Source organism: Bacillus sp. F56 (genome assembly GCF_001748205.1).
Classification (GTDB): Bacteria; Bacillota; Bacilli; order Bacillales; family Bacillaceae; genus Bacillus; species Bacillus stercoris.
This window is the reverse complement of the sequence record NZ_BDFC01000011.1, coordinates 115,343-170,560: the sequence shown is the minus strand read 5'-3', so window position 1 is coordinate 170,560 and position 55,218 is coordinate 115,343. Positions and strand designations below refer to the sequence as shown.

The 55,218-nt window shown below is 44.9% G+C and carries 65 protein-coding genes (1 of these 65 running past the window's edge); 45 read left to right on the top strand and 20 right to left on the bottom strand.

Annotated elements, in window-relative coordinates; genetic code table 11:
• Nucleotides 1-63: 63 nt before the first annotated feature.
• Genes BFW96_RS18855 through BFW96_RS18845 form a run of 3 tightly spaced genes read right to left on the bottom strand, consistent with a single transcriptional unit; the run spans nucleotide 64 to nucleotide 2,032 of the window.
• Complete coding sequence (locus tag BFW96_RS18855; RefSeq protein ID WP_069840286.1) at nucleotides 64-816, bottom strand: ABC transporter permease; 753 nt, start codon at nucleotides 814-816, stop codon at nucleotides 64-66.
• A complete protein-coding gene (locus tag BFW96_RS18850; protein WP_069840285.1) occupies nucleotides 813-1,754 on the bottom strand; it encodes an ABC transporter ATP-binding protein in 942 nt (313 codons plus the stop codon). Before BFW96_RS18850 ends, BFW96_RS18855 begins: the two co-directional genes overlap by 4 nt.
• 17 nt (nucleotides 1,755-1,771) lie before the next feature.
• Complete coding sequence (locus BFW96_RS18845; protein ID WP_231560771.1) at nucleotides 1,772-2,032, bottom strand: winged helix-turn-helix domain-containing protein; 261 nt, start codon at nucleotides 2,030-2,032, stop codon at nucleotides 1,772-1,774.
• A gap of 294 nt (nucleotides 2,033-2,326) precedes the next feature.
• Here BFW96_RS18845 and BFW96_RS21990 point away from each other — a divergent pair, with 294 nt between their 5' ends.
• From BFW96_RS21990 to BFW96_RS18810, 14 genes are all read left to right on the top strand, one after another.
• Entirely contained in the window at nucleotides 2,327-2,710 is a 384-nt protein-coding gene (locus BFW96_RS21990; protein WP_234698050.1) for a YcaO-like family protein, read from the top strand.
• Complete coding sequence (locus BFW96_RS18840; protein ID WP_371326437.1) at nucleotides 2,632-3,636, top strand: YcaO-like family protein; 1,005 nt, start codon at nucleotides 2,632-2,634, stop codon at nucleotides 3,634-3,636. The genes BFW96_RS21990 and BFW96_RS18840 overlap by 79 nt, the downstream gene beginning before the upstream one ends.
• Nucleotides 3,637-3,656: 20 nt before the next feature.
• Nucleotides 3,657-4,322: a TOMM precursor leader peptide-binding protein gene (locus BFW96_RS18835; RefSeq protein ID WP_069840284.1), complete on the top strand. Its 666-nt coding sequence runs from the start codon at nucleotides 3,657-3,659 to the stop codon at nucleotides 4,320-4,322.
• Entirely contained in the window at nucleotides 4,319-6,043 is a 1,725-nt protein-coding gene (locus BFW96_RS18830; protein WP_069150251.1) for a nitroreductase family protein, read from the top strand. The genes BFW96_RS18835 and BFW96_RS18830 overlap by 4 nt, the downstream gene beginning before the upstream one ends.
• A gap of 5 nt (nucleotides 6,044-6,048) precedes the next feature.
• Nucleotides 6,049-6,774 (top strand): nitroreductase family protein, encoded by a 726-nt coding sequence (locus BFW96_RS18825; RefSeq protein WP_234698049.1) that lies wholly within the window; start codon nucleotides 6,049-6,051, stop codon nucleotides 6,772-6,774.
• A 40-nt stretch (nucleotides 6,775-6,814) separates the two neighbouring features.
• Nucleotides 6,815-6,985, top strand: a complete 171-nt coding sequence (locus BFW96_RS21625) for a thiocillin family RiPP (protein WP_014665271.1) — start codon at nucleotides 6,815-6,817, stop codon at nucleotides 6,983-6,985.
• 42 nt (nucleotides 6,986-7,027) lie between these two features.
• A complete protein-coding gene (locus tag BFW96_RS21620; protein ID WP_014665270.1) occupies nucleotides 7,028-7,186 on the top strand; it encodes a thiocillin family RiPP in 159 nt (52 codons plus the stop codon).
• A 16-nt stretch (nucleotides 7,187-7,202) separates the two neighbouring features.
• Nucleotides 7,203-7,370 (top strand): thiocillin family RiPP, encoded by a 168-nt coding sequence (locus tag BFW96_RS21615; protein ID WP_014665269.1) that lies wholly within the window; start codon nucleotides 7,203-7,205, stop codon nucleotides 7,368-7,370.
• A gap of 18 nt (nucleotides 7,371-7,388) precedes the next feature.
• Nucleotides 7,389-7,556, top strand: a complete 168-nt coding sequence (locus BFW96_RS21610; protein ID WP_014665268.1) for a thiocillin family RiPP — start codon at nucleotides 7,389-7,391, stop codon at nucleotides 7,554-7,556.
• 37 nt (nucleotides 7,557-7,593) lie between these two features.
• Complete coding sequence (locus BFW96_RS21605) at nucleotides 7,594-7,767, top strand: thiocillin family RiPP (protein WP_014665267.1); 174 nt, start codon at nucleotides 7,594-7,596, stop codon at nucleotides 7,765-7,767.
• A 114-nt stretch (nucleotides 7,768-7,881) separates the two neighbouring features.
• Nucleotides 7,882-8,055 (top strand): hypothetical protein, encoded by a 174-nt coding sequence (locus BFW96_RS21985; protein WP_234698048.1) that lies wholly within the window; start codon nucleotides 7,882-7,884, stop codon nucleotides 8,053-8,055.
• Complete coding sequence (locus BFW96_RS18820; RefSeq protein WP_234698047.1) at nucleotides 8,056-9,006, top strand: M50 family metallopeptidase; 951 nt, start codon at nucleotides 8,056-8,058, stop codon at nucleotides 9,004-9,006.
• Between the two features lie 6 nt (nucleotides 9,007-9,012).
• A complete protein-coding gene (locus tag BFW96_RS18815) occupies nucleotides 9,013-11,553 on the top strand; it encodes a lantibiotic dehydratase (protein WP_069840282.1) in 2,541 nt (846 codons plus the stop codon).
• Nucleotides 11,550-12,434: a thiopeptide-type bacteriocin biosynthesis protein gene (locus BFW96_RS18810; RefSeq protein ID WP_069840281.1), complete on the top strand. Its 885-nt coding sequence runs from the start codon at nucleotides 11,550-11,552 to the stop codon at nucleotides 12,432-12,434. The genes BFW96_RS18815 and BFW96_RS18810 overlap by 4 nt, the downstream gene beginning before the upstream one ends.
• 34 nt (nucleotides 12,435-12,468) lie before the next feature.
• On the opposite strand, the gene BFW96_RS18805 is transcribed toward BFW96_RS18810, so the two are convergent.
• The 8 genes from BFW96_RS18805 to pucR all read right to left on the bottom strand — a co-directional run bounded on the left by BFW96_RS18805 (nucleotide 12,469) and on the right by pucR (nucleotide 20,348).
• Nucleotides 12,469-13,104 (bottom strand): hypothetical protein, encoded by a 636-nt coding sequence (locus tag BFW96_RS18805; protein ID WP_014665263.1) that lies wholly within the window; start codon nucleotides 13,102-13,104, stop codon nucleotides 12,469-12,471.
• A gap of 4 nt (nucleotides 13,105-13,108) precedes the next feature.
• A complete protein-coding gene (locus tag BFW96_RS18800) occupies nucleotides 13,109-13,399 on the bottom strand; it encodes a hypothetical protein (RefSeq protein ID WP_069840280.1) in 291 nt (96 codons plus the stop codon).
• Complete coding sequence (locus tag BFW96_RS18795) at nucleotides 13,396-13,944, bottom strand: RNA polymerase sigma factor (RefSeq protein WP_069840279.1); 549 nt, start codon at nucleotides 13,942-13,944, stop codon at nucleotides 13,396-13,398. Before BFW96_RS18795 ends, BFW96_RS18800 begins: the two co-directional genes overlap by 4 nt.
• A gap of 175 nt (nucleotides 13,945-14,119) precedes the next feature.
• Entirely contained in the window at nucleotides 14,120-14,464 is a 345-nt protein-coding gene (gene uraH / locus BFW96_RS18790; RefSeq protein WP_014665259.1) for a hydroxyisourate hydrolase, read from the bottom strand.
• Nucleotides 14,464-15,948, bottom strand: a complete 1,485-nt coding sequence (gene pucL, locus BFW96_RS18785) for a factor-independent urate hydroxylase (protein WP_069840278.1) — start codon at nucleotides 15,946-15,948, stop codon at nucleotides 14,464-14,466. Before pucL ends, uraH begins: the two co-directional genes overlap by 1 nt.
• Before the next feature lie 12 nt (nucleotides 15,949-15,960).
• On the bottom strand, nucleotides 15,961-17,253 hold the full coding sequence (gene pucK, locus BFW96_RS18780) for a uric acid permease PucK (protein WP_069840277.1): 1,293 nt from the start codon (nucleotides 17,251-17,253) through the stop codon (nucleotides 15,961-15,963).
• Nucleotides 17,254-17,258: 5 nt separating this feature from the next.
• A complete protein-coding gene (gene pucJ / locus BFW96_RS18775; RefSeq protein ID WP_069840276.1) occupies nucleotides 17,259-18,608 on the bottom strand; it encodes a uric acid permease PucJ in 1,350 nt (449 codons plus the stop codon).
• 144 nt (nucleotides 18,609-18,752) lie between these two features.
• On the bottom strand, nucleotides 18,753-20,348 hold the full coding sequence (gene pucR, locus BFW96_RS18770; RefSeq protein ID WP_069840275.1) for a purine catabolism transcriptional regulator PucR: 1,596 nt from the start codon (nucleotides 20,346-20,348) through the stop codon (nucleotides 18,753-18,755).
• A 174-nt stretch (nucleotides 20,349-20,522) separates the two neighbouring features.
• Between pucR and BFW96_RS18765 the strand changes: the two genes are divergently transcribed.
• From BFW96_RS18765 to yunB, 7 genes are all read left to right on the top strand, one after another.
• Nucleotides 20,523-21,863, top strand: a complete 1,341-nt coding sequence (locus BFW96_RS18765) for an allantoinase (protein WP_069840274.1) — start codon at nucleotides 20,523-20,525, stop codon at nucleotides 21,861-21,863.
• Between the two features lie 96 nt (nucleotides 21,864-21,959).
• Complete coding sequence (locus BFW96_RS18760) at nucleotides 21,960-22,307, top strand: YunG family protein (RefSeq protein ID WP_069840273.1); 348 nt, start codon at nucleotides 21,960-21,962, stop codon at nucleotides 22,305-22,307.
• Nucleotides 22,308-22,344: 37 nt separating this feature from the next.
• Nucleotides 22,345-23,193, top strand: coding sequence for a DUF72 domain-containing protein (locus BFW96_RS18755; protein WP_069840307.1), 849 nt, complete (start codon nucleotides 22,345-22,347; stop codon nucleotides 23,191-23,193).
• 17 nt (nucleotides 23,194-23,210) lie between these two features.
• On the top strand, nucleotides 23,211-24,032 hold the full coding sequence (locus BFW96_RS18750; RefSeq protein ID WP_014665251.1) for a sulfite exporter TauE/SafE family protein: 822 nt from the start codon (nucleotides 23,211-23,213) through the stop codon (nucleotides 24,030-24,032).
• A gap of 19 nt (nucleotides 24,033-24,051) precedes the next feature.
• Nucleotides 24,052-25,440: a bifunctional metallophosphatase/5'-nucleotidase gene (locus BFW96_RS18745; RefSeq protein ID WP_069840272.1), complete on the top strand. Its 1,389-nt coding sequence runs from the start codon at nucleotides 24,052-24,054 to the stop codon at nucleotides 25,438-25,440.
• Between the two features lie 64 nt (nucleotides 25,441-25,504).
• Nucleotides 25,505-25,810: a YunC family protein gene (locus tag BFW96_RS18740; RefSeq protein ID WP_014665249.1), complete on the top strand. Its 306-nt coding sequence runs from the start codon at nucleotides 25,505-25,507 to the stop codon at nucleotides 25,808-25,810.
• A gap of 72 nt (nucleotides 25,811-25,882) precedes the next feature.
• Nucleotides 25,883-26,650, top strand: coding sequence for a sporulation protein YunB (gene yunB / locus BFW96_RS18735; protein ID WP_069840271.1), 768 nt, complete (start codon nucleotides 25,883-25,885; stop codon nucleotides 26,648-26,650).
• A gap of 27 nt (nucleotides 26,651-26,677) precedes the next feature.
• On the opposite strand, the gene lytH is transcribed toward yunB, so the two are convergent.
• Entirely contained in the window at nucleotides 26,678-27,658 is a 981-nt protein-coding gene (lytH, locus tag BFW96_RS18730; RefSeq protein ID WP_069840270.1) for an L-Ala--D-Glu endopeptidase, read from the bottom strand.
• A gap of 234 nt (nucleotides 27,659-27,892) precedes the next feature.
• On the opposite strand from lytH, the gene lipA reads away from it, so the two are divergent.
• Nucleotides 27,893-28,789: a lipoyl synthase gene (lipA, locus tag BFW96_RS18725; protein WP_003222888.1), complete on the top strand. Its 897-nt coding sequence runs from the start codon at nucleotides 27,893-27,895 to the stop codon at nucleotides 28,787-28,789.
• A 15-nt stretch (nucleotides 28,790-28,804) separates the two neighbouring features.
• On the opposite strand, the gene BFW96_RS18720 is transcribed toward lipA, so the two are convergent.
• Nucleotides 28,805-29,437, bottom strand: a complete 633-nt coding sequence (locus BFW96_RS18720; protein ID WP_069840269.1) for a YhcN/YlaJ family sporulation lipoprotein — start codon at nucleotides 29,435-29,437, stop codon at nucleotides 28,805-28,807.
• Nucleotides 29,438-29,550: 113 nt separating this feature from the next.
• Between BFW96_RS18720 and BFW96_RS18715 the strand changes: the two genes are divergently transcribed.
• The 3 genes from BFW96_RS18715 to nucF are packed head-to-tail and all read left to right on the top strand — an operon-like array spanning nucleotide 29,551 to nucleotide 31,083.
• Nucleotides 29,551-29,826 carry a YutD family protein gene (locus BFW96_RS18715; RefSeq protein WP_003228682.1) on the top strand — a complete coding sequence of 92 codons (276 nt, stop codon included), beginning with the start codon at nucleotides 29,551-29,553 and terminating at the stop codon, nucleotides 29,824-29,826.
• A gap of 23 nt (nucleotides 29,827-29,849) precedes the next feature.
• The gene (locus tag BFW96_RS18710; RefSeq protein WP_069840268.1) at nucleotides 29,850-30,284 is read left to right on the top strand and encodes a DUF86 domain-containing protein; all 435 of its coding nucleotides are present in this window, start codon (nucleotides 29,850-29,852) and stop codon (nucleotides 30,282-30,284) included.
• A 28-nt stretch (nucleotides 30,285-30,312) separates the two neighbouring features.
• Nucleotides 30,313-31,083, top strand: a complete 771-nt coding sequence (gene nucF / locus BFW96_RS18705; protein WP_014477880.1) for a 5' nucleotidase NucF — start codon at nucleotides 30,313-30,315, stop codon at nucleotides 31,081-31,083.
• 27 nt (nucleotides 31,084-31,110) lie between these two features.
• On the opposite strand, the gene BFW96_RS18700 is transcribed toward nucF, so the two are convergent.
• Nucleotides 31,111-31,611, bottom strand: a complete 501-nt coding sequence (locus tag BFW96_RS18700; protein WP_003243814.1) for a phosphatidylglycerophosphatase A family protein — start codon at nucleotides 31,609-31,611, stop codon at nucleotides 31,111-31,113.
• Between the two features lie 152 nt (nucleotides 31,612-31,763).
• Here BFW96_RS18700 and cotNH point away from each other — a divergent pair, with 152 nt between their 5' ends.
• From cotNH to BFW96_RS18675, 5 genes are all read left to right on the top strand, one after another.
• Nucleotides 31,764-32,783, top strand: a complete 1,020-nt coding sequence (cotNH, locus tag BFW96_RS18695) for a spore coat-associated protein CotNH (protein ID WP_069840267.1) — start codon at nucleotides 31,764-31,766, stop codon at nucleotides 32,781-32,783.
• Nucleotides 32,784-32,983: 200 nt separating this feature from the next.
• Nucleotides 32,984-34,285, top strand: coding sequence for a homoserine dehydrogenase (locus BFW96_RS18690; protein ID WP_069840266.1), 1,302 nt, complete (start codon nucleotides 32,984-32,986; stop codon nucleotides 34,283-34,285).
• Nucleotides 34,285-35,343, top strand: a complete 1,059-nt coding sequence (thrC, locus tag BFW96_RS18685; protein ID WP_069840306.1) for a threonine synthase — start codon at nucleotides 34,285-34,287, stop codon at nucleotides 35,341-35,343. Before BFW96_RS18690 ends, thrC begins: the two co-directional genes overlap by 1 nt.
• Nucleotides 35,340-36,269 (top strand): homoserine kinase, encoded by a 930-nt coding sequence (gene thrB / locus BFW96_RS18680; protein WP_014665240.1) that lies wholly within the window; start codon nucleotides 35,340-35,342, stop codon nucleotides 36,267-36,269. Before thrC ends, thrB begins: the two co-directional genes overlap by 4 nt.
• Before the next feature lie 108 nt (nucleotides 36,270-36,377).
• Nucleotides 36,378-38,351: a S9 family peptidase gene (locus BFW96_RS18675; protein ID WP_069840265.1), complete on the top strand. Its 1,974-nt coding sequence runs from the start codon at nucleotides 36,378-36,380 to the stop codon at nucleotides 38,349-38,351.
• A 42-nt stretch (nucleotides 38,352-38,393) separates the two neighbouring features.
• Here BFW96_RS18675 and BFW96_RS18670 read toward each other — a convergent pair whose 3' ends face one another.
• Nucleotides 38,394-38,729, bottom strand: a complete 336-nt coding sequence (locus BFW96_RS18670) for a NifU family protein (RefSeq protein ID WP_010886606.1) — start codon at nucleotides 38,727-38,729, stop codon at nucleotides 38,394-38,396.
• A 97-nt stretch (nucleotides 38,730-38,826) separates the two neighbouring features.
• Here BFW96_RS18670 and BFW96_RS18665 point away from each other — a divergent pair, with 97 nt between their 5' ends.
• The gene (locus tag BFW96_RS18665) at nucleotides 38,827-39,153 is read left to right on the top strand and encodes a YuzD family protein (RefSeq protein WP_069840264.1); all 327 of its coding nucleotides are present in this window, start codon (nucleotides 38,827-38,829) and stop codon (nucleotides 39,151-39,153) included.
• 223 nt (nucleotides 39,154-39,376) lie between these two features.
• On the opposite strand, the gene BFW96_RS18660 is transcribed toward BFW96_RS18665, so the two are convergent.
• Nucleotides 39,377-40,444 carry an NAD(P)/FAD-dependent oxidoreductase gene (locus BFW96_RS18660; RefSeq protein WP_014665237.1) on the bottom strand — a complete coding sequence of 356 codons (1,068 nt, stop codon included), beginning with the start codon at nucleotides 40,442-40,444 and terminating at the stop codon, nucleotides 39,377-39,379.
• 262 nt (nucleotides 40,445-40,706) lie between these two features.
• Here BFW96_RS18660 and BFW96_RS18655 point away from each other — a divergent pair, with 262 nt between their 5' ends.
• The 6 genes from BFW96_RS18655 (at nucleotide 40,707) to BFW96_RS18630 (ending at nucleotide 45,195) form a co-directional block, all read left to right on the top strand.
• Entirely contained in the window at nucleotides 40,707-40,943 is a 237-nt protein-coding gene (locus BFW96_RS18655) for a YuzB family protein (protein WP_003222913.1), read from the top strand.
• 136 nt (nucleotides 40,944-41,079) lie between these two features.
• Nucleotides 41,080-42,294: a NupC/NupG family nucleoside CNT transporter gene (locus BFW96_RS18650; protein WP_069840263.1), complete on the top strand. Its 1,215-nt coding sequence runs from the start codon at nucleotides 41,080-41,082 to the stop codon at nucleotides 42,292-42,294.
• Nucleotides 42,295-42,415: 121 nt separating this feature from the next.
• On the top strand, nucleotides 42,416-43,270 hold the full coding sequence (dapF, locus tag BFW96_RS18645) for a diaminopimelate epimerase (RefSeq protein WP_014665235.1): 855 nt from the start codon (nucleotides 42,416-42,418) through the stop codon (nucleotides 43,268-43,270).
• Between the two features lie 78 nt (nucleotides 43,271-43,348).
• Entirely contained in the window at nucleotides 43,349-43,711 is a 363-nt protein-coding gene (locus BFW96_RS18640) for a HesB/IscA family protein (RefSeq protein ID WP_069840305.1), read from the top strand.
• Between the two features lie 318 nt (nucleotides 43,712-44,029).
• Nucleotides 44,030-44,572, top strand: coding sequence for a spermidine/spermine N(1)-acetyltransferase (gene paiA, locus BFW96_RS18635; protein WP_069840262.1), 543 nt, complete (start codon nucleotides 44,030-44,032; stop codon nucleotides 44,570-44,572).
• A complete protein-coding gene (locus BFW96_RS18630) occupies nucleotides 44,572-45,195 on the top strand; it encodes an FMN-binding negative transcriptional regulator (protein ID WP_069840261.1) in 624 nt (207 codons plus the stop codon). Before paiA ends, BFW96_RS18630 begins: the two co-directional genes overlap by 1 nt.
• A gap of 70 nt (nucleotides 45,196-45,265) precedes the next feature.
• Here the strand turns inward: BFW96_RS18630 and guaC are convergent, their stop codons facing one another.
• On the bottom strand, nucleotides 45,266-46,246 hold the full coding sequence (gene guaC, locus BFW96_RS18625) for a GMP reductase (RefSeq protein WP_069840260.1): 981 nt from the start codon (nucleotides 46,244-46,246) through the stop codon (nucleotides 45,266-45,268).
• A gap of 278 nt (nucleotides 46,247-46,524) precedes the next feature.
• Here guaC and BFW96_RS18620 point away from each other — a divergent pair, with 278 nt between their 5' ends.
• Nucleotides 46,525-46,665 (top strand): hypothetical protein, encoded by a 141-nt coding sequence (locus BFW96_RS18620; protein ID WP_003228723.1) that lies wholly within the window; start codon nucleotides 46,525-46,527, stop codon nucleotides 46,663-46,665.
• A gap of 39 nt (nucleotides 46,666-46,704) precedes the next feature.
• Here BFW96_RS18620 and yumC read toward each other — a convergent pair whose 3' ends face one another.
• Complete coding sequence (gene yumC / locus BFW96_RS18615; protein ID WP_003220618.1) at nucleotides 46,705-47,703, bottom strand: ferredoxin--NADP reductase 2; 999 nt, start codon at nucleotides 47,701-47,703, stop codon at nucleotides 46,705-46,707.
• 330 nt (nucleotides 47,704-48,033) lie between these two features.
• Between yumC and BFW96_RS18610 the strand changes: the two genes are divergently transcribed.
• The 4 genes from BFW96_RS18610 (at nucleotide 48,034) to spsC (ending at nucleotide 50,705) form a co-directional block, all read left to right on the top strand.
• Nucleotides 48,034-49,254 carry an NAD(P)/FAD-dependent oxidoreductase gene (locus BFW96_RS18610; RefSeq protein ID WP_040082517.1) on the top strand — a complete coding sequence of 407 codons (1,221 nt, stop codon included), beginning with the start codon at nucleotides 48,034-48,036 and terminating at the stop codon, nucleotides 49,252-49,254.
• Nucleotides 49,255-49,427: 173 nt separating this feature from the next.
• Nucleotides 49,428-49,571, top strand: a complete 144-nt coding sequence (locus BFW96_RS18605; RefSeq protein ID WP_015714640.1) for a YuiA family protein — start codon at nucleotides 49,428-49,430, stop codon at nucleotides 49,569-49,571.
• Nucleotides 49,572-49,624: 53 nt separating this feature from the next.
• The gene (locus tag BFW96_RS18600) at nucleotides 49,625-49,945 is read left to right on the top strand and encodes a YuiB family protein (RefSeq protein WP_014665226.1); all 321 of its coding nucleotides are present in this window, start codon (nucleotides 49,625-49,627) and stop codon (nucleotides 49,943-49,945) included.
• A 103-nt stretch (nucleotides 49,946-50,048) separates the two neighbouring features.
• Nucleotides 50,049-50,705 (top strand): stationary phase survival protein SpsC, encoded by a 657-nt coding sequence (gene spsC, locus BFW96_RS18595; protein WP_083252921.1) that lies wholly within the window; start codon nucleotides 50,049-50,051, stop codon nucleotides 50,703-50,705.
• A 29-nt stretch (nucleotides 50,706-50,734) separates the two neighbouring features.
• Here spsC and BFW96_RS18590 read toward each other — a convergent pair whose 3' ends face one another.
• Nucleotides 50,735-51,211, bottom strand: coding sequence for a divergent PAP2 family protein (locus BFW96_RS18590; protein WP_014665224.1), 477 nt, complete (start codon nucleotides 51,209-51,211; stop codon nucleotides 50,735-50,737).
• A 157-nt stretch (nucleotides 51,212-51,368) separates the two neighbouring features.
• Between BFW96_RS18590 and BFW96_RS18585 the strand changes: the two genes are divergently transcribed.
• Both BFW96_RS18585 and BFW96_RS18580 read left to right on the top strand, forming a co-directional pair.
• The gene (locus BFW96_RS18585; protein ID WP_069840258.1) at nucleotides 51,369-52,871 is read left to right on the top strand and encodes a leucyl aminopeptidase; all 1,503 of its coding nucleotides are present in this window, start codon (nucleotides 51,369-51,371) and stop codon (nucleotides 52,869-52,871) included.
• 143 nt (nucleotides 52,872-53,014) lie between these two features.
• Complete coding sequence (locus tag BFW96_RS18580) at nucleotides 53,015-54,343, top strand: Na+/H+ antiporter family protein (protein ID WP_069840257.1); 1,329 nt, start codon at nucleotides 53,015-53,017, stop codon at nucleotides 54,341-54,343.
• A gap of 71 nt (nucleotides 54,344-54,414) precedes the next feature.
• Here the strand turns inward: BFW96_RS18580 and BFW96_RS18575 are convergent, their stop codons facing one another.
• Nucleotides 54,415-55,017: a biotin transporter BioY gene (locus BFW96_RS18575; RefSeq protein ID WP_040081953.1), complete on the bottom strand. Its 603-nt coding sequence runs from the start codon at nucleotides 55,015-55,017 to the stop codon at nucleotides 54,415-54,417.
• A gap of 101 nt (nucleotides 55,018-55,118) precedes the next feature.
• Between BFW96_RS18575 and BFW96_RS18570 the strand changes: the two genes are divergently transcribed.
• Nucleotides 55,119-55,218 carry the 5' end (the start) of a sulfite oxidase-like oxidoreductase gene (locus BFW96_RS18570; protein WP_014665221.1) on the top strand. The gene runs 497 nt beyond the window's last position, so the window shows 100 of its 597 coding nt (coding positions 1-100); the start codon lies at nucleotides 55,119-55,121; the stop codon falls past the right edge of the window.

Below are 55,218 nucleotides of genomic sequence, written 5' to 3'. Positions count from 1 at the left end.
GCCTGAGTATGGCGGGATTAGGCTGCGGGAATGTGACAAGAGATGGTCTGTTTTTGTATGATGTTATCCGCGGATATTATCCCAACGAAACAAACGGACAGCTGCAAAAGCCAGAAGTACAGTTGAAGCGATTAAAATAAGATAGCTGAATAACACGCCAAGAGATGGATTGTCTCCATTTAAATAATAACGCAGAAGTTCTCCAAAGTAGGTGAGAGGGATAAATTTCGATACTGTTTCAAGCCAAGAGGGAAGCAGGTTCATCGGCATAATTAATCCGCACACGATTAGCAGAGGGGCCAGCATGCCACCTGAAAGCCCATTTACAGCTTCAATAGAGAGACGCATGCTTCCCACAGTATAACCAAGTGCAAACAGCATGAGAAGCCCGATAAGTGAAACAAGCATGATTTGAGGGATATTCTGTGCTTGTAACATTCCATTGAAATAAGCGATACTAAGCAGCGCAACAAGTTGAAAAGCTGCTAAAACAAAACGAGCGCATATTTGAGAAAGCACAAAGGTCAGCTTTGATGCTTCAGTTAAACCAATTAATCGCAAAGTTCCCTGGTCCCTCATTTGTATGATAGGAGTGGAAGTTCCGTTTATAGCAAGCGTAAAGAATGCCATCACAATAATGCCAGGAATGATAAACTCAAATAAATCTGTACCGACTCCCGTAGAGCTGGAGAGAACACCAAACATAATCAGGAATAGAAACGGAAAGGCGAGAACCATAAAAAAGGTTAAAGGATTTCGAATCAGTTCTTTTATATTCATGAATAGAAGCGCAGAAAAAGCACGTTTATTCATCATACCAAAACACCCTCTCGTATTTTCTTTCCCGTAAGCTTAAGAAAAACATCTTCCAAGGTTCCCTGTTCAATGCGGATGCTGGACCACTCTGCGTCAATCTGTTTGATAATCGAAGAAATTACATTTTTGGTAATGGGTTCGGCCACGATTTCAAGCTCGTAGCCAATAGGCAGTGTTTTTATTGAAGATTTTTTTATTTCGGGAATATTTTTCAATTGAGCCACTTTTTTCTGATCGGTGTACTTTAGGAACAAGCGCTGCTGAGGACAATGGGTTTGTATTAAATCTACCGGCGTTCCGAGGGCGGCAAACTTCCCGTTATTTAAAATAGCAGTACGGTCGCATTGTGTATAGGCCTCTTCCATTGAGTGTGTTGTTAAGAAAACACTTTTCCCATTTCCCTTAAGGGATTGGATAATATCCCAGATTTGCCGGCGTGAATGAGGATCTAAAGAGGCGGTCGGTTCATCTAAAAACAAAATATCAGGATCAGATATAAGTGCAATGCTGATCAGCAGCCTTTTCCTTTGCCCCCCTGATAGTTTGCGAGTGGGTTTGTTCATCATGTCTTCTAAACCTACCAGCTTTAATATTTCTTTAGGAGATCTTGATTTATTATATAAGGAAGAAAATAATTTCAAAGTTTCTCCTACTTTCAAATAAGGAAATAGAGTGGTTTCTTGAGGCTGAACCCCAATAAATGGACGGATTTTTTCAGGCTGTTTCAATGGGTTGTAACCCATCACTGAAACTTCGCCGCCGCTTGGTTTGCGCAATCCGATGATAGATTCTAAGATTGTTGTTTTCCCCGCTCCGTTCGGACCTAAAAGCCCAAAAACTTCCCCTTTTCTCAAATCAAAAGAAATTCCCTTTATGACTTGATGATCCTCGTAAGACTTATTTAGATTTTGCACGGTGATAGGTAAGCTGGACTTCATGTAACTGTCACACTCCTTTAATGTTTTGGATAGAGAATGTAGCCTTCTTTTCTCAGGCATAAGATATGCCTGGGACGTTTTACATCTTTCTCGATTAGTCGTCTCAGCCGATTAATATATACATACAATGCATTCTTTGTAGCGAACCCTTCCTCTCCCCACGCATATTTTATGAGTTTGGCTTTGGATACTGGTCTGCCGTTATTGACAGCTAAACAATGAAGCAAACGAAATTGAATTCTGGAAAGGGGAATAGTGGAATTTTCATTCACCAGCATTTCACGTTCAGAGTCTAATAACCAATCGCCAATTAGAAGCATTTCTCTTTTTGTGTAATTAATCTGAATCTCCTCCTTTAGATAAGACAACTGAGACGTATGATTTCATTAGCATATACGGGAGCAAAGACAATTCAGTTCAGATGAAAATGACAAAACTTATAAAATTAGGAAAAAAGTATTATTAATCTTAACGTATATTAAGGTTTTCGACATAGATCCAGATTGATATATCTAATATAATAAATTCATAGCATAGAATTTACGTTTTTTTGAAAAAATGGAGGTGCGTGAATGGCTCATTCGTTGGAAAAACTAGTACAGCCTTTAGGAGGATTTATAAACAGAGTATCTTCCCTCCCGACCTATCCTGGTGAACCTGATTTCCCAATTCAAGTTGCATCTACGGGAGATATTTCTCAGTCTCTGTCCCATATATCAAGCTTAAATCCGGGGAAGTCGTTGACGGGAGATATGGATGGTGCAGGAGGATCACTTCACGAAAAAGATAGTCGAATTAAAGCGATTGCTGAAGCATTAGAACGATATTCCAGCTGTGTGTATAGTGAGGAACAGTTTATTTGGGCAACAGCTGAGGAATTAGGGTCGAAAGCTTTAGATTTAAAAAAATTCCCATCTGCTCAGAAACTGAACGATCTCATCCCCGCTGCCCGGTAAATAAACCATTATTAGATTCTCCGTTGAGGTGGGTAAAGGGCATGTCTCTTCACACACAAGAAGAGACATGGATTCCAGCCATCATGACCTATTTGCATTTGCCGGCTATGAGCCAAGGTGAGCGCTTTTGGCTTCCGATTTCGACCGGCTGTGCTGCACATACCTCTTATGAACAAGCTCTTGTAAATGCGATATGTGAAGTCATTGAAAGGGACGCGATCTCTTTAACTTGGTATCAAGAACTTCCTCTTCCTCACATCATCTTTGATAAAAAGCCAGATCAAGAAATGACTGAATTTTTAAATAAAACATTCGAGAATGGAAATATCAAGCAATATCTGTTCGATGGTACAACGGACTTAGGCATTCCAACCATTTATTCCTTGCAGCTGACACCCGATAATAAAAAACTGGCTGCCTTGATTATGTGTGCGACTGATTTAAATCCTCATAAAGCAATAAACAAAGTTATGAGGGAAGCCGCTTCTTCACGCATCGCCATGATGGCAGAGCGCCCTGCGCCGCAAGATATAGATGATTTCTACAATGTGTTCCACGGCGCGACCTATATGGGGAAAGCTGAAAGGCTGCATGCCTATGATTTTCTAGTACATTCGCCGAATCAATCCAATCTTTCAGAATTACCAAACCTTGAGCAAGAAAATGCGGGAGAAAATTTAAAATTTCTTTTAAATCGTCTTGAGGAAAAGGGACTTGAGGCATTTGCAGTTGATCTGACAACCGATGAAGCCATTCATGCTGATATGCGCGTGGTTCGTGTCATTATACCCGGCCTTCAGCCTTTGTCCTTCAGTTACCGCTGCCGTTTTTTAGGGCACCAGCGTCTTTATGAAGCAACAAAAGCGATGGGTTATCCGGTGAAAACGGAGAGCGAAATTAATGCTTGGCCTCAGCCGTTTGCTTAATAAGGAAGGAGATTTTATAAATGAAACCCATTCATATCATGACAACAGGAGACTTTGGCAGGGAAGTCGCACAGCAGCTTTCTAAAAAAATCGATCATATTGTGATTACGCCATTAAACGAGCCGCTCTACTTATTGCCGTCAGACCGTTTTCCATCTGCTCGATTGCATATCTTTGCCTCTTGGAAATCATCTTCTTTTATTTCAAAACAGCTCGACCAGCTTTGTTTTAAATGGAATGAACCGTGGATTCCCATTACTATGGATCATCCGTATATCAGAATAGGCCCGCTTGTTATACCTGGTGAAGGGACATGCTACCATTGTTTTGAATCTCGTTATTTACAGCATTCACCGGTTCCTCAGTATGTCAAAAAAATAGATGCATATTATCATAGCCATCCAGACGCGGGACCAAAGGGATTTTTACGCAGCTTTGCCGGCTGGTCAGCCGTTTTCGCTTCGACAATTATAAAATCAATTGACGAGAATGAGCAATCACAATCTGGGCGAGTTTGGCAATTAAACATGCTGACAAGAGAATCCTTCAGTTCACAAACCATATCAGTGCATGGCTGCCCGAGATGTGGATTAAAACGCTCTGAAGAAAACCGCAGCGTGGCACAGTTATCTGAAGACCTTCAATCATTGTTAAGTCATAGAAGAGGGGAAGTGCTTACGAAATGAAACCTGCATCAGTCATGTCAGCTGAGCAAGTTGGCCATGCGGCTTACTTTGACCCGAATTTTCGATTGCCTAAAAAGCCGCGCTTAATCGCAAGTCTTCAAATGATTCCGGATCAAGATTCTATGTTATTTCATGGAACAGAACATTTGCAGGTGCTGAAAGGAAATGCTGTTACGCGCTTTTTGCCAAATCTAATACCATTTCTCAATGGTTCGTATACCATTAAAGATATTATGGCGGAGTTTGACCAATATTCTCCAAGAGACATCAGCAACATTCTTTCTTTATTGTTCATGCGCGGTTTGCTTGATGATGCGGAAGGTGATGAAGGGATAGATACAAGCTGTTTTGAGCCTGATGTTTACCAATTTTTTCAGCGAAGTACTGATTCGACAAGAGTAAACAGAAGTGCGGCAGAAGGATTACATAAATTGAAAACTGCTGAGATTCTGCTATTGACTGATTCAGAGTATGGCAAGATCCTTCATGAGGAACTTGTATATATGGGAGGAGAAAATGTTGTAACAGCACGGCTCTCAGATGAAGTGAACATCGATCATGCCGCCCTTGTGATTGTCTTCTGCACCAATCCTTTGAACCACAAACAATTAAGGTCATTGGATCATATCTGCCATGAAAAGAATATTCCATGGATACTCACACGAGCAGCAGAAAATGTCGGTGTTCTGGGGCCATATTTTGAAAAAAATGAAACAGCCACTTATCGAGACTATCAAATAACAGTTGAATCAGAAGATGGCCAAGGCAAACCAAGCCTTGAACATATTGAAATGTGGGAATATTATTCTGCGGTTGAAATTGTTTATTTCATTACGAGGCTTGCTCCTTCTGCAACCGGAACAGAGTATCTCACATTCCGATTCGATGATTGGACGTGCACCAGCAAAAAGGTCCATCCAAGACCGGACGGCAGTTGCTGCACCGGCGACTCCGAGAATGAGCTTCATCCTGTATTGCAGTTTGAAAATGCAATTGCCTTTCCATCAAAACATTTGATTAACCCTAAAAGTCATCAAGTCCATTACAACCCAAAAAACTTGTTACTAACAAATGAAGCAAAAAGCTATCCGAGTGCTGCCTTATATGAGCTGCCGACCGAAGAGCTTTTGCCGCAGCCAAAAGGCGGTTTCCTGAAAAACAGAATACAGCCTATGTCTGGAAGAGAGGAATTGAATCTGGAAGCGTTAACTCGCTTATGTTTGACTAGCGGTGGGTTAAGAGACGCAGACAGCGGCCAGGCAACTGGAAAAGTGCAGAGGTGGGCGCCAACCGGGGGCAACTTGGGATCTTGCCAAATTTATATTCTTGCCCTGTCAGTAAACGGGCTAGCTCCTAACTGCTACTTTTACCAGTACTTGGATCACTCGTTGGCAAAAGTCGGTCCATCATTAACAATAGAAGAAATCAAGAAGAAAATAACTGATATAACAGGCCTAAAAGAAGACAATCTTCCAAAGGCGCTTGTTCTCTTGACAGGGGCTTATGAAAGAGTTGCCAGCAAATACAATGGTTTTGCTTATAAAGTCATTCATTTAGATGGAGGGGTCGCTCTATCACAAATGCAAGCTGTATCTGCAGGTCTCGGGATAAAAGTAAATACAATTGATCAGTGGAATGAGCAAGCGCTTTTATCCTGTTTTGGAATCGATCCTAAAAAAGAACCGGTAATAGCTTTAGCCGGATTAGATGACGGATGGTGATGACAATGGCTTCTTTTGAACCCTTTCAGCTGATAGACAAATTAATCGAAGAAACGAAAACCTTTCATTTTGACTGCGAAATCGATCGTGCCGTAGAGGGACAGCAACAAGAGAACTTGAATACAAGGGAATCATGTCTGCTGCCGGAAAAACAATTTGAAGGCAAAGAACTTTTTCACATATTGAAAGAGCGTACCGCCACTCGATTTTATGATCAGCATGCAATTGATTTGAGTGATTTGGGGACGATTTTAGCGACGGTCAAAGAAGAAGATAACAGAAATTGGACGCGCCAGATCGGCCAGGGAATTGATATTACGGTATCTGTTATCACGTGGCGTGTCCAAAATCTGCGGTGTCCATTCTTCTATGATTATTGCGCCGAAACGCATTCTTTAAAGCCTATGGGCGAGATACCGGAACAAGAAAAAGCGGATGACTGGTTTCTCCAAAAAGAATTTGTGTATGCTCCTGCCATTATCATCATTAATGGGACAATGAATCAGGCGGTAAAGCAGTACGGCGGACACGGCTACAGGCATTTGATGGTGCGCGGCGGCGCAGCGGCTCAAAATGCTTGGCTTTCTGCGTTAACACTTGGACTTCAGGGAACGATTTTTGCTGGCGCCCTTCCTAGACCGCTAAGGGAATACACGCCTATTGACGGCCGATATCGGACTCAACTGTGCGCGTTCTCATTTGGAAAACCGCTATCTTTTTCTGAAAAATAAACCTTCTTCAAAGCACATAACTTGAAAGGAGGTGATAAAGATGGAAGAGAAAAAAGTTGAATTGGAATTATTTGCAGAAGAGCTTGAAACGCAAATGGATTTTACAATGGGGCCATTGTCGACTTGGGCTTCAGCCACAACTGTTGGCTCAGCTTCGTGCCCTGGAAGCACAGCGGGGACGGCATCAACGGCATCATCACTTTCTGGATAATAATACATTCATTATTTAAATCCAATAAAAGGAGGTTTACTAATGAAAGAGAAAAAAGAGTGTGAACTGGAACTTTATGCTGAAGAAATGACAGAAATTCAATCATTATCTGGTTTCACTACATCTGCAACATTCGGTACAGTTGGATGTGCGGGTTCATCGGCTTCTACGGCCGGCACGATCTCATCATACGGCGGATAATAAGGGGGAATGAAAAATGGAAAAGGATAAAACTCTTGAATTGGAGCTTTTTGCAGAAGAACTGCCGGAGCAAGTTGATTTAGCAACGATTGCGGCATCTTTCAGTTCTACGTCATCAGTCAGTACGGCTTCATGTCCGGGAACAACAGCAGCTTCAGCCGGCACGATCAGCTGCTACGGTTGATTCAAATAGGAGATGTGTATGTTGAAGGTTAACTGCGAGCAAACAGAAAAACTGGAACTCTTTGCAGAGGAGCTGCCGGCCCAAGTGGACATGTCGTCTATTGTCTCGACGATGTCGACAGGAGCTTCCTATGCATCGTGGACGACGTTTGTCTCCACAATAGCTACCATTTCAACGGTAAATTAGGATGTTATCAACCTAAAAAACATGAGGCGGTGACATTATGTCTGAAAAGGATACTACTATTAAAACATTGGAATTATACGCTGAAGAGCTGCCGGCCCAAGTGGATTTGGCGACTGTTGCAGGAACAGCTAGCACTGCTTCCTCTTTTACAACAGCTTCATGTCCGGCAACTACAGCGTCAACTGCTGGCACAGCAAGCAGCTACGGGTGATCAGCCCTTATTTAGACAAGTAAGGCAAGTGCCTGTTGCGAGCAGGCGCATGTCTTACTTTCCTTTATCTATTATACCGTATTTGTATGTTAATAAAAGGAGTTTAATGATGCCATGAACAACGGTCAAGTTCAATACCAGTACGATGAAGAACTATTGGTCAATCCCCTCTATTTAGGTGAAGGAGTCGAGTTGTTAATAGGCGCCAATGAAGAACCCATGTTGTTTGACAAACAGAATGGGAAATATATCAGGCTTTCAAAAGTTGGCTTGGAGATTTTTCACTGAATGGATGGTTCAAACACGGGCCAGGATATAGTGAATCAACTTGAAAAAAATTATGCAAATTACGGTAACTTTCCTGAAATTGTCTATATGTTTTTTTCATCTTTAAGAAAAGCCAATGTCTTAAATATAAAACCGCTGCCTGAACATCAGGTGAAGCAGGCAATTCGCCGCGCAGCTGATAAACCGATGCTTCGATTACCATTGGCGAAGTCTCTCAATAAATCAACAGAAACACTGCTTCATCTTTACCATTCTATTCCCAATATGCTTCAAAAAATAACCTTTTATATTCTATTTTTTTGTGCCATTTCTTCCTTTATTATGCTCAATGTGACAGGAGGATGGCAGATCGAATGGTCTTCCATTAATTGGATTTTTTTGGTTTGTGTCATTGCTTTTCATTTGATTATTCATGAAATGGCTCACGCCTTAGTAACGAAAGCTTACGGTATCACCATACGGGAAGCGGGTGTCGCGCTACTCTATTATTTTATTCCAGTTGCGTACGTTGACCGGACAGACACCTACCGGCTCAAAAGCAAGAAAAGCAGAATTCATATCGCGCTAGCCGGGCCGTATTCAGATTTGTTAGCTTGCGGTTTGTGGGCAGCCGTCTCAATGTTGGTTCCTCAAGGCACTATAAGCGAGACAGCGCACCTTATTTCATTTTTGCAAATCCTTTTTGTTCTTAGTAATTTGAATTTACTGCTTCCTACTGATGGATATCACGCGGTAGAGGCTGCTGCAGGGGAGTTATCACTGAGAAAAAGAGCCTTAACATATTTGCTGCATGTAAGCACGTTTAGAAAGCCTCCTGCTTACTTACAGCATGTGGCGAAAAATAGAAAAATCATTTACGTTACCTACAGTTTAGTCTCACTTACTTATCTTTTTTGTTTGCTATCGGCGTTTTTCTTTCTTTTACGAAATGCATTTGGATATATGGGGTGATGTATCATGAAGGGATATGTAGCGCCTTTTGTTATGCTGAGGGCTGCCGGGGGCAGTATCGATAGCTTGGCATGTGTTGATGTAAAACAGACATCTGAAAATATAGAAAAGATTTTGAATTTGGAAACAGAAATTGAAGTAATGAAGGAGCCTCTAAGCGACATTTTCTTTCATCTGATTTCCTGTCTCAACGATGATGAAACGAACTTTCTTCGTTTTCTTTTAAAAGTAAAACGAGATATCTTTAACAGCCGTCCTTTTCAAATTGATGATAAAAATAGAAGTGAACTGCAGAAACGATTGACTGTTTCTGATTATAAATTATTTAACCGCTGGTATATGGCCGTTCACGACAGACAAAGGTATATGGAAGATACCAAACTAATTTTTGAGAAAGAGATTGAAGAGGCTGGCCAACATTTAGCGAATGAAATGGAAAATGAAGAATGGCAAAAAGGATTGGCGCTGGCAAATCCGAAATATCTATCCGCTTATAACAAGAAAAAGGCTAAACTATGGAGGCCCCACAAACAATACGCACGCACCAGTATGTCTTATTTAGGAAGAATAACGATGAAAACAAGCCCATTCAGTACGTTTACCAAGATTGGCTTGACCTCTTTTTCAGCTGATAACACGCCTCCTGATACAAATAATCAAAAAACGAACTTTTGCAGCATTTCTAAGTCAATATGCAGTGAACTTATTTTTGAGATGGCGCAGCATAACGAATTATCCCAGTACTTGTACTACGAAAAAAATCAAACCCTCCACACTGATAAAAAGAACAATATGCGGCTGCTGAAAAGCTCTTACACCATTTTAAACGGGTTTGCATGGCGTGAAGATAAGATGGTGTCAGAAGAAATTTCGTCAGAAGAACAATTGAAGGTGATCAAATCTCTCCGTTCAGGGAGTTATGCGGAGATACAGGAATTGCTGAAAAATACTTCTTTTACAATACCTGACTTGTCAGCTGAACAATGGATCAAGCCGGTACTTCCTTTTTCAAGAAAAACAGAAAAGCCTTTGCTCAGTTTATATCATTTCTTACAGCCGATACAAACCCAAAAAGCAAGAAGGATAGCAAGAATTGTGAAATGGATGAACCATTGTGTAGAGGAGCTTGCGAAAAGCGGGCCCAAGCAAAGACTGCGCTATCATCAGTTCATTTACAGACTGTCAAAACGTGCATTCAGTGAGCTTACGGATAAAATACCGAAAAGTGTAATAACTGAAAAGCTTGTTTACGAAAATGTGAAATGGATAGAAGATCACCCGCCGTTAGGCCAGCAGGTCAAACGTGATTTAGAACAGCTTTCTGGACAGTTGAGAAAGCATCAATTCCGGACCCATCTCTATGATTTGTTGTGTGAGCACTTCATAGAGATGTATGGGGAAGGAGGCGTATGCCATGACATTCAGGAGTTTTTGTATCAGTTTGAAATGAGGAAAGATAGGCCCCGGCTGATTAAAAATGCCTTGCGGAAAGATAAAAAGACAGCTGTAAATCTGGAGGAGTCCAGAGTGTTTGCCCCGTGCAGCGGCAGCTCAGTTCCCCCAAGTGCGGTTGTGTTTTATCAATTAGCAGCAAATAATGGCAGTAAAGACATTTCCAATGGTGACTACCAGCTTGTTATCAACCAGATCAGTTCCGGTCTGGGGCTGGTACTCCGCTTTCAATCAATGTTTAATGAGGATCAGAGAAATTTAAGCAGTCTTACAAAGCGATGGATTCATGTGATGAACCCTCACTCAGATATCGTTCATTTTCCGATGATCTCAGATTTCAGCAATTTGCAAACTGATCCAGGTATTACAGCACAGTCCTTAAGGTGGCTTGGTGAAAATCCAACAGCGGATCAAAATGATCTTTTGTTAAATGATCTGTTATTGGTGCATGATCCGCGCGGTACGCTGGCATTTGTAAACAAAGAGGGGCGCCCTGTTGCTCCTATGTATTTTGGTGCTGTGCCACAGCACATGATGCATGGGCTTGTCTCATATTTATTTACCATTATGAACCCATGGATTAATGCTTACCAAACCAATTGGGTGACATCACCACTATTTCCTAAATCACCTCCGCCGGAAAAAGTAGAATTTCATCCGCGTATGCAGGAGGGGAGGATTGTACAAAGGCGTGCCCGCTGGCGGTTCCCGGTATTCTTATTCCCTTTAAAAGAGAATCGAGAGAGTGACTATGCATACTTTATACGAATGAAAGCATTTCAAAAGAAGTACAGCCTTCCGGATGAGGGTTTTCTTTCTGGAGAGAGAACAAGTGTGATGCTGAATCCAAAACAAAGAAAACCAATGTATCTGAATTTCAATAGCTACCATTCTATCGCAGCTGCTGTAAACACGATTGTTGAAGATGACCTTTTGTCTATAACATTCACTGAAGGACTTCCTAATCGCCATCAGCATTGGCTGGAAAATGCTGAAGGGCGCGTAATTGCTTCTGAGTATATGTCTTTATTCCAATGGCCAGTTGAGAAAAAGCAAGAATCGGCTACAGCTAATGAGAAAGGGGTTTTTATATGAAGGAATGGGTGTTTTACAGCATTTATGTGCCGAGGGCTGAGTATTTAGAAAATATTATCATTAACATTGTAACGCCGATTGTTAAGCAGGTAAAAGACAGTGTTCAAGTACATAAGTGGTTTTTTATCAGATACATTGATATGCAAGGGCCTCATATCCGTTTGCGTTTTTTAGTAAATGAAGACGACATTGATATCGTTGAAGAGATTACGGAAGAGCAACTGAACAGCAGTCTATCTAAAGTCCTGGCTGAACCTCTTTCAGAAATGAGCCGGCTGCTGCCTGTCAAAACCGATACTAGAAATTTTGAATCCGGATTCCAACAAGAGGAATATGAGCCGGAGTATGAAAAATACGGCGGCATCCAAGGCGTTAATATAGCTGAAGACATCTTTCAGTCTTCGAGTGAATTGGTTCTTTCATTATTGAATGATCCTGGATTTAAAGATCATGACCGTTTTGATTTCGCTCTCTTTCTTATGAAAAAAACAGCGGAACAAGCTTCTTTATCATTAGACCAAACACAGGATCTTTGGGAGAGCATGCTGCATTATTGGAGCGGAGCTGATTATACTGATGGAATAACCTATAAAACGAAGCTGAAGGAGGCTGCGGAAAAACGGATTGATGTAATAAATGTTGTCATAGAAAAAATGCACTCTAACCCTTTTGTCACCAAGTCAACGAATGGGTACCAAAAACTGCTGGAGAGTGCTTTTTCACAGATACAAGAGTCCGATAAGATTAGAACGTCTGCTTCCCATCTAGCCTTTCACTATATTCATATGATGAATAACCGTTTAGGGGTGTGGCCGATAGAAGAGGCTTATCTCGGAGCTTTGCTCGCGCAAATATCTAAAAACACAACTGATATAAAATAATAAAAAAGAACTTCAGCTGTTGGGCTGAAGTTCTTTATTTCCGCTTGTTTTTATGATAAACCGAGTTAAAAGTAAACATGAACAAAAAGTAGGCGCCTGCCAGACTTAAAAAACCAACAGGGTATTGAAGCAGCAGAAGACCTCCACCAATAAACAGGATCGTTGCTGCTAAAATAATGATCCAATATAAAGAGAATTTGTTTTTATTTTGCTGTTCTTGGGTCTTGGTAATGGCTGTTTCCTCCTTACTGATATGTTGAATACCGTATTTATAGATGTGGATCAATTGTACAAGCCGTCCTAACAATAAAATCGAGGACACGGAGATCCAGGTGAGAGAGTTAACCAAAAAAGCGAGCTGAAGTGTGTCTTGGAAAGGGGTGCCGCCCGTTTCGAATCTCACAATCAATAATACGCCTGCACCAATTAGAAATAGAATCCCTAAAAAAAAGACAAACACATTATAGCTGTCAAAACGATTCCATTCGCCTAAAAATCTGCAATGTTTTGCAATCAGCGAATATTTCCGTTTAGGGTTCTGTGGAAGTGAATGTACGCCAATTGAGTTTAAAATCTGCCGATTAAATGCAGACCCCATGACTCCACCTAGTGTACCGACAGTAAGAGCTGCCGCGCCGCTTATTAGTCCTATCACCGTACCGCTTGTCATATGATCACCTTCCTAAGAATAAGAAAAAAAGTATTTGTGCTGCTATGCTCCCGGATAAAATCGGCAAAATCGTCACCACTTGAGCAACAGAACGGAATGAGAAAAGGTCTGGAAGCTGCCAGCTAGGATAAGCTAGCCAATGGCTCAAACGGTCAAACCAAGTAATCGGTGGAGAAGGTGGTTTTAACATATGTTCTGGAAGAGACAGGCGGTTCATATCCAGGGATTCGTTCAGCTTGGGCATGTGTTCTTGTAATCCTTCAATCATGCTTTTCACTTCATCGTGCTCATTCATGAGTCCTTCAGCTCCTTTTCAATGGATTTGTTCAGCTTCTTTAGAGAATAATGAAGCTTGGATTTGACTGTTCCTTCCGGTATGTTGAGAATGTGAGAAATTTCTTTGCCTGTAAACCCTTGATAGTAGGCGAGAATCAGAATTGATCGCTCTTTGTCAGGCAGCTGTCCCAAATACTGTTGAATCAATATTTTATTTTGTATATTTTGCTCAATGGTGCTCTGGTGCTTTTCCGAATAATCGTCCAATTCCATCTGCTGCCATTTGAATTTAGAATGCTTTCGGTAATAATCAATACATAGTCTGTGAGCGATTTGATGGAGCCAGGTACGAAAGCTCGCTTTTTCGTTTTTGTAGCTGCGGCATTTTACATATACCCGGATAAAAGTTTCCTGCAGAAGATCTTCAGCTGCCTGTTTTTGACGGATGTACAGAAATATAAATTGATATGTTTTTGGAGCGTGACGGGCATATAAACTGTTGTAGGCCTCCATATCCTTTTGTTTTACTTTTTCCATCAATTCTTCGTCAGAAAGAATGTCCATACCCCACCTCGAAACTTGGTTTCGTTACTATATACGGCTGCTGGCTGAAAAGAGTTCAAAAAATGAAAAAATAAAGAAGATAAGTGATGGCGATAGATGTGAGAAGAATACTGTCTTCATGATTATAACAGGAAAAAAATGAAAGTGCCCGGTCGTGAAGACCGGGCTTGACATGTTAACTCCCCCTATACACCTGATAACCAAACGGCGACAGCAAAAGCGGGATATGGTAATGCGCATCTGGATCTGCAATGTGAAAACGGACGGTGACGATGGTTAAAAACGGCTGATCGGCTGCGTTCGTGTTTTTACTCGCAAAATAGTCTCCTGCATGAAATTCCATCACATATTCTCCGAACATCAACTCTTCATCAGCCAGCAGAGGGATATCGACTTTTCCGTCCTTGTTAGTGTATATCTCTTTCATTATACTTTCGCCCAGCCGCTTCAATTCAATTTTGACGTTCGCCGCCGGTTTGCCGCAGGTTAAATCCAAAATATGGGTAGTCAGCTTTCCCATCAGGCTTTCAGGCTCCCTGCGGTTTCAGCAGCTTTCTGTTTTTCTTTCTCGGCGTCTTCTCTTGTCACGGTAAAGCGCTGGAAGCCGAATGGCGGGCGCGGTTCGGTGTAGACTTTTCCTTTTGAACCCGGGATTTCTTCGACAACTGTATCCCATGTGTGATTTTGAGATTGGAAGCTGACATCAGTGAGCTGCGGGAACCTCGCTAATATTCTGCAGCCGATGTGATAGATTAAGTGTTGGATTGAAGGGGTTTCGAGCTCGTGAAAAACGGTGCTCGCCAAGTCGCGGACTTGTTCAGCCGCGACGTAGCGGGCTGGGTCAGAAGCATATGCGTCATTGGTGTTTTCATACTGCCAGCTGATGTTTAAATAGACAAACAGCGGGCGGTTGCCGTCTTCGGGAAGAGTCGTATATTCGTCCCGGATGAAGCCGGCGAAGGAGTTGCCGCTCACCTTAACGAGCTGAAGATCCATGATTTCGCTGTATTGTTCTGTAATCGTGATGGTATTCCCGCTGCGTTCGGCTTTCAGCACAGAGCGGCTTCGTTCATTGCGTGATCTTCTGAAGACAAGGCGGCTTGCGGTGAGCTCTTTCTCCTCGTATGCAGGCATTGTTTCAAACGGAATGTCTTCGCCAGTCAGAGTGATCGTGTCCATATGAGAATAGGTATCTAAAAATCGGTGAGCTACATAGTGTAGGAACCCCTCGGTTGTCGTTCCTTCATAGGATGCGAGATGGCGCTGGATAAAGTTTTTCATTGAATCCGTTGCCACGACGAGAGTGTTGTCTCCGTCTGTAAATGATGGCAGGAAGGCGTCTCCGCCAATTTCGCATGTCACATCAACGCCGACAACTGTATTGTCTCTCCCGGTAAAAGATGATTCTGGGATTTGCTTCACTCCAGTGAGCGGTTTTAAAAACGTTCGGTATGCAAATACATTTCCTTTGCCATAAGACATGGTTCTTTTCATTTGCGTCTCTCCTTTTTCAGTGATGATGTCAGCCAGGCGAAAGCGGGCGATTCGGTAAATTTCTATAAGGGCCTGCTGGAACTCCGATTCCCGTTCGTTCTCAAGCCTTTCCAGCAGGGCTTGGTGAATGTCCTGTTTCGCCTTTCCCTTTACCGCTAAAATAAAAGGAAAGCCGAAGCGATCATAATAGTGTTCGTTCAGCTTGAGAAACTCCTCGTATTCCTGCTGTTCCAGTTTGCTGAGCCCTGCGTTCTGCTGCTCTTTTATCGACTCACTGCTCATTGTTTTCTTTGTTCCGAGCCGGGGGTGCTTATTGATTACCTCAAGCTGTGTCTTGCGATCCGCAGCTTTTACAATACCCGTCATTTTGCGGTGAAGATCAGAAAGGGACGAAAACGGCCGTAATGCCGCGGATCTCTCCGCAATCCATGAAGAGTGTTCAAAAATAGAGCCAAGTGTGTCTGTCAGTGTTTGTGTGTCCATTTGGTTCAGGTCATCCATTGTGAACATTGGCATCTTCCTTTACGTTTTTATGTCTGAGCCATTCGGCTGTTTGGCTTGAAAAAAAGCGTGCAGTGCTATGGCTGTTAAGCTGCCGATCACGATTCCGCTTCCCGCCAAGACTGAGGCGGCACCCGGAAGTGATGAAAACAGCGCGGGAACTGTTGTAGCGCCAAGCCCCAAGCTGACGGAGGAGGCGATAATCAGCAGGTTGCCTTGTGAATCGAAGTCGACGCTGGAGAGCATTTTGATCCCGTACGAAATGACCATGCCGAACATGACGATCATTGCGCCGCCGAGAACTGGGGCGGGGATCACTGTAGTCAGTGCCGCGGCTTTTGGAACAAGCCCGATCGCCATCAGCATGATTCCTGTGATGGCGACGACGTTGACACTTTTTATCTTTGAAAGCTGTACGATGCCGACATTTTGCGAGAAGGCTGTATAGGGAAACGCGTTAAATAAGCCGCCCAGCATAATCGCAAGGCCTTCCGCCCGGTAGCCCTTTTCCAGATCCTTCTCCGACAGTCTGCTGTTTGTGATATCGGCAAGCGCAAAGTAAACACCCGTCGATTCGACGAGACTGACAAGCGCAACGAGAAGCATCGTGACAACAGCCGGCCATTCAAAGGTAGGCGGTCCGAAATAAAACAGAGATGGAACATGAAGCCAAGATGCCTCCAAGACCTCAGAGAAATTGACCTTTCCCATGAAGTATGCAGCCGCTGTTCCTGCGATCATACCGAGCAAAATCGCTATGGAACGGATAAAACCTTTGAAGAAATAAAACAGCAATAAGATAAAAGCTGTGACGCCAAACCCGAGGAGCACGTTATCCAGTGAGCCGAATTCTTTGCTTCCTTCACCTCCGGCCAGGTTATTCATTGCCGTAGGGATCAGGCTGATGCCGATGATCATGACGACTGATCCGGTTACGGCAGGCGGAAAAAAACGGACAAGCTTTCCGAAGAAGCCTGCGGCTAAGACGACAATCAGCCCTGCGGCGAAAATGGCACCATATATCGCTGGGACACCGTAAGTGCTGCCGATGGAAATCATCGGGCCGACTGCGGTAAACGTGCATCCGAGCACAACGGGGAGGCCGATGCCGAAATACCGGTTTCTCCAGAGCTGCAAAAGAGTCGCCGCCCCGCACATGAACAAATCGATTGCAATTAAATACGTCAGCTGCCCTGCATCCAGTCCGATCGCCGCTCCGACGATCAGCGGAACGAGAATGGCTCCCGCATACATGGCGAGCATGTGCTGAAGCCCCAGCATCATCAGCTGAAAGGCATTGTGCTGTTCCTTCATCTTTTTTACACCTCTTTTTCTAATGCAAGTGTATGTTCTAATACCGGAAGTTCAGTTTTCTGAGCTGTTTTGTCTTTTTTGCCGCGTAAGCTGAAAAATAGATTCAAAAAGATAGCGGTCAGGCTGCCAGTGATGGTGCCGTCACTGACCAGAATTCTGATCGGAGCGGGGAATTCAGCAAAAATCCCGGGGACGGTGCTGGCGCCGATGCCGAGTGCGATTGAGCATGCGATGGTCAGGAGGTGGTATTGATTTGTGAGATCCGCTGTGCTGAGCATTTTGACGCCGGAGGCAATCACCATGCCGAACATGACGACGGTTGCGCCGCCAAGCACAGCAGCAGGAACGGCAGAAGCAAGGGCAGCAATCTTCGGAATCAGTCCGAGACAGACAAGGATAAAGCCTGCGGTAATCACGACGTTTCTCGTTTTTACCTTCGTCAGCTGCAATAAGCCGGCGTTTTGCGCAAAGGTATTATAAGGAAAGGCATTGAACAGCCCGCCGATGAGAATGGCGATTCCCTCCGCGCGATACCCTTTGACGAGGTCATTTTCAGTTAAAGGTCTGCCGCATATCTTTCCGATTGCGTAGTAAACGCCGGTTGATTCCACAATAATGACGATTCCGACGATCAGCATCGTTAAGATCGGGCCAATTTCAAACGCAGGAGCTCCGAAATAAAAAGGCTTCGGGATTTGGAAGAACGGTGCTTCTGTAACAGAAGAAAAGCTGACTTTGCCCATGATCGCTGCTGCCGCTGTACCGGCGGCGATGCCGATCAGAACGGACAGTGTTCGGGCAAATCCTTTGAGAAAGCGGTTGAGGACTAAGATCAGAACAAGGACACCGACAGAGAGAAGAAGGTTTTCGAGCGAACCGTATTCGGGGTTGGCGCTGCCGTTTATTTTTTCGCCGCCAGCCATATTTTTCACACCTGTCGGAACTAGTGAAAGGCCGATCAATGTCACAACCGTACCTGTTACGACAGGAGGAAATAACACAGTCAGTTTGCCGAAAAAACGCGCAAACAAAAAGATAAACACACCGGCCGCGATGATAGAACCGTAAATCGCGTGAATGCCGTAATTGGCGCCGATTGCAATCATCGGGGTGACGGCCACAAATGAGCTGCCAAGCATGACGGGGAGCCCGATGCCGATGTATGCTCCGCGTAAGGTTTGCAAAAGCGTCGCGACGCCGCACGTTAACAGGTCAATCGCCAATAGGTAGGACAGCTGTTCAGTTGTTACATTCAGCGCCCTGCCGACAAGCAGGGGCACCAAAATCGCACCTGCATACATGGCCAGCACATGCTGCAGGCCAAGCGTAAACACCGCAAACGATCCTTTTTTCATCATAGTCCCTCCTCGTATGTGAACTTTAGTAACATGATATCGTGCCGATTGAGGAGTGTCATTGGATACAGTAGCCGAAAAAGACAGGTGTAATTGCTGAAAGTGACGAAAAATGATTGATTTTGTAAGAGAATGTGACAAACGTTAGCTGATCAGCCGCTGCATACGTAAGGCAAGCCGCAAACGCATCGTTGTTTCTGGATCTTTTAAGCTTTTCCCCAGCAGCTCTTCGCATTTTTCAAGGCGGTAAATGACCGTATTGCGATGAACGTACAGACGCTTGGCTGTCTCTGAAATTTGGCAGTGTGTCTCTAAATAGACGGAAAGCGTATGAAGAAGGCTTTGATCCTCCTGCTGTTTTTCAGCAAGGCTCTGAAGCGTGGAGTTGTAAAATTTCTTCAAATCCTCAACCGGGAGCAAGCGCAGAAGCTCAGGCACATCTTTGGCGTGATACACATGGATAAATGCGGTGCTTCTAGACAAATGCCCCGATTGCAGAGCATCAGAAGCTTCTGTGAACGTGTCGGGAACATCAATGAACTTTTGGCATATGTTGCTGATGCCAAAGGACACGGTTCGTTTAAATTGAGTGCTGACCTGTGTTTGGAACTGTTCTAAAAAGCTGATCACCGAGGCGTGCATTTCACTCCAGCTGTCTGTCGCCTCGATGAGAATAATGCCGACGTTTCCTTTCATAAAGAAGTGAGGCGGAAACGGGAAGGCCGATAACTCACCTTCAAGAAATTCGAATACGCTGTCGGAAGCGAGCTGATTTTCTGTAAAGCTGATTGATTCGTCATTGCGATCGAGTTTGCCGGCAATGCACATGTATTTTTGATCCCAGCGCAGCTTGAATTCTTTTGCCCGGTTTTTGATTTCGTCGTCTGAAGAAAAGGACCGCTCAATAAAATTGTTAAAAAACTCATTGCGCGCCCGCCGGCTGAACTGCTTCAGCGCATTTTCCTTCAGCAGTTCAAAGGAAATGACGTTGGCCGCTTGTTCAATCGTGAGGATCAATCCTTTGTCGCCGGCCTGCACCATGTCCGGTATCAGCAGGTAGCCGCAGTTTTTTTCGTGATTATAAATGGGAAGGACAGAGCATGTTTTCTGATCTGAGATTGTAGAGAAACAAGTGAAAAATGGCCCGGATACGGTATTCAGGGTGCCTTTCAGCTTTTCGGTTTCAACTGAAGTTTGATGAGACGCTGACAGCATTTTAGCATGCTGGTCTAGAAGCAGCACGGGAAGCTGAAGGAGGTCTGACACCTTTTTGAGCAGAGATTGCAGCCCCTTTCCGCTCATAATGTGGTTTGTGAATTTTTTATGCGCGTAAATGGCTTGCTGCAGCTCGTTAGAACGCATATCGAGAATATGGCTGAGTGTGGCATTCACAATATCCCCAAGGCGGATGTGTTCTGGAAGCTCAATGATCGGAAAAGCGTATGAATCGGCCAGTTCAATGATTTCTTTCGGGATATCCTCCAAGTAGCGCTTTGTTTTAATGCCGAGGCCCGCGCAGCCGCGTTTTGCCATTTGCCGAATCAGTTCAGATAATTGATGCGGGTGATCCTTCAGGTGATAGGCGGTGGTGACGAGCAATTCATTCTTATGCAAAAAGTCTGCGATATCCGGAGCGTCCATCATGTTGACATGCTGAACCTCTCTTTCTCCTCCTGCTTTTCCAGCGATTAAATTGGCGTTTTCAAAAGCCGGTATTTTCATCACATCAAAAATATTCATAGCGCATTCTCCTTTTCTATAAAAACATTGGTTAAGATGAATAATTTTCAATAGGAATTCTAGCGGTTTTGCTGATGTAATACGATCATAGTAGCAGTAAACTGTTGAAAATAGAACTGGTTGTGTGACATAAACTGACATGAAAAATCGTCATCCTTACATGGGGGGATCAATATGGCTTACGATATGGTCATAAAAGGTGCAAAGGCAGTTACGCCAGATGGCGTTACAGAAACTGATATTGCAGTTCAAAACGGTGTCATTGCCGAGATAGGTTCTGACATCGAAGCAAGCGGGGCGGAAATCATCCAGGCAGACGGGACATACGTGTTTCCTGGTGCGATAGACTGCCATGTTCATTTTAATGAACCGGGCAGGGAAGATTGGGAGGGATTTGAAACAGGTTCTCAAATGATGGCCGCAGGCGGCTGCACCACCTTTTTTGATATGCCGCTCAACTGCATTCCATCAACCGTGACGGCAGAGCATCTTCTCGCAAAAGCTGAGCTGGGCAGGCAAAAATCTGCCGTGGATTTTGCGCTATGGGGTGGGCTTGTGCCAGGCCATATCGAGGACATCCGTCCGATGGCTGAAGCGGGAGCGATCGGGTTTAAAGCGTTTTTATCAAAGTCAGGCACTGATGAGTTCCGCTCTGTTGACGAACGGACATTGCTCAAAGGTATGGCAGAAATCGCGGCTGCAGGAAAAATCCTCGCTCTCCACGCGGAAAGTGACGCGATCACAAGCTACTTGCAAATGGTTTTGGCCAATAAAGGAAAGGTGGATGCGGATGCGTACGCTGCCTCCCGCCCGGAGGAAGCAGAAGCTGAAGCGGTGTATCGCACGATTCAGTATGCGAGGGTGACAGGCTGTCCGGTTCATTTTGTTCATATCAGTACGGCGAAAGCGGTTCAGCTGATCAGAGAGGCGAAACAGGAAGGGCTCGATGTTTCGGTCGAAACATGCCCGCATTATGTCTTATTCAGCCATGACGATTTACGGGAAAAGGGCTCTGTCGCGAAATGCGCGCCGCCGCTCCGGTCACCGCAATCGAAGGAAGCGCTGGTCGAGGCGCTCATTGCCGGGGATATTGACATGGTTTCCTCAGACCATTCCCCTTGCCGTCCATCCTTAAAGCGGGAGGACAATCTGTTTTTATCATGGGGCGGAATCAGCGGCGGGCAGTTCACTTTATTAGGCATGGTGGAACTGGCGCTTGAACATCAGATTCCGTTTGAAACCATCGCAGAATGGACAGCGGCGGCCCCTGCAAAACGATTTGGCCTTCAGAAAAAAGGGCGGCTCGAGGCGGGGTGTGATGCGGATTTTGTGCTCGTCAGCATGGAGCCGTACACTGTCACTAGAGAATCGATGTTTGCAAAGCATAAAATAAGCATTTACGAAGGACATACATTTCCCTGCCGTATTTCGGCCACTTACAGCAAAGGCCGGTGCGTGTACAATGATGGGGAAAAAGTCAGCGGAATTGACGGAGCGCTGGTCGTTCCTTCGTAAGCCCGGCGGATTTTACCGCCGGGTTTTTTGATTTCTGCCGTTCTTGTTTTTAAAATTTCATCAACGTGGTATCTTTTTTAAAAGGAGGCGGAGGCAGTGGAGCATGTCAAATACATACTTAAGCAATCTTGGTCTCGCCATACGAGCTCTAAATGGACGGAAGAATGCCCGTCATGCGGCCAATGCGGTGTGACGGCACTGGTGATTCAGGATCAATTCGGCGGCGCCATTCTGAAAACAAGAGTCGGTGAGAGCTGGCATTTTTATAACAGCTTCAATGGTGTGGTGTACGATTTTACGAGTGAGCAGTTTCAGACGCCTATTGAATATCAGCATATTCCTTCCACAAGAGAAGAGGCGTTTTTAGATACGAATGAGGAACAATATCAGCATTTGAGTTCTGCTTTTTCCCGCCATATGAACAGCATTTCCGAGGAAACCTGAAAACACGTGTGATAAACTGAAAGAGAGGTGAATGAGTGTGATTTATATTGGACTGACGGGATGGGGGGATCATGACAGCATCTATCCGCCGAAGACGGCCAGCCAGAAAAAATTGCAGGCCTATTCCTCCCATTTTCCGATCGTGGAATTAGACGCGAGCTTTTATGCGATTCAGCCGGCTCGCAATAATGAAAAGTGGGTCAAGGAAACGCCCGAAACCTTCCAATTTATCGTGAAAGCATATCAGGGCATGACAGGGCATCAGCGCGGTGAAATTCCCTTTGACTCAAAAGAGGAGATGTTTGATGCGTTTAAGCTGTCTTTAACGCCATATTTACATAGCAACAAGCTCGCCATGGTGCTGTTTCAATTTCCGCCGTGGTTTGACTGCAAGAAGGAGAATGTCGCCTATTTGAGATGGTGCAAGCACCAAATGGGGGATATTCCTTGTGCGCTTGAATTCAGAAACCGTTCATGGTTCTCGCCGCCGTTTTATGAGCAGACGCTTTCATTTATGAAAGCGGAAGGCTGGATTCACAGTGTCTGTGATGAACCGCAAATCGGAGAAGGCAGCGTTCCGACTGTGCTGCGCGCAACCGATGAAAACAAAACGCTCGTCAGGTTTCACGGACGCAACAAGCAGGGCTGGATGAAGCCTGACGGAGGGAAAAACTGGCGCGAGGTCAGGTACTTATACCGCTACAACCAACAGGAGCTGGAGGATTGGAAAAAGCACCTGAATGAATTGCAGCAGCAATGTAAGGATGTTTTTGTCCTGTTCAACAATAATTCCGGCGGTGACGCCGCGGATAACGGCAAGCAGATGCTTGAACTGCTTGATATCGAGTACAGCGGACTTGCTCCGAGACAGCTCGATTTATTTTAGAAAAGAGGTTTTTACTGATGTCGTTTGTGATTTTGGTCGTCCTGGGATTAATCGCAGGTACGGTAGGAAGTCTGATCGGGCTTGGCGGCGGAATTGTCATTGTGCCGTCTTTGATGTTTTTAAGCACAGTGACGCCGCTGTTTCAGGATGTGACGCCGCAGGTTGCGATTGGAACTTCGCTTTTGGTCATTATTTTTACGGGTCTTTCTTCAACTTTGGCTTATATTAAATATAAAATCGTTGATTATAAGAGCGGGCTCATTTTCTTTATCGGTTCAGGTCCCGGCAGCATAATCGGGGCTTATGTGTCAAAGCTGTTCAATTCAAACTCATTTTCCGTTTGGTTTGGCATTTTTATGATTCTGATTTCATTATCCTTAATGCTGAAAGCGAAAGCCCGGCCCATTAACAAAGCGCACAAAGGGATTATCCGGACATTTCAGGATGATGCCGGTGAGCCTTATACGTACTCATATCAGGCCCCTGTCGGTATTGCCATTGCCTTTGTTGTCGGTTTTTTAGGCGGGCTTTTCGGAATAGGCGGCGGATCACTGATGGTTCCGGCGATGATGCTGTTATTTTTGTTTCCGCCGAAGGTTGCGGTCGCAACATCCATGTTTATTATTTTCCTGTCTTCTATGACAGGGTCTGTTTCACATATTATTTCCGGGCACGTCAATTGGCTGTACGCCCTCGCGCTTGTGCCCGGCGCTTGGTTCGGCGGAAAGCTTGGCGCCGCCATCAACAGAAAAATGCAGACGAAAACGATCGTTATGATCATGCGGATCGTATTGATTTTAATCGGCTGCCAGCTCATTTATGAAGGCATTTTCAGCTGAACGATTAGGGAGAGATATTATGAAGGAGAAGCTCCGCTTATATCATACAAATGATTTGCACAGCCATTTTGAAAACTGGCCGAAAATTGTAGATTATATCGAGCAGAAAAGAAAAGAGCATCAATCAGACAGCGAAGAGACGCTCGTATTTGATATTGGCGATCATCTTGATCGTTTTCAATTCGTGACAGAGGCGACATTCGGAAAAGCCAATGTCGATCTCTTAAACCGCCTTCACATTGATGGAGCGGCGATCGGCAATAACGAAGGGATTACGCTTCCGCATGAAGAGCTTGCTGCTTTATATGATCATGCTGAATTTCCTGTTATCGTCTCCAACCTGTTTGATAAAAACGGAAACCGTCCGTCCTGGGCGGTGCCTTACCATATCAAATCATTGAAAAACGGTATGTCCATTGCTTTCTTAGGCGTAACTGTGCCGTATTATCCCGTTTACGACAAGCTGGGATGGACAGTAACAGATGCCCTTGATAGCGTAAAGGAAACCATTCAGGAAGTGAAAGGGCAGGCGGATATCATCGTCCTGCTGTCGCATTTAGGCATTCTTGATGATCAAGCAGTGGCTGAAGCGGTACCTGAGATTGATGTCATTCTCGAATCGCACACCCATCATTTGCTTGAAGACGGACAAGTGGTGAACGGGGTATTGCTTGCCAGTGCTGAGAAATACGGGCATTATGTCGGCTGTGTAGAAATCACGGTGGACAGTGTACAGCGAAGCATCATCAGCAAAACAGCGTCTGTGCAGAACATGGCGGAATGGACAGGAGAATCCGCAGAAACAAAAGCGTTTCTTAATGAAAAAGAACGTGAAGCCGAGGAGAAGCTCTCCGATGCCGTTGCAGAGCTTGCCCAAGATGCTGAGGTGAAGTGGTTTGAAGAATCAGAGCTGCCTTTGCTTTTGGCGTACGCGTTAAAAGAATGGTGCGAGACGGAAATCAGTATGGTGAATTCAGGTGTCATTCTCGGTCCGCTGAAAGCAGGCCCTGTGACGAAACTGGACCTGCACCGCATCTGTCCGCATCCGATCAACCCGGTGGCTGTCCGCCTGACGGGTGAAGAACTGAAGGAAACCATTGTTCATGCCGCTTCCGAACAAATGGAACAGCTCCGGATCAAAGGGCTCGGCTTCCGCGGAGAAGTGATGGGGAAAATGGTGTATGCCGGCGTTGAGGTAGAAACGAAACGGCTCGATGACGGGATCACGCATGTCACCCGCATCACGCTGAACGGGGAAGATATTGAAAAACATAAACAATACTCCGTTGCGGTGCTTGATATGTTTACGCTCGGCAAACTGTTTCCGTTGATTCGCGACGCGGCAGAAAAAGAATATTTTATGCCGGAATTTTTGCGGGATCTGCTCGCTTGGAAGCTCGCGCAATAAGGCTGTCAGCCCACAACAAGCTGTGCCCTTCATCATAAAGTGATGAATGAAGGGAGTGGTTGACGTGGTAAATTTGACACCGATCATGATAGAAGGACAGCCTTTTACAGCTGTGACAGTAAAGCTTCCCAAAACGAATTTTATGGCCGTCACCAATGATCACGGATACATTATGTGCGGCGCGCTTGATGTGGCGCTGCTGAATGAGAAATTAAAGGAGCGCGGCATCGTGGCGGGGCGCGCAGTTGGTGTCCGCACCATTGACCAGCTGTTAGACGCACCTTTAGAATCCGTCACGTACGCCGCGGAAGATCTTGGCATTCAAGTCGGCATGAGCGGCAGAGAAGCGCTTTTAAAAATGGTGAAATAAAATAAATTGGCCCCGGCTATTACTATGTCCCCTCTTACAAGCATACATTGTGATATGTAAGGGGGGATTTTCTTGCCAAGATATCGCGGCCCTTTTCGCAAGAGAGGACCTTTGCCTTTCCGTTACGTGATGCTCCTGTCAGTTGTCTTTTTTATCCTGTCAACAACGGTCAGCCTTTGGATGATCAATGGCTCGATCAAACCTGTTTTAATGGACATCGGCGAGATGGAAACGAAGCGTATCGCGACAGAGGTGATCCAGGATTCGATTGAGGACTATATGTCTGACAGTGAAAATATGAAAGATATGTTTCAAATGAATTCTGATGAAAACGGAAATTTAACGACAATCGATTTTAATACACAGGTTGTAAACAGTGTAAAAACAAAAGTGACAAAGCAGCTTCAGGCTCATCTGAAAGAGATGGAAACCCATACCGGACATAGCGGCGCCAGTGAAAACATTATGATCAACATTCCGCTGGGACAGGTAACCGGCAACAGCCTTCTTGGAAACCTCGGGCCGAAAATCCCGGTCCGGTTCAATTTAATCGGTGACGCTTTTACAGATGTCAAAACCAAAATCAAGCCGTATGGCATAAATAACGCACTTATTGATATCAGCATCTTTGTCGAAATTAAAGTGAAGGTCATCATTCCGTTTGCCAGCAAAACCGCTGTCGTCACAAATAATGTTCCTGTATCGATTAAAGCAGTGCAGGGCGAAGTGCCGCAATTTTATAATGGAAGCGGCGGCTCGGGTGTCACGCCTTCTGTCCAGCTTCCGGGCAGCAAAGAAGATGACGGTGCCGATTCAAAAAAAGAAAAAAGCAGCAAATAAGCCGCCTGTCGAAGAGGCGGCTTTTTGTTACTTCTTTTTTTTGTATTCATATCGTTCCCACGCCCTCAAATGCGGGTATGGATCAAATGACCATTCGGTTCTTCCATTGTCTTTGTACATGCCATAGTGCAGATGCGGCGGGAACTTCCCGGCGGTTCCCGGAGGGCCGTATCCGGAGCTTCCGACTGATCCGATCACTTGGCCGGGCTCAACGATTTGTCCAGTTTTAATCCCTTTGGCAAACCCATTGAGGTGGGCAAAATAATGATACGTATTGTTAATGTCCCTGATGCCGATTCTCCATCCTCCGAAGCGGTTCCAGCCCTTCATTTCGACAACGCCGTAACATGTGGATTTGACAGGAAGGCCGTAATGGGCAAAGATATCCGTACCTTCATGAATCCGTCTTCCTCCGAAGCCGCGGGCATCTCCCCACGTGCTTCGATAGCTGTAATCGGTTCTGATCGGAAGCGGGAATGCATGCTCGCCCAGGTCAATATGGCCGTAGGCTTTAAAAAGCTTCATGAATTCAGATATGATCCCCACTGTCTGATCGCGCCGGTAATAATGCCAAAGCCCAATGCGGATGTTGTCCTCATCTGTGCCGTACGACAGCAAGTATTGGCTGAACGTATACAAAATATCTTCATCGTTGCTGACCTCTGCTTTCCCGTCTCCATCGCCATCCATTCCGATTCCGTCAAACACTTTAATGCTTAACGGCGCATCGTCTTTCGGATTTGGGTTTTCAGGCCCGCTCCAGATGTCATCGGGTATATGGATGCTGATGATTCCCGCCTTGTCGGGCAGATCTTTCCGGTTGCTCCGCACATTTTCCTCGTATTGATCAACAGCGGCGAGCGCATACCAAGGGATCTGCGTCACAGCCTCGCTTTTATGATATAATTCCATCCGTTTCGACAGCACTGGATCTGAAAGCTTTTTTCCAGACGCAGAAGGCTCAAAGGCAAACAAAAGGAGAAGAAGAGCGGATAACAAAACTTTCACAAAATAATCTCCTTTCATATTGAATACACATAGTTTGCAGCAACCCGGCTTAAAAATGTCAGTAATCATCTTCCCTTGTCGAGAAATTTTTCCTATGTTAAAGTGTCTAAAGAAAAGACTTTCTTTAGTTAGAAAAACATTATTTTTGTTGCAGAAATAAAACCTGCACCTTTCTCGTTTTCAGAATGTTTCGTGTCAGAAATTGAGTATATTGGATATTGGAGATGATGGGAATTGGCAAAGAAAGACGAACACCTCAGAAAGCCCGAATGGCTCAAAATCAAATTAAATACAAATGAAAACTATACAGGGCTCAAAAAACTCATGCGGGAAAACAACCTGCATACCGTATGCGAAGAAGCAAAATGCCCGAATATTCATGAATGCTGGGCGGTCAGACGTACAGCGACATTTATGATTTTAGGTTCTGTTTGCACAAGAGCATGCCGTTTCTGCGCTGTCAAAACAGGACTTCCAACTGAGCTTGACCTGCAAGAGCCGGAACGCGTAGCGGATTCAGTCGCGCTTATGAATCTGAAGCACGCGGTCATTACGGCTGTGGCGCGTGACGATCAGAAAGACGGCGGGGCAGGCATTTTCGCGGAAACCGTCCGTGCAATCCGCAGAAAAAGCCCGTTCACAACAATTGAGGTGCTGCCGTCTGATATGGGCGGAAACTACGATAACCTAAAAACCTTGATGGATACACGCCCAGACATCCTGAATCACAATATCGAAACGGTTCGCCGCCTGACGCCAAGAGTCCGCGCGCGTGCGACGTACGATCGTTCATTGGAATTTCTGCGCCGTGCGAAGGAAATGCAGCCTGACATTCCGACGAAATCAAGTATTATGATCGGACTCGGCGAAACCAAAGAAGAGATTATTGAAGTAATGGACGACCTCTTGGCGAACAACGTGGATATTATGGCAATCGGCCAATATCTGCAGCCGACGAAAAAACACTTGAAAGTCCAAAAATACTATCACCCTGATGAATTTGCAGAATTAAAGGAAATCGCGATGCAAAAAGGCTTCAGCCATTGCGAAGCCGGTCCGCTTGTCCGCTCCTCTTACCATGCGGATGAACAGGTAAACGAAGCATCTAAAAAGCGTCAAGCACAAGCGTAATGCCAAAACGCCAGATCATCTGGCGTTTTTGTCATTCCTATCGATTTTCATGTCCTGGTGTGTTTCTCCGTTGGCATTTTCATTCTCTGAGACGGGGCTTCCTTGCGGGGAGGTTTTCATTTCTTGAATCGTCCCCGACATGATCTCTCTGATATCTCTGGAACTAGAGCCGAGATTGCTGTAATTTTCGATGGACTGCATATGGTTTGGATTATCGGAAATATACACATGATAGTATCGCGGTATGACAGAAGCCGCTGTTTTTTTGACCTGATCGGCGGTCAGCTCCCGGTTTTTAGAATCGGTTTTGTATACGACAAGCGCTTCTCGGTCAGTCACCAATGTCGCAGCATCTTGAATATGGGGGAGCTGAACCGTTAAACTTGATATTATGTGAGCGGTTTCTTCCCGGTTCATCACCGGCGTTTTCTGCTGTTCGCCGTCAAATTGTTCTTTTTGATAGCGGACATAGCCAAATTGTTCGTTCTCATCATGCCTGTTAAAAGCCTCGTTGCGATCCGACACATGAATGGGTTTGGTTTGATTCTGTGTCTGATTGCGGACATTCTCGGCATTATCCAATCCTGCGCCTCCGCATCCGGATAAAAGTCCGGTCAGCAGGCAGAGGCTGATGGCAGTTCGTTTCATTTATCAATCCCTCCTCATGTGTAGGGTAGCCAAATCGCATGATTTATTCTTTAGCAATTGATGGGGACGGGGCAATGAATTATGATAGGAATGAGTGAAAAAGAGGTGAAATCATGATTCTTATTCAAAATGCCGAATTTGAATTGGTGCACAATTTCAAAGACGGCTTCAACGAAGAGGCTTTTAAAGCCCGCTACTCCGATATATTAAATAAATACGATTATATTGTGGGAGACTGGGGATACGGTCAGCTTAGGCTCAAGGGCTTCTTTGACGACCAGAATCAAAAGGCAACCTTCGAAACGAAAATCAGCACATTAGATGAATATATTTACGAATACTGCAATTTCGGCTGTGCGTATTTTGTCTTGAAACGGATCAGAAAATAAATATACACAAAGGGGATGCTGTCATGTATTTTGTTGACAGAAACAAAATAGAGAAAACACTGGGGTTCTTCGAGCACCAGCTGGCGCTATTTAACTTACAAACAGACTGGCAGACTGAATTCGGGGGACTGGCGCTTCAGCGTATAGGCCATCTGTTAATCGAATGCATTCTTGATACAGGCAATGACATGATTGACGGTTTTATTATGCGGGACCCGGGCAGCTATGATGACATTATGGACATACTTGTTGATGAAAAAGTTGTCACGGAAAAAGAGGGAACTGAGCTCAAGAAATTGATCGCCTACCGCAAAACATTGGTTCAACAGTACCTGCTCGCTGACAGCGGCGAGCTTTACAGGCTGATCAAGGCGCATCAAGCAGCCCTTCAAGACTTCCCCAAACGGATCAGAAGCTATTTGGAAACAGAGCTAGGACCTGTTTCCGCGTTTAAATAACAACTGGAAAGCCACAGGAGTGTTGGAAATGAAAACATATAAAGGGTATTTAATTGATTTAGACGGAACGATGTACAATGGCACGGAAAAAATCGAGGAAGCGTGTGAATTTGTCAGAACGCTAAAAGATCGCGGCGTTCCTTATCTTTTCGTGACAAACAACTCTTCGCGCACACCGAAGCAGGTGGCGGACAAGCTGATGTCTTTTGATATTCCGGCAACAGAAGAGCAGGTCTTCACGACAAGCATGGCTACTGCCCAGCATATTGCCCAGCAGAAAAAAGACGCGTCTGTATATGTGATTGGGGAGGAAGGAATCCGCCAGGCGATTGAAGAAAACGGCCTGACATTTGGCGGAGAAAACGCGGACTTTGTCGTTGTTGGTATCGACCGTTCCATTACATACGAAAAATTTGCTGTCGGCTGCCTGGCAATCAGAAATGGCGCCCGCTTTATTTCCACTAACGGAGATATTGCGATTCCGACTGAAAGAGGGCTTCTGCCTGGAAACGGTTCACTGACATCTGTGTTAACCGTATCTACAGGTGTACAGCCTGTATTTATCGGCAAGCCGGAATCAATCATTATGGAGCAGGCGATGCGCGTTCTCGGCACAGATGTGTCTGAAACACTCATGGTCGGCGACAACTACGCGACTGATATTATGGCCGGCATTAACGCAGGTATGGATACGCTGCTCGTTCACACGGGTGTAACGAAAAGAGAGCATATGACAGACGATATGGAAAAACCGACTCACGCCATTGACTCTCTGACCGAATGGATTCCATACATTTAAAAAAAAGGGCGCCCCAAAAGGGTGCCCTTATTCTGTGTGCCGCGCGCGGTGTGCGAGCCTGCTTGAGGCCGCGGCGGAAATCGCCCCGACGATGTCATCCAGAAAGGTGTGGCATTCGCCGGTTGATTTATCATTTAATCGTTTAAGGATTCCGGGTTTTTCTTTGTCGATGTAACCGTAGTTTGTAAACCCGATCGATCCGTAAATGTTTACAATGGAAAATGCCAGAACTTCATCTACTCCATATAGGCTTTCATCTATTTCCAGCATCGTTTGCAGCGGTTCAGACAGTTTTTTCTGCTCAGCAAGAACATCCAATTCAATGCCCGTTAAAATCGCGTTTTGCACCTCGCGTTTTGCGAGAACGCGATTGACGTTCAGCGTGCATTCATCAATGGTTAAATCCGGATGATATTTTTTCTGCAGAAAAAAGACAAGCTCGGCAATATCTGATACCTCTACGCCGCGCTCCTTCATCCGTGCTCTTGCTTTAGCTTCCATCTGACTGAATTGTTCGTTTTCTGACATCAGCTTCACCCAATCTTTTTTACTAGTTTATACAAAATGTTTGAGAAGTTTACGACTTTTTCTTGCGCCTTGTTCGGATTAAAATATGTATTCATAATTCCGGCTCTGTATGACTACGATGTGATGAGCCCTAATTCAACAGGCAGGTGATCATGGTGAAAGGTACAATAAAAGAAAAATACGGCATTCACATCAGGCAGCTCTCCGTGTACCAGCACACATATCAATGCTTTCAGACGCCTAATTCATTCTTTCTGATAGTCCCCGTTTCCCAATTCTCAGATACAGAGCTGGCGGAGCTTTATTACATGAGTCAGTATTTACAAGAACAAAGTGACCCATACGTTTCGGTTTTTATCTTTACAAAAGAAGGCGAGCTGACATTTGAACATGAAGAAAAAACGTACGCTCTGCTGAAGGCGGCCCCCCCTTATTCAAACAGGGCGTTCTCCATTGGAGCGGAGCTGGCGGAATTTCACCGAAAAGGCCGAGGGTATCCGTATGAGGTGAAGGCAGCTGGAAGAATCGGCCAGTGGAAGGATCTGTGGGGAAAACGCATTGATCAGCTGGAGGTGTTTTGGCAGCGAAAGGTTCATAGCCCTCCTCACGAGCCATTCGATAAAAAAATGATCGAGTCATTTCCATATTATTTAGGACTGTCAGAAAACGCGATCCAATATTTAGTGGACACGGAGCTGGATGACAAGCCCCAAGCCGCTGATTCAGGAACGATATGCCATCAGCGGATGGAAAGGCATACATGGTCACCGGAATCATTGATCAGGATTCCGGCCGATTGGGTGTTTGACCACGCTTCCCGTGATTTGGCTGAATATATGAGGCATACGTTTTTGCATCACAGACAAGATTTTAATCAGCAGGGCTTTCTCTTTTTGCAGGAATACGAGCAAGTCACACCGCTGTCTTCGTTTTCGAAACGCCTTTTATACAGCCGTCTGCTTTTTCCGCTTCATTATTTTGAAATTGTGGAAAGCTATTACATGTCTTCAGAATCAGAAAAGCATTATTTTGAAGAACAGCTTGACTTTATTCTTAATGACTGTGAGCGTTATGAACAATTTCTCAATACAGCGCAGGAATTCATGAATATGCGGGCGCAGAAGCTGTTTGTTCCCCGCGTCAGCTGGCTCGGCAAAGGCAGCTCAGGGTGAGGAGAAAATCTGACAAAAATAATTAGAAAATAAAGAATCTTGTCATATCAATGTGTTAAGCGTTTACATTCGAAAAATTCAGCCTATCGCTGTCTTGTCAAAACAGGAGCGGGCTTATATAATGTTTGTAACTTATATGTCTGTGTTGAGTTAACAATTGTCTTTTTCAAGAGGACAATCAAAAGAAAGGTGGAGTTTTTTTGAAAGCGATTCGTGTAGGGCTTTTAGGTTTAGGTACCGTGGGAAGCGGTGTCGTTAAAATTATTCAAGATCATCAGGATAAGCTTATGCATCAGGTCGGCTGTCCGGTTACGATAAAAAAAGTGCTTGTAAAAGATATTGAGAAAAAGAGAGAAGTAGATTTGCCGAAAGAAGTGCTCACGAAAGAAGTATATGATGTCATTGATGATCCGGATGTTGATGTCATCATCGAGGTGATCGGCGGAGTTGAGCAGACAAAACAATATTTGGTCGACGCGCTGAGATCGAAAAAGCATGTTGTCACAGCAAACAAGGACTTAATGGCTGTGTACGGCTCCGAGCTGCTTGCTGAAGCGAAGGAAAATGGATGCGATATCTACTTTGAAGCCAGTGTTGCCGGCGGGATTCCGATTCTGCGCACGTTAGAGGAAGGCCTCTCATCAGACCGGATTACAAAAATGATGGGAATTGTGAACGGCACAACGAACTTTATCTTAACAAAAATGATCAAAGAAAAAAGCCCTTACGAGGAAGTGCTCAAGGAAGCGCAGGATCTCGGTTTTGCCGAAGCTGATCCGACTTCAGACGTGGAAGGGCTTGACGCCGCACGGAAAATGGCGATATTGGCGCGCCTCGGCTTTTCGATGAACGTCGATCTGGAAGACGTTAAGGTAAAGGGGATCTCCCAAATTACAGACGAGGACATCAGCTTCAGCAAACGTCTCGGCTATACAATGAAGCTGATCGGGATTGCCCAGCGTGACGGCAGCAAAATCGAAGTCAGCGTACAGCCGACACTGCTTCCTGACCACCATCCGCTTTCTGCTGTTCATAATGAGTTTAACGCCGTTTATGTATACGGCGAGGCTGTCGGTGAGACGATGTTCTACGGACCAGGAGCCGGAAGCATGCCGACAGCGACATCCGTTGTTTCTGACCTTGTCGCTGTCATGAAAAATATGCGCCTCGGCGTAACCGGCAACAGCTTTGTCGGGCCGCAATATGAGAAAAACATGAAATCGCCGTCTGACATTTACGCACAGCAGTTTTTAAGAATTCATGTAAAAGATGAGGTTGGTTCATTCTCGAAAATTACGTCTGTGTTCTCAGAACGGGGCGTGAGCTTTGAAAAAATTCTTCAACTGCCAATTAAAGGCCATGATGAGTTAGCAGAAATCGTAATTGTCACACACCATACATCAGAAGCTGATTTCAGTGATATCCTGCAAAACCTAAATGATTTGGAAGTCGTTCAAGAAGTCAAAAGCACATATCGTGTAGAAGGGAACGGTTGGAGCTAATGTGGAAAGGACTTATCCATCAATATAAAGAATTTTTACCTGTAACAGATCAAACACCGGCGCTTACTTTACATGAAGGAAACACGCCTCTTATTCACCTGCCGAAGCTGTCTGAGCAGCTCGGAATTGAGCTTCATGTCAAAACGGAGGGCGTCAATCCTACTGGATCATTTAAAGATCGCGGAATGGTTATGGCTGTGGCGAAGGCAAAAGAAGAAGGCAATGACACGATTATGTGCGCGTCAACAGGTAACACTTCCGCTGCTGCGGCAGCATATGCAGCCCGCGCTAACATGAAATGCATCGTCATTATCCCGAACGGAAAAATTGCGTTTGGAAAACTCGCTCAAGCAGTCATGTACGGAGCCGAGATTATCGCAATTGACGGAAACTTTGACGACGCGCTTAAAATTGTCCGTTCCATCTGTGAGAAATCACCGATTGCCCTTGTCAACTCAGTCAACCCTTACCGCATTGAAGGCCAAAAAACTGCTGCCTTCGAAGTGTGCGAACAGCTGGGGGAAGCGCCGGATGTGTTAGCGATCCCAGTTGGAAACGCGGGAAATATCACTGCGTACTGGAAAGGCTTCAAGGAATATCATGAGAAAAACGGCACAGGCCTTCCAAGAATGCGCGGCTTTGAAGCGGAGGGCGCTGCGGCAATTGTGCGCAATGAAGTGATTGAAAATCCGGAAACAATAGCGACGGCCATTCGGATTGGAAACCCGGCAAGCTGGGACAAAGCGGTAAAGGCAGCCGAGGAATCCGATGGGAAAATTGACGAAGTTACTGATGATGAAATCCTTCACGCCTATCAGCTGATTGCCCGTGAAGAAGGCGTGTTTGCAGAACCAGGTTCTTGCGCGTCTATCGCAGGAGTGCTGAAACAGGTGAAATCCGGAGAAATTCCGAAAGGCAGCAAGGTCGTGGCTGTGTTAACAGGAAACGGACTGAAAGATCCGAACACAGCGGTCGACATTTCCGAAATCAAGCCCGTCACATTGCCGACTGATGAAGAAAGCATCCTCGAATATATAAAAGGAGCGGCCCGTGTATGAACGAAGCCGACATGCTGTTCTCTGTCACTGTTCCCGGAAGCACGGCTAACCTGGGCCCCGGCTTTGATTCAGTCGGAATGGCGCTTAGCAGATATTTGAAGCTGACCGTCTTTGAAAGCGACAAATGGTCATTTGAAGCTGAAACAGAAACAGTCGCCGGAATTCCGGCGGGTACAGATAACCTAATCTATCAAGTGGCTAAACGGACCGCAGATTTATACGGAAAAGAAATGCCCCCTGTCCATGTGAAGGTGTGGAGCGACATCCCTCTTGCACGCGGCCTTGGCAGCAGCGCCGCGGCGATTGTAGCGGCCATTGAACTGGCTGATGAATTATGCGGCCTAAAGCTGTCTGAAGCGGACAAGCTGCATGTAGCCAGTTTAGAAGAAGGACACCCGGACAATGCTGGCGCGTCTCTCGTTGGCGGACTTGTGATCGGCCTGCATGAGGATGACGAGACCCAAATGATCCGCGTCCCGGATGCCGACATTGACGTTGTCGTTGTCATTCCTTTTTACGAAGTGCTGACAAGAGACGCAAGAGACGTGCTTCCGAAGGAGTTTCCATATGCCGACGCCGTAAAAGCAAGTGCTGTCAGCAATATGCTCATTGCTGCGATCATGTCCAAGGATTGGCCGCTCGTCGGGAAAATGATGAAAAAGGATATATTTCACCAGCCGTACCGGGCGATGCTAGTGCCTGAGCTGTCTAAAGTAGAACATGTTGCCGAGATGAAGGGCGCATATGGAACGGCGCTCAGCGGAGCAGGCCCGACGATTCTCGTCATGACCGAAAAAGGAAAGGGAGAAGAGCTGAAGGAACAGCTCGCGCTTCATTTCCCTCATTGTGAAGTTGACGCTTTGACCGTTCCGAAAGAGGGAAGTATAATAGAGCGAAACCCTTTATATCAAGTAAAAAGTGTATAAATCATGCCAAGCGTCCCTCAGCCTCAGCTGAGGGCGCTTTTTTTGCTGGAGATAAAGGAGTTTTTATTTAGGAAAACGAAATACATGTAAAAAGGAGGAGATATGAATATGAAAAAGCTGATAACCGCAGAAGACATCACAGAGATTGTCTCTGTGACCGATCCTCAATATGCCCCAGACGGCACCCGTGCCGCATTTGTGAAGTCACAAGTAAACCAAGAGAAAGATTCGTATACATCAAATATATGGGTCTATGAAACAAAAACAGGCGGGTCTGTTCCTTGGACACATGGAGAAAAGCGAAGCACCGATCCAAGATGGTCTCCGGACGGGCGCACGCTTGCTTTTATTTCTGATCGTGAAGGGGATGCAGCACAGCTGTATATCATGAGCACTGAAGGCGGAGAAGCAAGAAAACTGACTGATATCCCATATGGCGTGTCAAAGCCGCTATGGTCTCCAGACGGTGAATCGATTCTTGTCACTGTCAATTTGGGAGAGGGGGAAAGTGTTAATGATCAAGAAAAATTGGAGCAGGACAGCTATGAACCTGTTGAAGTTCATGGTCTCTCCTATAAACGGGACGGCAAAGGGCTGACGAGAGGTGCGTATGCCCAGCTAGTGCTTGTCAGCGTCAAGTCTGGCGAGATGAAGGAGCTGACAAATCACAAAGCCGACCATGGCGATCCTGCTTTTTCTCCTGACGGCAAATGGCTTGTTTTCTCAGCTAATTTAACTGAAACGGATGATGCCAGCAAGCCACATGATGTTTACATGATGTCACTGGCGTCTGGTGATCTTAAGCAGGTTACACCTCATCGCGGCTCATTCGGATCGAGTTCATTTTCACCAGACGGAAGGTATCTTGCTTTGCTTGGAAATGAAAAGGAATATAAGAATGCAACGCTCTCAAAGGCGTGGCTCTATGATATCGAACAAGGCCGCCTCACATGTCTGACTGAGATGCTGGACGTTCATTTAGCGGATGCGCTGATTGGAGATTCATTGATTGGAGGTGCCGAACAGCGCCCGATTTGGACGAAAGACTGCCAAGGGTTTTATGTTATCGGTACAGATCAAGGAAGCACGGGAATCTATTATATATCGATTGAAGGCCTTGTGTATCCGATTCGTCTGGAAAAGGAGTACATCAATAGCTTCTCTCTTTCACCTGATGAACAGCACTTTATGGCCAGTGTGACAAAGCCGGACAGACCGAGTGAGCTTTACAGTATCCCGCTTGGACAGGAAGAAAAACAGCTGACTGGCGTGAATGACAAGTTTGTCAGTGAGCATGCGATTTCAATGCCTGAAGAGATTCAATATGTCACAGAAGACGGCGTGACGGTGAACGGCTGGCTGATGAAGCCCGCACAAATGGAAGGTGAAACAGCATATCCACTTATTCTCAACATACACGGCGGTCCTCATATGATGTACGGGCATACATATTTTCATGAGTTTCAAGTGCTGGCGGCGAAAGGATATGCGGTCGTCTATATCAATCCGAGGGGAAGCCACGGCTACGGTCAGGAATTTGTGAATGCAGTCAGAGGAGATTATGGGGGAAAGGATTATGACGATGTGATGCAGGCTGTGGATGAGGCTATCAAACGAGATCCGCATATTGATCCTAAGCGGCTCGGCGTCACGGGCGGAAGCTACGGGGGTTTCATGACCAACTGGATCGTCGGGCAGACGAACCGCTTTAAAGCTGCCGTCACCCAGCGCTCGATTTCAAATTGGATCAGCTTTCACGGCGTCAGTGATATCGGTTATTTCTTTACAGACTGGCAGCTTGAGCATGACATGTTTGAGGACACAGAAAAGCTCTGGGACCGGTCTCCTTTAAAATACGCAGCAAACGTTAAGACACCGCTTTTGATTCTGCATAGCGAGCGGGATGACCGATGCCCGATCGAGCAGGCGGAGCAGCTGTTTATCGCTCTGAAAAAAATGGGCAAGGAAACGATGCTTGTCCGTTTTCCGAAAGCGTCGCACAATTTGTCACGCACCGGACACCCAAGACAGCGGATCAAGCGCCTGAATTATATCAGCTCATGGTTTGACCAATATCTCTAATAAAAAAAGCCAGGCTGATTAAATGTCAGCCTGGCTGCTTGATTAAAAGACTTGTTCTACTTCAACGACACCCGGCACTTCTTCTAGAAGAGCGCGCTCAATTCCGGCTTTCAGCGTAATTGTTGAACTTGGGCAGCTGCCGCATGCGCCTAGAAGACGAAGCTTAACAATACCTTCATCTACGTCTACAAGCTCACAGTCACCGCCGTCACGAAGTAAAAACGGACGAAGTTTGTCCAGTACTTCCTGCACCTGTTCTTTCATTTCAACTTCAGTCATGACATTCGCTCCTTTCGTCGTCATAAAACCATTATATTCAGTGTAACAATAAAAATCTATTGTTTGGTTTGCAAAGTTGCTTTCCCTATTATAGCACATTCAGACTTCAACACAAAAACGGTTTTTTTCTATAAAAACGCCCTTTGGCTCTGTATACTTAAAGAAAGGACTTACCTAGGAGAAGGGGGCATTTGCAGTGATGAAACCAATCATGCTCAGCGTGTACGGGGCAGAAACCGTTTGTGCGAGCTGTGTCAATATGCCGACAGCCAAGGATACATACGAGTGGCTTGAGGCTGCGCTGAAAAGAAAATATCCGAATCAGCCTTTTGAGATGCAATACATTGATATTCATGAGCCGCCTGACAATGAACAGGTGAAAGAGCTTGCGGAAAAAATCAGAAATGACGAGTATTTTTATCCGCTTGTGCTCGTAGAAGACAAAATTGTCGGTGAAGGCAATCCAAAATTAAAAGACGTTTATGAGGAAATGGAGAAGCATGGGTATATAGAAAACCGCTGACTTGATCAGCGGTTCCAGCGTGTGGACAAACCCTCGCATTCGTTGTCAAGCCTGTGCGTTGGTGCTCACGAATGAAAACATTCGCTCCGCTCCAATGCTCGCCTATCCTAAACTTCAAGGGTTTTCAAACACGCTGAAAAGATGAAAACGGCTAAAACTAAAACCGTTTTAGCCGTTTGTAATCATTTAAACCGCTGACTTGATCAGCGGTTCTTCTCTATCATTAACCGTTATGGTGTTTGTACATCCACAGCAAGCCGGATTTTAGCATACGCGGAACACGGCCGATCAGCGGCCGGTCAGCAACAAGCCCGAAGCCGGCTTTTTTTCCAAGTGAACCGAGGACGCCTTTCAGCTTAAACTGCGGCATTGATTCAGGCAGGGCTTCTCCATTCCAGCGTTTTTGCAAGATTTGGACAATCTGTTCTGCTTGAGCCTCTGCCAGCTGGGCGCTCGGTGCATGAGGAAGGCTGGCGCAATCGCCGACAACATACAGATGTTCATCACCTGGAAGATTGTGATGAGGCGTTAATACAATACGCCCTTGTGCGTCCTTCTCCACATCTAAGTCTCTGACGACTTTGTTTGGCTGTATGCCGGCAGTCCACACGATGGCGTCTGCAGAAATTGGATCATCGTGGTTATACACAACGCCTTCTTCTACTTTTGTGATATTTGCCCTGTTAATAATGCGGACACCGTGCTCTTCGAACCATTTTTGCACATATTTGCTCAAACGCTCGGGAAAGCTTGATAAAATGAGATTACCGCGGTCGAACAAAATAATGTTCAGGTCATCACGGCTTTCTCTCAATTCACTTGCAAGCTCAACGCCGCTTAAGCCCGCTCCGACAATGGCGACGGTGGCATTAGCGCTCAGGTTATTCAGCTTTTGGTAGGTTTCACGGGACTGATCGATGGTTTGAATGCTGTAGGTGAATTCAGGCGCTCCCGGCACGTTGTGATATTTATCCTCACAGCCGAGCCCGATGACGGCGTCATCGTAAGAAATCGGTTCACGATCTTGGAACAGCACTTGTTTTTGTGCAATATCAATTGATGTGATATCACCGTATTGGACATCCAGGCGAGGGTGCTCTGGGAATGACACTCTAATATGGTGGTCAGAAATTGTGCCTGCGGCAAGGGCATAATATTCTGTTTTCAAGCAGTGATAAGGATTTCTGTCAATTAACGTGATTGAAACATCATCAGGCAGCTGGTTTGGCAATAAGCGATGAAGAACACGCATGTTCCCGTAACCTCCGCCGATCAAGACCAATTTTTTCATTTGAATTCCCCTTTAATCCGAAGAGTATGATAGACACATTGAAGAAAATACGAACTATGTAAAATAACATCTAGAATTATATCGAATTTGATCTAAAATCACAATAATAGTTTCAAAATAACCTACAATTTAGCCTGAAAGCGCAAATTAGTAAAACGTTATACAAGGAATGATATGTTACGATAATAAATTTTGAACAGTCCGTTGTCTTTGACGAATCGTAAAAAATTCGCGATAATGGATGTATGTGAGGTGAAACCGCATGAATCCAATGATTGAATTTTGTGTCAGCAATCTGGCTCACGGCTCTCAGGAAGCTAGGGCGATTTTAGAGAAGGATCCCAACCTGGATGTCCTTGAATACGGCTGCTTAAGCTACTGCGGGACATGTATGGAATCGCTTTTCGCTCTGGTAAACGGAGAAGTCGTCATGGGTGAAACGCCTGCTGAGCTTGTTGAGAATATATATACCTTTATTGAAGAAAATCCAATGTTTTAAAGAAAAGGGCCTGGACAGGCCCTTTTTTATTTTGTCGTACAAAAGAACTAAAAAAATGTGTAGACATCAAAAAATATTATTGTTATCGTATAAAAGATATTTTTTTAAATAAAATTTAAGAGGTGTACGAGTATTCATGAATGTTCTGTGGGGACTGCTGGGCGCAGTTGCGATCATTGCTATCGCGTTTTTATTTTCAGAAAAGAAAAGCAATATTAAGATAAGAACCGTCATCGTTGGTTTATGCACACAGGTGGCGTTTGGATACATCGTGTTGAAATGGGAAGCGGGACGCGCTGTTTTTTTATGGTTTTCAAGCCGTGTACAGCTTCTGATTGACTATGCGAATGAAGGCATCAGTTTTATTTTTGGACCGCTTTTAAAGGTCGGCGACAGTCCGGCATTTGCATTAAGTGTACTGCCCGTTATCATTTTCTTCTCAGCACTGATTGCAGTTTTATATCATTTGAAAATCATGCAGCTCGTTTTCCGTGTCATTGGCGGCGGATTGTCGAAGCTCCTTGGAACAAGCAAAACAGAATCTCTGGCTGCTGCTGCCAATATTTTTGTAGGACAATCAGAATCTCCATTAGTGATAAAACCCCTGATTGCCGGGCTGACGCGCTCTGAGTTGTTTACGATTATGACGAGCGGACTATCGGCTGTTGCGGGATCTACCTTGTTTGGGTACGCGCTTCTTGGTATTCCGATTGAATACTTGCTGGCGGCCAGCTTTATGGCTGCTCCAGCTGGACTTGTGTTTGGTAAATTGATTATACCCGAAACGGAAAAAACGCAAACCGTAAATAGCAATTTTAAAATGGATGAAGGCGAAGGCGCAGCCAATGTCATTGACGCAGCTGCAAAGGGAGCGTCAACAGGACTGCAAATTGCGTTAAACGTTGGGGCGATGCTGCTAGCGTTCGTTGCGTTAATCGCTGTAGTAAACGGTATTCTCGGCGGGGCTTTCGGTTTGTTCGGCTTAAAAGGCGTCACATTAGAATCCATTCTCGGCTATGTGTTTTCTCCTATCGCCTTTTTGATTGGCGTGCCTTGGCATGAAGCATTGCAGGCTGGAAGCTATATCGGCCAGAAATTGGTGCTGAATGAGTTTGTCGCTTATTCTAACTTCGGTCCGCACATCGGCGAGTTTTCTAAGAAAACGGCTACCATTATTAGTTTTGCGTTATGCGGATTCGCCAATTTTTCCTCAATTGCGATTATGCTTGGTACGCTTGGCGGATTAGCGCCCAGCCGCCGTTCGGATATCGCACGTCTCGGCTTGAAGGCTGTTCTTGCGGGAACATTAGCCAATCTGCTCAGCGCAGCTATTGCCGGCATGTTTATATAAACAATAAAAGCTCCTTGCGTCAGTGCAAGGAGCTTTTATGTATGAAAAACGGGGGATAATTGTATTGTGTCCGTTTATAATAGCTTTTATACTAAGAAAAAGAAAAAAGTTGGAGGCACCTATGAACTCATTTCGATTTACCAAAATGCACGGCCTGGGAAACAATTATATTTATGTGAATCAATTTGAAGAACAGCTTCCTGAAGAAAAACTGTCAGAGATTGCAATTCAGGTTTCTTCTGTTTATACAGGGATCGGTTCTGACGGAATGATCCTGATATGCCCATCAGATCAAGCGCCTGTTAAAATGCGGATTTTTAATAATGACGGGTCTGAAGGGAAAAACTGCGGCAATGGCCTGCGCTGCGTCGCAAAATACGCATATGAGCATAAGCTGGTTGAGGAAACATCTTTTCTGATTGAAACCCTCTCCGGGCTTGTGAAAGCGGAGGTTCAAGTTGAAAATGGAAAAGTGAATGTGGTCACTGTCGATATGGGCGAACCGCGCTTATCAAAATCCGAACTCCCGATGCTTGACGGCGGGGAAGAGCACACAATCAATGAAACCATGGCATTTGGTGAAGTTGAGCTAACAGGCACTGCCGTTTCAATGGGAAATCCGCATATCGTTTTTCCAATCGCTGATATCGAACAGGCACCTTTAACGACACTGGGACCGGTGATTGAGAAAGACCCGAGATTTCCGGAAGGCGTCAATGTGGAATTCGTCGAAACCGTGAATGAACAAGAACTGCATTTCCGCGTCTGGGAACGGGGATCAGGCATTACACAGGCATGCGGGACAGGGGCATGTGCAGCGGCTGTCGCATCTGTGTTGAACGGCGTATCAAAACGAAATCAAGACATCACGGTGCATTTAGCAGGCGGTGATTTGGTGATAAACTGGAAAGATAACGGCCATGTGATGATGACAGGGCCTGCCGAAACCGTTTGTGAGGGTGTCTATTTCTTGTAAAACACCTTGTTTGAGAATTGGGACGATCATGTTTATAATAAAAGACAGCAACCGGTTTTTAAAAGGAGGTTCACAATGATGAGCAACCCGGTAACAATTACAGAAGCAGCAGCTTTGCATATAAAAGATATGATGAAAGAGCATGAGGAAGAAAACGCGTTTCTGCGCGTAGGCGTCAAAGGCGGCGGATGCAGCGGGCTTTCTTACGGCATGGGCTTTGAGCATGAAAAGAGTGAATCAGACAGTGTATTTGACCAGCACGGCATTACTGTTCTAGTTGACAAAGAAAGCCTCGACATCATGAACAGCACCGTGATTGATTATAAGCAATCCATGCTCGGCGGCGGCTTCACCATCGACAATCCAAACGCCATCGCTTCATGCGGCTGCGGTTCTTCGTTCAGAACAGCAACGAATGCAGGCAAGCCTGAAGAGTGCTAAGCACTACTAAAAACGGATAGCAACTATTACTGACGCTTTTCTTAGCGATAAATCATCGTTAAGGGAGGCGTTTTTATTATGCTCTGCATTTTAAAAATGAAGCAGAGGTCCAAGTGTTTCGGACAAAGAAATTCTGTATTGTCGTTATTGTATTTTGTTGTAAATACAGCGAAGTTACGCTATATTTAATACATAGTATTTTATTGCAATTGCAACAAAAATAACATTAAGGAGTTGGTGATGGAGAAGATTCTTGGTGGAATGGTAACAAGGTCAGTATCTGTTCCGTGATTTTATATAAAGGAGCTAAGTCCGAACATGAGCGTAAACATTAAAAAATGCAGCCGGGAAGATTTACAAATACTCCAACAATTGAGTATCGAAACATTCAACGACACTTTTAAAGATCAGAATTCACCTGAAAATATGAAAGCCTATTTAGAAAGGGCATTTAACACGAAGCAGTTGGAAAAGGAATTATCCAATATGTCTTCGGAATTCTTTTTTGTTTACTTTGATCATGAAGTCGCTGGATATGTAAAGGTCAACATCGATGATGCGCAGTCTGAAGAAATGGGCGCTGAATCACTTGAAATCGAGAGAATTTATATAAAGAACAGCTTTCAAAAGCATGGGCTTGGCAAACATCTGCTGAATAAAGCGATAGAAATTGCGCTGGAACGTAATAAAAAGAACATTTGGCTAGGTGTATGGGAAAAAAACGAAAATGCCATTGCCTTTTATAAGAAAATGGGGTTTGTTCAGACTGGCGCCCACTCATTTTATATGGGGGATGAAGAACAAACAGACTTAATCATGACCAAAACGCTCACATCATATTTTTCAAAGGGTGGATATTGATGTATATTCCAAAATATTTTAAGGTCACAAATGCTGAAGACATTTGGAATTTTGTACAAGAAAACGCCTTTGGTACGATTGTCACAACAGAACAAGGAAAACCAATTGCCACTCATTTGCCGTTAGGATTTCATAAAAAAGGCGATCATTACTATATTACGGGGCATTTCGCTTATGGAAATCCTCAGTGGAGAACGTTTGAAGCCTGTGAAGATGTGCTTGTGATGTTTCAGGGACCGCACGCTTATATTTCTTCTTCCTGGTATTCACGCGAAAATGTTCCGACGTGGAATTATCAGGCTGTCCACATGTATGGAAAAGCAAGTATGTTAGAGAAAGATGAACTAGCAGAAGAATTAACAATCATGCTGGAGAAATACGAAAAACATCGTGATCATCCTGTTTTATGGGATAAGCTTTCTCCAAAACTCTTAGAACGTGAATTGAAAGGTATTGTTGGATTTAAGATTAAGGTGGAAGACATTCAGGCGGCATATAAATTAAGCCAGAACCGAAGTGAAACAGATTATATGAACATCATTGATCAGTTGCAACATGAAGAAAATCCAAATGCAAAACAAATGGCAGAATTGATGAAAGATACATTCAAAAAGCGAATATAAGCATACTTTGCTGAAGAAGTAACAGAAAACGCCAAGTCAAGCGTCGCCGCTGACTTGGCGTTTTTTATGATTAATATTTATCCCCGTTAAAAATCGAATTCTTTACAATTACATAATCCACATTGCGGATGGCGTCAAGCTTTGTTCCGCCTGCATAAGAAATAGAAGATTGAAGATCCTGCTCCATTTCAATCAGTGTATCCTTGATTGAGCCTTTATGGGCCACGTGCATTTTTTTGCCTTCGACATTTTTCTTTTCGCCTTTTTGGAATTCTGAGGCTGAGCCGAAGTACTCTTTGTAAAGCTTTCCGTCTTTTTCGATCGTTTGGCCTGGCGATTCTTCGTGTCCGGCAAATAGTGAACCGATCATGACCATCGTTGCGCCGAATCGGATTGATTTTGCGATGTCGCCATGGGTGCGGATGCCGCCATCGGCGATAATCGGTTTGCTCGCAGCTTTGGCGCACCAGCGCAGCGCCGCTAATTGCCAGCCGCCTGTGCCAAAGCCGGTTTTGATTTTCGTAATACATACTTTTCCCGGTCCGATGCCGACTTTAGTGGCATCCGCTCCCGCATTTTCAAGCTCTCTGACCGCTTCGGGCGTTCCGACATTGCCAGCAATCACAAAGCTGTCCGGCAAATGTTTTTTGAGGTGCTGAATCATTTCAATGACAGCATTTGAGTGACCGTGAGCAATGTCAATTGTCACATATTCCGGAGCCAAATTTTCTTCTGCCAGCTGGCGGACAAATTCATACTCCTCCTCTTTAACGCCCACGCTGATAGAAGAGAATAATCCGCGTGCGTTCATATCTTTAATAAAATCAATTCGTGTTTCAGGCTCAAATCGGTGCATGACATAAAAGTAGCCATTTTCGGCTAATTGAATCGCCAACTTTTCATCTATAATCGTCTGCATATTGGCAGGGACGACGGGTAATTTAAAGGTACGTCCGCCTAAACGTACGGATGTATCACATTCTGAACGGCTATTTACAATGCATTTTGCAGGAATTAGCTGAATATCTTCGTAATCAAATACGTTTTCCATGGTTTTCACTCCTAAAAACGAATATTTAAAAGTATATTATATGAAATGTTCGCCTTCTATAATGTACTCTGTTTTATTTAGGATGTCAAACATTATGATTTTCTGGCAGGTGTGGTGCAAGTGCCGAAGCTTGTCATACAGAGTGAGTTTAGGTATCATAGTTTTAACGAATGGTCTTAGAGAGCGGATCCAAACGCGAATGATATATGTTCAGCAAAGCTTGGTTGTTCAGCACCAGGCTTTCTTTATGGCATGAACATGTGAAAGGAGCAAAAAAGATGGCCCAAAACGAAGAAAAAACACCGAAGTCCCAAAAGATTCAAGACCGCATTATTATGGCAATGATCTGGGTAGTCGCAGCACTTGTGATTGCGCTGGTTGTTGGAACTGCACTGAATTATATAAATATCTTCAAATAAAAAAGGAGCTGTGTCACCTGACACAAACTCCTTTTTTTATTATTTATTTTCAAAAAGACTTGTTGAGTGAAGAGGCTGTACGCGGGCTTTCGGGTCCATGTAAGCCTTGGCGTTGTTCACTGCTGTCGGTGCCTCACCGAAGCCGCTGGCAATCAGGTTGACTTTTCCTTCGTATGTACAAATGTCACCTGCTGCAAAGAAACCTTCGATATTTGTTTCCATTGTTGATTTTACGACAATGGAATTTTTCTCGATGTCCAGGCCCCAGTTTTTGATCGGTCCAAGAGAAGAAACGAAACCGTAGTTGACGATTAAGTCATCAATTTCTAAAATCTCTTTGCGGTCGCCTTTCACTTCTTCAAGCACAAGCTGTTCAATTTTGTCTTCACCGATCAGCTCCGCAGGGACGAATGGTGTCAGGACATTAACCTTCGACGCATGAAGGTTTTCCACACTGTGCTCGTGCGCACGGAACTTGTCGCGGCGGTGAATGATCGATACTTCTTTTGCGATCGGCTCAAGCATAAGCGCCCAGTCAACCGCGGAATCTCCACCGCCAAGGATCGCAACGCGTCTGCCGGCGAATTTTTGCAGATCGTCAACGAAGTAATGGAGGTTCTTGCCTTCATACTGCTCGGCATTTTCAAGTTCCAGCTTTCTCGGTTTGAATGCGCCATTTCCTGCAGTAATGATGACTGTTTTAGAGTAGTGGGTTTCTTCATTTGTTACAAGCTTAAACACGCCATCCGCTTGTTTCTCAACTGATTCAACCGCTTGCTCCAGACAAATGGTTTGGTCGAATTTTGCCATTTGCTCTTTTAGGTTATTGATAAGCTCTTGCGCGCGGATTTTCGGGAATCCCGCTACATCATATATATACTTTTCAGGGTATAGGGCGCTAAGCTGTCCGCCGAGCTGAGGCAGGCTTTCGATAATTTTGACGCTTGCCTGTCTCATCCCGCCGTAAAAAGCAGTGAATAAGCCGACCGGTCCCCCGCCTATAATTGTAATATCATAAACCTTTGTATCCTCTCGCATACGAAAATTGCCTCCTAAATGAAAATTGTTATTAATTATACCATATTGCCGTTCGAATTGACGAGTCAGAGAAAAAATCGTAAGGATACAACGCGCCCATCCATTCTTGAAAATATTTCCGCCGACCGCTACGATAATAACCAAATGAAATGATCTTTTTCTGAATGTTTCTTGAGCCAGCCGGATAAACATGGTAGTAGTGCTATGGGTGAGGACTTCACAAAAAACTTTTCAATATATTTCATAAAATCCCGCCAATAAGCTGAAGCTAACACAAATGATGATTTTATTATGGGTCTAACAAAAGCAAAAAAAGAGAAGGTGGATGTGATGGCATTGAATAAGCCCAAAATCGTGATTTTAGGTGCAGGATATGGCGGATTGATGACGGTGACAAGGCTGACGAAGTATGTCGGGCCGAATGATGCTGACATTACGCTTGTAAATAAACACAATTATCATTATGAAACGACATGGATGCATGAAGCGAGCGCGGGTACGCTCCATCATGACCGCTGCCGTTATCAGATAAAAGATGTAATCAACCAGTCACGGGTTAATTTTGTACAGGATACCGTAAAGGCAATCAAAATTGATGAGAAAAAAGTTGTGCTTGCGAATGGAGAACTGCAGTACGATTATTTAGTCATCGGGCTCGGCGCCGTGCCTGAAACATTCGGCATTAAAGGTTTGAAAGAATATGCGTTTCCGATCGCCAACATCAACACGTCGCGCCTGCTGCGGGAACATATTGAGCTGCAGTTTGCGACTTACAATACGGAAGCGGAAAAAAGACCGGACAGGTTAACGATCGTTGTTGGCGGCGCCGGATTTACGGGCATTGAATTCCTTGGCGAGCTGGCGGCCCGCGTGCCGGAGCTCTGTAAGGAGTATGACGTTGACAGAAGCCTTGTCCGCATCGTTTGTGTGGAAGCAGCGCCGACCGTTTTGCCGGGCTTTGATCCGGAACTTGTTGACTATGCCGTACATTATCTTGAGGAAAACGGAATTGAGTTCAAGATCGGCACGGCTGTACAAGAATGTACACCAGAAGGAGTCAGAGTCGGCAAAAAAGATGAGGAACCAGAGCAGATCAAATCGCAAACCGTTGTATGGGCGGCAGGTGTCCGCGGCCATCCGATTGTAGAGGAAGCCGGTTTTGAAAATATGCGCGGACGGGTGAAAGTCAATCCTGATCTTCGCGCCCCGGGACATGACAATGTCTTTATTCTCGGTGACAGCTCGCTGTTTATGAACGAAGATACAGAGCGCCCATATCCGCCAACTGCGCAAATTGCAATGCAGCAGGGCGTAACAGTCGCTAAAAACCTTGGCAGGCTTATTAAAGGCGGAGAGCTTGAGGAATTCAAGCCGGACATTAAGGGAACAGTGGCTTCTCTTGGCGAGCATAACGCGGTTGGGGTTGTTTATGGCAGAAAGCTGAAAGGCACGCCGGCTTCGTTTATGAAAAAAGTCATTGATAACCGATCGTTGTTTATGATTGGCGGACTCGGACTGACACTGAAAAAAGGCAAGTTCAAGTTTTTCTAAAAACCCGCGGAAGCGGGTTTTCTTTATTAAAAAACGCCAAAATAAAAAGAGAAAGAGAGGAAAACAAGTATGTTTCCGCTTACATGAAAAGATTTGTCACATGATCTGACTTTATTGTTGACAGCCTGATATGTTATATTATCAGAAAATTAAGAAAAAAGGGTGATGATCAGATGAAAACTGCAACGACAACCGCTTCACATGCATGCCCATTTTGCTCAGGAAAAGGATATTTTCAATTGATTCTCGGCGGTTCAGAGACTTGCCCGTCTTGCCAAGGGACAGGAAAAGACAGTCATTCATTTTCCAGACGTTGACTTTATTTCCACCCCCGCGTTACACTAAAAGCAACGCAGGGGGGTGGAATAGGTTGATTAGTCTGCCAGTCGTAATCATCTCAATTGTTTTGTTTTTTGTTTTGTTTTTTGGAATCGGTTTCTTATTAAACATGCTGCTGAGAATGTCTTGGATTATGGCTGTGATTTATCCGGTTGTATGCCTTTTCATTATCAGCAAAGAAAAGCTGGTCAGCTATGTCCAGTCGCCGGGAGAATCCTTTGCCAGCCTGTTTCATCGTGTCTTATCATTAGCGGCTGCCGATGTGCTGATTTTAGCCAGCGGTTTGGCCGGCGCCATTGTGTCAGGGATAGCGATCAATATGCTCAGAAAAAGAGGATATCAAATGTTTTAACTGCCGCTTTCTTCTATAGAAAGCTTTTTTTGTATGTTCAGCTCATTCATCATTTTGAATAATGCTCTCTCCGCTTGGGAACAATGATTCGGAGGAGAGGTGAATGATGTTGAATATGATCAGACGTTTGCTGATGACCTGTTTATTTCTGCTTGCATTTGGCACGACATTTTTATCAGTGTCAGGAATTGAAGCGAAGGACTTGTCAAAATGGGTGCAGGAACATCAAGAAAAGCACTTGAAGCATGCAGGACTGACATTAAAAGCATTGCAGCAGAAACAAACACAAACGACGTCCGCGGCTAAGGATAAAACAAAACCCTTAGAAGAAGCATTTGACTGGGATGAGTATCCGGTTCAAAGAGTAACAGCAACTGGCTATACTGCAGGAGTTGAGTCGACGGGAAAAAATCCCGGTGATCCATTATACGGGCTTACATATTCAGGCGTGAAAGTGAAACGGGATCTGTATTCCACGGTTGCTGCCGACCCGTCGGTTTTCCCGATCGGCACGATTTTATTCATTCCGAATTACGGTCTCGGAGTTGTAGCGGACACCGGATCGGCTATTAAGGGAAACCGCCTTGATTTGTACTTTGAAACCGTCAAAGATGTATACAATGAATGGGGCAAAAAAACCCTTGATGTATATGTGATTAAAAAGGGAACGGGAAAGATTACCGAGGATGAGCTTGAGAAGCTCAATGAAACAAAATCTTTGCAAGTGTTCAGAAATCAATATAAAACGGTGAAAGAATAAAAACGCTCCAGCGAAAGCAGGAGCGTTTTTTACATGAAAAAGTAAGCGAGTGCCAATGTCAGTAAAATACCTGTTAGGCCACCGAAAAAGACTTCGATCGGCTGATGTCCGAGAAGCTCTTTCAGCTTTTTTTGTTTTTCTTTTTCTTCAGCTTTAGGGAAGTCCTTTGCTTCATTAACAAAACGGTTAAAATCAATGACAAGCTTATTAATGACTGTTGCCTGCTCACCGGCGTGACGTCTGACGCCAGTTGCGTCAAACATGGTTATGACGGCGAAAATGGCAGAAACCGCAAAGAGTGAGGAGCCTAATCCATGCTCCAAGGCTACGCCTGTAGAAAGCGCAGTGACCGCTGCGGAGTGAGAGCTCGGCATGCCGCCTGTGCTTGTGACCAGCGACCAGTCCAGTTTTCTGGACACGATATACTGTATGGGCACTTTGATGACCTGAGCAAAAATAATTGCGGCCAGGCTTGATAATAAAGGAAAATTCGTTAAAAGTTCCATCGGCGACATCCTTTCTATTTGAAAAATCCTTCGTGTTTCAAAAGAAAAAAGCAAGTCTTAGACTGTTGTTTGATAAAATAAGTGTAGTGGAAAGAATGTTTTTCCTATTATACCATTGTTCATTACAAATACCCATTACGTTAGGAGTGTAAGCCTCATGTTTTATGCGGTTCAGCAATTAGAGCATACAGAAACCCTTGTGGTCGGGCTTTTTCAAAAAAGCCAGCTGACAGGAAAAGCGTTGGAAATTGATGAAATGCTCGAAGGCCATCTGACACAGCTTTTAAAAGATGGTGATGTCTCTGCGAAACCGAATCAAGTATCAAAAGTATTCCCCCCAGCTTCTGCGGGTATGAAACGAATTTATTTCGTTGGTCTGGGAAGAAAAGCAAATTTTACGTTTGAACAGGCGAAGGAGCGTTTTGCTCATGTTTTTCAGGCTATTCATAAAGACCGAAAACAAGAAGCAGCTGTCCTGCTTGATACGTTTATTTCGGAAGATGTGTCTCCAGCCGATGCCGCTCATGCATTAGCTGAGAGCTGCCTGCTTGCTTCCTATGAGGTGCAGGATTATAAGCACAAATCAAATGAGCCTGACAAACAAATTGAAACCGTATATGCTGTCACAGATGAAGATACACAGGAAGTGCAGGCGGGGCTTCGCGTCGGCCAGGCATACGGACAAGGGACAAATTCGGCTAGAACGCTTGTGAATATGCCAGGAAACATGCTGACCGCGACTGACCTCGCTTCATATGCAGAAGTGCTTGCGGCAAAATATGATTTTGAGTGTGAGATATTGGAGAAATCAGAGATGGAAGAGCTCGGTATGGGCGGAATACTTGCGGTAAACCAAGGCTCTGCCGAACCGCCGAAAATGATTGTGCTGAAATATCAGGGCAAAAAGGAATGGGAAGATGTCGTCGGACTTGTCGGGAAAGGGATTACATTTGACACAGGCGGCTACTCCATTAAAACGAAATCTGGAATTGTCGGCATGAAATCAGATATGGGGGGAGCTGCTGCGGTTCTCGGCGCTATGGAAACGATCGGAGAGCTTCGTCCCGAGCAAAACGTGCTGGCCGTTATTCCGTCAACCGATAATATGATCTCTGGCGGGGCGATGAAGCCTGATGACGTGATCGTATCTTTAAGCGGAAAAACAATTGAAATCCTCAATACAGATGCTGAAGGAAGGCTCGTGCTTGCAGATGGCATTACATATGCGAAACAGCATGGTGCATCAGTTCTTGTTGATGTGGCTACGCTTACCGGCGGCGTCGTTGTGGCATTAGGAACAGAAACAACCGGCGCAATGACAAATGATCAAAGCTTTTACCAGCAGGTAGCTGATGCCGCACAAGAGTGCGGCGAGGCGATCTGGCAGCTGCCGATAACAGAGAAGGATAAAAAGCGCGTAAAAAGCAGCCAAATGGCGGATCTCAGCAATTCGCCGGGGCGTGAAGGACATGCGATTATGGCAGGAACGTTTCTTGGAGAATTTGCTGAGTCAACACCTTGGGTTCATCTTGATATTGCGGGCACAGCGACTGCCAATAAAGCGACCTGCTTTGGACCATCCGGTGCAACCGGTGTTATGGCAAGAACATTGGCTACACTTGCGGAGCGATTTGCATTGGAAGAAGAGAAAAGCGAATAATGATGAATCCCTGCGGCAACATGCGGCAGGGATTTTTTCTTCCAAAATCTTTAGTTGACTAAAGTGGATCGGTTATGATACGATACGTTCGTACTTTATTTATCTACTACATTAGCAAACTAAAGGATTTTTGGAGGGGTATCATGAATGCAGTCGTCATCGCAGTCCTGCTTATGCTTGTATTAAGCCTGCTGCGTGTCAATATTGTTATCGCATTAATTATAGGCGCCTTAGCCGGCGGGTTAACAGGCGGGCTCGGTCTTGGCGAAACGGTTAAAGCTTTCACAGACGGTCTCGGCGGAAATGCCACCGTTGCAGTCAGCTACGCCATGCTTGGCGCGTTTGCCGCCGCTTTGACGAAAACGGGTCTTCCGGACGCAATGGTGGAAGCCTCCGTTAAATTAATCGGAAATAAAGAAGATTCTCGCAAAAAAGCGCTGTCTAAGGTGCTGATTGTGCTGATTATTTTAATTGTATCTTGTTTTTCTCAAAACGTCGTTCCAGTTCACATCGCGTTTATCCCGGTGCTGATTCCGCCGCTTTTGAAAATCTTTAATGAACTTGAAATGGACCGCCGTCTGATTGCGTGTGTGATCACTTTTGGTTTAACGGCGCCTTATATTGTGCTGCCGGTTGGTTTCGGGCAAATCTTCCAGGGAATGCTCAAGGATAATATGGCAGATGCCGGATTAAACGTATCTCTCGGTGATATTCCTTATGCGTTAATGATTCCTGTAGCAGGTATGGTTGTAGGTCTGATTTTATCAATCATCGTATTCCGTAAACCGAAAACATATGAAACAAAAGAAATTTCTGGTGCGAGCTCTTCTCCATATACGAAAAAAAGCCTGGCTATCGCGGTGCTTGCCATCGTTGTGTCACTCGGCGTCCAGCTTTACTTATCTCAGACTTTGGGAGTAGAAGGGATGATTATGGGGGCGCTGGCAGGCCTGGTTATTCTGTTTGTCAGCGGTGTGATGAAGCGTGATGAAGCGGACTCGCTGATTACTGACGGAATGGTCTTAATGGCCTTTATCGGCTTTGTCATGCTTGTTGCAGCCGGGTTTTCAAACGTATTAACGAAAACCGGAGATGTCGAGTCACTGGTTAAAACAGCAGCTGGCATCATGGGGCACAGTCAGTTAGTGGGTGCATTGCTGATGCTCATTGTCGGCTTGTTCATTACAATGGGAATCGGATCTTCTTTTGCGACGATTCCTGTTATCACAACGATCTTTGTGCCTCTTTGCCTGCAGCTTGGATTCAGCCCGATGGCAACGGTTGCGATAATCGGGGCAGCTGCTGCGCTTGGCGATGCCGGTTCACCTGCCAGCGACAGCACGCTTGGACCGACTTCAGGTTTAAGTGCGGACGGCCAGCATCACCACATTTGGGACACTTGTGTGCCGACATTTATATTTTATAATATCCCGCTTATTATCTTTGGATGGATTGCAGCGCTTGTTTTATAAGGAAAAAGGCTCCCCTTTACTGGGGAGCCTTTTCTCGTTATCATAAAAAAACCGTTCCAATAGAACGGTTTTTACGTGGACGATATGTGATTTCTGTTAAAGCCGGTTGCTTTATGAATAGACCGGTAGATCCCTGGTGCGATAAACGCCAGTATGACAGCCAGCGCCGTGTCTTTTACCATAAACCAAGTCATAAAGCCCCAAGCTGTGCCGTAGCTTACCGGCGTATGAATCCACAGCTTCAGTGCAAGATACATATAGGTGGTGCCGATAATATACATGATTGCCGTTCCGATAAGTGAAGCAATGAGAAATCGAATTTTGCTTGGCTGAATTTTTCGTTCTAAAAACCATCCCGCTGCAAATGCTGCCGGGATGTATGAGATAATAAACCCGCCGCTTTTCCCTGCAAACGGTGCGAAGCCTGCAGAAAATTGAGCAAACACAGGCGCTCCGGCCAATCCGACAAGTGCATATACAATCATGGCAATCGCTGCTCGTTTGCTGCCGAGAAGCAAGGCTGCCAAGAGACAGAAAAACGGCTGCATCGAAAGCGGAATGCCGGCAACTTGTAAAAAGGGTGCTACTGAGGTAAGGTTGGCTCCGACAGCCATAAGTGCGGCGAACATGCCGATCAGCGCCATATCGGCCGCGCGAAGTTTACGTTGTTTCATAGTTGTCCCCCTTAGGTTTACATACACAATCATAGAGTAATAAAGAACGGAAATATTGTCAACATAAATTAAAACAAGGTTAACAAAAGAGAGGGTTCCATATGTATTTTGGAAAAACAAAACAGTCCGATCAATCTGGAAGAGTGCCCCCAAATCAAAATGTCACCACTTCATTTCCTGTGCTTCATACGGGAAGTGTCC

Excerpts from the sequence above, each read along its gene's own strand:
- BFW96_RS18855 (WP_069840286.1), bottom strand. The coding sequence starts at position 816 with ATGATGAATAAACGTGCTTTTTCTGCGCTTCTATTCATGAATATAAAA.
- BFW96_RS18850 (WP_069840285.1), bottom strand. The coding sequence starts at position 1,754 with ATGAAGTCCAGCTTACCTATCACCGTGCAAAATCTAAATAAGTCTTAC.
- BFW96_RS18845 (WP_231560771.1), bottom strand. The coding sequence starts at position 2,032 with ATGCTGGTGAATGAAAATTCCACTATTCCCCTTTCCAGAATTCAATTT.
- BFW96_RS21990 (WP_234698050.1), top strand. The coding sequence starts at position 2,327 with ATGGCTCATTCGTTGGAAAAACTAGTACAGCCTTTAGGAGGATTTATA.
- BFW96_RS18835 (WP_069840284.1), top strand. The coding sequence starts at position 3,657 with ATGAAACCCATTCATATCATGACAACAGGAGACTTTGGCAGGGAAGTC.
- BFW96_RS18830 (WP_069150251.1), top strand. The coding sequence starts at position 4,319 with ATGAAACCTGCATCAGTCATGTCAGCTGAGCAAGTTGGCCATGCGGCT.
- BFW96_RS18825 (WP_234698049.1), top strand. The coding sequence starts at position 6,049 with ATGGCTTCTTTTGAACCCTTTCAGCTGATAGACAAATTAATCGAAGAA.
- BFW96_RS21625 (WP_014665271.1), top strand. The coding sequence starts at position 6,815 with ATGGAAGAGAAAAAAGTTGAATTGGAATTATTTGCAGAAGAGCTTGAA.
- BFW96_RS21620 (WP_014665270.1), top strand. The coding sequence starts at position 7,028 with ATGAAAGAGAAAAAAGAGTGTGAACTGGAACTTTATGCTGAAGAAATG.
- BFW96_RS21615 (WP_014665269.1), top strand. The coding sequence starts at position 7,203 with ATGGAAAAGGATAAAACTCTTGAATTGGAGCTTTTTGCAGAAGAACTG.
- BFW96_RS21610 (WP_014665268.1), top strand. The coding sequence starts at position 7,389 with ATGTTGAAGGTTAACTGCGAGCAAACAGAAAAACTGGAACTCTTTGCA.
- BFW96_RS21605 (WP_014665267.1), top strand. The coding sequence starts at position 7,594 with ATGTCTGAAAAGGATACTACTATTAAAACATTGGAATTATACGCTGAA.
- BFW96_RS21985 (WP_234698048.1), top strand. The coding sequence starts at position 7,882 with ATGAACAACGGTCAAGTTCAATACCAGTACGATGAAGAACTATTGGTC.
- BFW96_RS18820 (WP_234698047.1), top strand. The coding sequence starts at position 8,056 with ATGGATGGTTCAAACACGGGCCAGGATATAGTGAATCAACTTGAAAAA.
- BFW96_RS18815 (WP_069840282.1), top strand. The coding sequence starts at position 9,013 with ATGAAGGGATATGTAGCGCCTTTTGTTATGCTGAGGGCTGCCGGGGGC.
- BFW96_RS18810 (WP_069840281.1), top strand. The coding sequence starts at position 11,550 with ATGAAGGAATGGGTGTTTTACAGCATTTATGTGCCGAGGGCTGAGTAT.
- BFW96_RS18805 (WP_014665263.1), bottom strand. The coding sequence starts at position 13,104 with ATGACAAGCGGTACGGTGATAGGACTAATAAGCGGCGCGGCAGCTCTT.
- BFW96_RS18800 (WP_069840280.1), bottom strand. The coding sequence starts at position 13,399 with ATGAATGAGCACGATGAAGTGAAAAGCATGATTGAAGGATTACAAGAA.
- BFW96_RS18795 (WP_069840279.1), bottom strand. The coding sequence starts at position 13,944 with ATGGACATTCTTTCTGACGAAGAATTGATGGAAAAAGTAAAACAAAAG.
- uraH (WP_014665259.1), bottom strand. The coding sequence starts at position 14,464 with ATGGGAAAGCTGACTACCCATATTTTGGATTTAACCTGCGGCAAACCG.
- pucL (WP_069840278.1), bottom strand. The coding sequence starts at position 15,948 with ATGTTCACAATGGATGACCTGAACCAAATGGACACACAAACACTGACA.
- pucK (WP_069840277.1), bottom strand. The coding sequence starts at position 17,253 with ATGAAGGAACAGCACAATGCCTTTCAGCTGATGATGCTGGGGCTTCAG.
- pucJ (WP_069840276.1), bottom strand. The coding sequence starts at position 18,608 with ATGAAAAAAGGATCGTTTGCGGTGTTTACGCTTGGCCTGCAGCATGTG.
- pucR (WP_069840275.1), bottom strand. The coding sequence starts at position 20,348 with ATGAATATTTTTGATGTGATGAAAATACCGGCTTTTGAAAACGCCAAT.
- BFW96_RS18765 (WP_069840274.1), top strand. The coding sequence starts at position 20,523 with ATGGCTTACGATATGGTCATAAAAGGTGCAAAGGCAGTTACGCCAGAT.
- BFW96_RS18750 (WP_014665251.1), top strand. The coding sequence starts at position 23,211 with ATGTCGTTTGTGATTTTGGTCGTCCTGGGATTAATCGCAGGTACGGTA.
- BFW96_RS18745 (WP_069840272.1), top strand. The coding sequence starts at position 24,052 with ATGAAGGAGAAGCTCCGCTTATATCATACAAATGATTTGCACAGCCAT.
- BFW96_RS18720 (WP_069840269.1), bottom strand. The coding sequence starts at position 29,437 with ATGAAACGAACTGCCATCAGCCTCTGCCTGCTGACCGGACTTTTATCC.
- BFW96_RS18715 (WP_003228682.1), top strand. The coding sequence starts at position 29,551 with ATGATTCTTATTCAAAATGCCGAATTTGAATTGGTGCACAATTTCAAA.
- BFW96_RS18710 (WP_069840268.1), top strand. The coding sequence starts at position 29,850 with ATGTATTTTGTTGACAGAAACAAAATAGAGAAAACACTGGGGTTCTTC.
- nucF (WP_014477880.1), top strand. The coding sequence starts at position 30,313 with ATGAAAACATATAAAGGGTATTTAATTGATTTAGACGGAACGATGTAC.
- BFW96_RS18700 (WP_003243814.1), bottom strand. The coding sequence starts at position 31,611 with ATGTCAGAAAACGAACAATTCAGTCAGATGGAAGCTAAAGCAAGAGCA.
- cotNH (WP_069840267.1), top strand. The coding sequence starts at position 31,764 with ATGGTGAAAGGTACAATAAAAGAAAAATACGGCATTCACATCAGGCAG.
- thrC (WP_069840306.1), top strand. The coding sequence starts at position 34,285 with ATGTGGAAAGGACTTATCCATCAATATAAAGAATTTTTACCTGTAACA.
- thrB (WP_014665240.1), top strand. The coding sequence starts at position 35,340 with ATGAACGAAGCCGACATGCTGTTCTCTGTCACTGTTCCCGGAAGCACG.
- BFW96_RS18675 (WP_069840265.1), top strand. The coding sequence starts at position 36,378 with ATGAAAAAGCTGATAACCGCAGAAGACATCACAGAGATTGTCTCTGTG.
- BFW96_RS18670 (WP_010886606.1), bottom strand. The coding sequence starts at position 38,729 with ATGTGCTATAATAGGGAAAGCAACTTTGCAAACCAAACAATAGATTTT.
- BFW96_RS18660 (WP_014665237.1), bottom strand. The coding sequence starts at position 40,444 with ATGAAAAAATTGGTCTTGATCGGCGGAGGTTACGGGAACATGCGTGTT.
- BFW96_RS18655 (WP_003222913.1), top strand. The coding sequence starts at position 40,707 with ATGAATCCAATGATTGAATTTTGTGTCAGCAATCTGGCTCACGGCTCT.
- BFW96_RS18650 (WP_069840263.1), top strand. The coding sequence starts at position 41,080 with ATGAATGTTCTGTGGGGACTGCTGGGCGCAGTTGCGATCATTGCTATC.
- dapF (WP_014665235.1), top strand. The coding sequence starts at position 42,416 with ATGAACTCATTTCGATTTACCAAAATGCACGGCCTGGGAAACAATTAT.
- BFW96_RS18640 (WP_069840305.1), top strand. The coding sequence starts at position 43,349 with ATGAGCAACCCGGTAACAATTACAGAAGCAGCAGCTTTGCATATAAAA.
- paiA (WP_069840262.1), top strand. The coding sequence starts at position 44,030 with ATGAGCGTAAACATTAAAAAATGCAGCCGGGAAGATTTACAAATACTC.
- BFW96_RS18630 (WP_069840261.1), top strand. The coding sequence starts at position 44,572 with ATGTATATTCCAAAATATTTTAAGGTCACAAATGCTGAAGACATTTGG.
- guaC (WP_069840260.1), bottom strand. The coding sequence starts at position 46,246 with ATGGAAAACGTATTTGATTACGAAGATATTCAGCTAATTCCTGCAAAA.
- BFW96_RS18620 (WP_003228723.1), top strand. The coding sequence starts at position 46,525 with ATGGCCCAAAACGAAGAAAAAACACCGAAGTCCCAAAAGATTCAAGAC.
- yumC (WP_003220618.1), bottom strand. The coding sequence starts at position 47,703 with ATGCGAGAGGATACAAAGGTTTATGATATTACAATTATAGGCGGGGGA.
- BFW96_RS18610 (WP_040082517.1), top strand. The coding sequence starts at position 48,034 with ATGGCATTGAATAAGCCCAAAATCGTGATTTTAGGTGCAGGATATGGC.
- BFW96_RS18605 (WP_015714640.1), top strand. The coding sequence starts at position 49,428 with ATGAAAACTGCAACGACAACCGCTTCACATGCATGCCCATTTTGCTCA.
- spsC (WP_083252921.1), top strand. The coding sequence starts at position 50,049 with ATGATGTTGAATATGATCAGACGTTTGCTGATGACCTGTTTATTTCTG.
- BFW96_RS18590 (WP_014665224.1), bottom strand. The coding sequence starts at position 51,211 with ATGGAACTTTTAACGAATTTTCCTTTATTATCAAGCCTGGCCGCAATT.
- BFW96_RS18585 (WP_069840258.1), top strand. The coding sequence starts at position 51,369 with ATGTTTTATGCGGTTCAGCAATTAGAGCATACAGAAACCCTTGTGGTC.
- BFW96_RS18580 (WP_069840257.1), top strand. The coding sequence starts at position 53,015 with ATGAATGCAGTCGTCATCGCAGTCCTGCTTATGCTTGTATTAAGCCTG.
- BFW96_RS18575 (WP_040081953.1), bottom strand. The coding sequence starts at position 55,017 with ATGAAACAACGTAAACTTCGCGCGGCCGATATGGCGCTGATCGGCATG.